General features: G+C 39.3%; 58 protein-coding genes and 1 pseudogene (2 of these 59 cut by a window edge). 46 read left to right on the top strand and 13 right to left on the bottom strand.

From position 1 onward, the window contains the following. From LLF28_07765 to metG, 10 genes are all read left to right on the top strand, one after another. On the top strand, positions 1-207 hold the final stretch of the coding sequence (locus LLF28_07765) for a hypothetical protein (GenBank protein ID MCE5195324.1). It extends 432 nt beyond the left edge of the window; the window shows 207 of its 639 coding nt (coding positions 433-639); the start codon falls outside the window, past its left edge; the stop codon is at positions 205-207. A 178-nt stretch (positions 208-385) separates the two neighbouring features. Next, a complete protein-coding gene (locus LLF28_07760; GenBank protein MCE5195323.1) occupies positions 386-1,219 on the top strand; it encodes a 1,4-dihydroxy-6-naphthoate synthase in 834 nt (277 codons plus the stop codon). A gap of 40 nt (positions 1,220-1,259) precedes the next feature. Next, positions 1,260-2,333: an LptF/LptG family permease gene (locus tag LLF28_07755; GenBank protein MCE5195322.1), complete on the top strand. Its 1,074-nt coding sequence runs from the start codon at positions 1,260-1,262 to the stop codon at positions 2,331-2,333. A 2-nt stretch (positions 2,334-2,335) separates the two neighbouring features. Then, positions 2,336-3,424, top strand: a complete 1,089-nt coding sequence (locus LLF28_07750) for an LptF/LptG family permease (protein ID MCE5195321.1) — start codon at positions 2,336-2,338, stop codon at positions 3,422-3,424. A 42-nt stretch (positions 3,425-3,466) separates the two neighbouring features. Further along, on the top strand, positions 3,467-3,901 hold the full coding sequence (locus tag LLF28_07745) for a hypothetical protein (protein ID MCE5195320.1): 435 nt from the start codon (positions 3,467-3,469) through the stop codon (positions 3,899-3,901). Between the two features lie 49 nt (positions 3,902-3,950). After that, a complete protein-coding gene (locus tag LLF28_07740; GenBank protein MCE5195319.1) occupies positions 3,951-4,916 on the top strand; it encodes a peptidylprolyl isomerase in 966 nt (321 codons plus the stop codon). A gap of 39 nt (positions 4,917-4,955) precedes the next feature. Continuing rightward, positions 4,956-5,606 carry a phosphoribosylglycinamide formyltransferase gene (gene purN / locus LLF28_07735; GenBank protein ID MCE5195318.1) on the top strand — a complete coding sequence of 217 codons (651 nt, stop codon included), beginning with the start codon at positions 4,956-4,958 and terminating at the stop codon, positions 5,604-5,606. 33 nt (positions 5,607-5,639) lie between these two features. Beyond that, positions 5,640-6,221 carry a 16S rRNA (guanine(966)-N(2))-methyltransferase RsmD gene (gene rsmD, locus LLF28_07730; protein ID MCE5195317.1) on the top strand — a complete coding sequence of 194 codons (582 nt, stop codon included), beginning with the start codon at positions 5,640-5,642 and terminating at the stop codon, positions 6,219-6,221. Next, positions 6,218-6,703 carry a pantetheine-phosphate adenylyltransferase gene (coaD, locus tag LLF28_07725; GenBank protein MCE5195316.1) on the top strand — a complete coding sequence of 162 codons (486 nt, stop codon included), beginning with the start codon at positions 6,218-6,220 and terminating at the stop codon, positions 6,701-6,703. The genes rsmD and coaD overlap by 4 nt, the downstream gene beginning before the upstream one ends. Next, positions 6,703-7,023 (top strand): methionine--tRNA ligase subunit beta, encoded by a 321-nt coding sequence (gene metG / locus LLF28_07720; GenBank protein MCE5195315.1) that lies wholly within the window; start codon positions 6,703-6,705, stop codon positions 7,021-7,023. Before coaD ends, metG begins: the two co-directional genes overlap by 1 nt. 2 nt (positions 7,024-7,025) lie before the next feature. Here metG and LLF28_07715 read toward each other — a convergent pair whose 3' ends face one another. Further along, positions 7,026-8,405 (bottom strand): MBL fold metallo-hydrolase, encoded by a 1,380-nt coding sequence (locus tag LLF28_07715; protein MCE5195314.1) that lies wholly within the window; start codon positions 8,403-8,405, stop codon positions 7,026-7,028. A gap of 118 nt (positions 8,406-8,523) precedes the next feature. Here LLF28_07715 and LLF28_07710 point away from each other — a divergent pair, with 118 nt between their 5' ends. Together LLF28_07710 and LLF28_07705 are read left to right on the top strand one after the other, a co-directional pair. Next, a complete protein-coding gene (locus LLF28_07710) occupies positions 8,524-9,111 on the top strand; it encodes a hypothetical protein (protein ID MCE5195313.1) in 588 nt (195 codons plus the stop codon). Between the two features lie 2 nt (positions 9,112-9,113). Next, the gene (locus LLF28_07705) at positions 9,114-10,214 is read left to right on the top strand and encodes a hypothetical protein (protein MCE5195312.1); all 1,101 of its coding nucleotides are present in this window, start codon (positions 9,114-9,116) and stop codon (positions 10,212-10,214) included. 18 nt (positions 10,215-10,232) lie between these two features. Here LLF28_07705 and LLF28_07700 read toward each other — a convergent pair whose 3' ends face one another. The 3 genes from LLF28_07700 to LLF28_07690 all read right to left on the bottom strand — a co-directional run bounded on the left by LLF28_07700 (position 10,233) and on the right by LLF28_07690 (position 13,910). Continuing rightward, on the bottom strand, positions 10,233-11,495 hold the full coding sequence (locus LLF28_07700; protein ID MCE5195311.1) for a hemolysin family protein: 1,263 nt from the start codon (positions 11,493-11,495) through the stop codon (positions 10,233-10,235). A 1-nt stretch (position 11,496) separates the two neighbouring features. Then, positions 11,497-12,576, bottom strand: a complete 1,080-nt coding sequence (locus tag LLF28_07695; protein ID MCE5195310.1) for an isocitrate/isopropylmalate dehydrogenase family protein — start codon at positions 12,574-12,576, stop codon at positions 11,497-11,499. Positions 12,577-12,674: 98 nt separating this feature from the next. After that, on the bottom strand, positions 12,675-13,910 hold the full coding sequence (locus tag LLF28_07690) for a hypothetical protein (GenBank protein ID MCE5195309.1): 1,236 nt from the start codon (positions 13,908-13,910) through the stop codon (positions 12,675-12,677). Between the two features lie 166 nt (positions 13,911-14,076). On the opposite strand from LLF28_07690, the gene LLF28_07685 reads away from it, so the two are divergent. The 23 genes from LLF28_07685 to lpxI all read left to right on the top strand — a co-directional run bounded on the left by LLF28_07685 (position 14,077) and on the right by lpxI (position 36,998). Further along, on the top strand, positions 14,077-14,385 hold the full coding sequence (locus LLF28_07685; GenBank protein ID MCE5195308.1) for a hypothetical protein: 309 nt from the start codon (positions 14,077-14,079) through the stop codon (positions 14,383-14,385). A 115-nt stretch (positions 14,386-14,500) separates the two neighbouring features. Continuing rightward, complete coding sequence (locus LLF28_07680) at positions 14,501-14,845, top strand: metallopeptidase family protein (GenBank protein ID MCE5195307.1); 345 nt, start codon at positions 14,501-14,503, stop codon at positions 14,843-14,845. 175 nt (positions 14,846-15,020) lie between these two features. Next, a complete protein-coding gene (mraZ, locus tag LLF28_07675) occupies positions 15,021-15,473 on the top strand; it encodes a division/cell wall cluster transcriptional repressor MraZ (protein MCE5195306.1) in 453 nt (150 codons plus the stop codon). 12 nt (positions 15,474-15,485) lie between these two features. Continuing rightward, positions 15,486-16,358: a 16S rRNA (cytosine(1402)-N(4))-methyltransferase RsmH gene (rsmH, locus tag LLF28_07670; protein MCE5195305.1), complete on the top strand. Its 873-nt coding sequence runs from the start codon at positions 15,486-15,488 to the stop codon at positions 16,356-16,358. Continuing rightward, on the top strand, positions 16,355-16,702 hold the full coding sequence (locus tag LLF28_07665) for a hypothetical protein (protein MCE5195304.1): 348 nt from the start codon (positions 16,355-16,357) through the stop codon (positions 16,700-16,702). The genes rsmH and LLF28_07665 overlap by 4 nt, the downstream gene beginning before the upstream one ends. Before the next feature lie 21 nt (positions 16,703-16,723). Further along, positions 16,724-18,424 carry a penicillin-binding protein 2 gene (locus LLF28_07660; GenBank protein MCE5195303.1) on the top strand — a complete coding sequence of 567 codons (1,701 nt, stop codon included), beginning with the start codon at positions 16,724-16,726 and terminating at the stop codon, positions 18,422-18,424. A 25-nt stretch (positions 18,425-18,449) separates the two neighbouring features. Further along, positions 18,450-19,940, top strand: a complete 1,491-nt coding sequence (locus LLF28_07655) for a UDP-N-acetylmuramoyl-L-alanyl-D-glutamate--2,6-diaminopimelate ligase (GenBank protein MCE5195302.1) — start codon at positions 18,450-18,452, stop codon at positions 19,938-19,940. 10 nt (positions 19,941-19,950) lie between these two features. Beyond that, positions 19,951-21,324, top strand: a complete 1,374-nt coding sequence (locus tag LLF28_07650; protein ID MCE5195301.1) for a UDP-N-acetylmuramoyl-tripeptide--D-alanyl-D-alanine ligase — start codon at positions 19,951-19,953, stop codon at positions 21,322-21,324. Next, on the top strand, positions 21,314-22,396 hold the full coding sequence (gene mraY, locus LLF28_07645; GenBank protein ID MCE5195300.1) for a phospho-N-acetylmuramoyl-pentapeptide-transferase: 1,083 nt from the start codon (positions 21,314-21,316) through the stop codon (positions 22,394-22,396). Before LLF28_07650 ends, mraY begins: the two co-directional genes overlap by 11 nt. A gap of 2 nt (positions 22,397-22,398) precedes the next feature. After that, positions 22,399-23,478, top strand: a complete 1,080-nt coding sequence (locus tag LLF28_07640; GenBank protein ID MCE5195299.1) for a D-alanyl-D-alanine carboxypeptidase — start codon at positions 22,399-22,401, stop codon at positions 23,476-23,478. Further along, complete coding sequence (gene murD / locus LLF28_07635; GenBank protein MCE5195298.1) at positions 23,462-24,871, top strand: UDP-N-acetylmuramoyl-L-alanine--D-glutamate ligase; 1,410 nt, start codon at positions 23,462-23,464, stop codon at positions 24,869-24,871. Before LLF28_07640 ends, murD begins: the two co-directional genes overlap by 17 nt. 1 nt (position 24,872) lies before the next feature. Next, positions 24,873-26,054, top strand: a complete 1,182-nt coding sequence (gene ftsW, locus LLF28_07630) for a putative lipid II flippase FtsW (GenBank protein ID MCE5195297.1) — start codon at positions 24,873-24,875, stop codon at positions 26,052-26,054. Positions 26,055-26,072: 18 nt separating this feature from the next. Then, complete coding sequence (murG, locus tag LLF28_07625; GenBank protein ID MCE5195296.1) at positions 26,073-27,200, top strand: undecaprenyldiphospho-muramoylpentapeptide beta-N-acetylglucosaminyltransferase; 1,128 nt, start codon at positions 26,073-26,075, stop codon at positions 27,198-27,200. Continuing rightward, positions 27,200-28,606 carry a UDP-N-acetylmuramate--L-alanine ligase gene (gene murC, locus LLF28_07620; protein MCE5195295.1) on the top strand — a complete coding sequence of 469 codons (1,407 nt, stop codon included), beginning with the start codon at positions 27,200-27,202 and terminating at the stop codon, positions 28,604-28,606. Before murG ends, murC begins: the two co-directional genes overlap by 1 nt. Next, positions 28,593-29,522, top strand: coding sequence for a UDP-N-acetylmuramate dehydrogenase (murB, locus tag LLF28_07615; protein MCE5195294.1), 930 nt, complete (start codon positions 28,593-28,595; stop codon positions 29,520-29,522). The genes murC and murB overlap by 14 nt, the downstream gene beginning before the upstream one ends. Then, positions 29,523-30,455, top strand: coding sequence for a D-alanine--D-alanine ligase (locus tag LLF28_07610; GenBank protein MCE5195293.1), 933 nt, complete (start codon positions 29,523-29,525; stop codon positions 30,453-30,455). Beyond that, positions 30,442-31,230 carry an FtsQ-type POTRA domain-containing protein gene (locus LLF28_07605; GenBank protein MCE5195292.1) on the top strand — a complete coding sequence of 263 codons (789 nt, stop codon included), beginning with the start codon at positions 30,442-30,444 and terminating at the stop codon, positions 31,228-31,230. Before LLF28_07610 ends, LLF28_07605 begins: the two co-directional genes overlap by 14 nt. A gap of 2 nt (positions 31,231-31,232) precedes the next feature. Continuing rightward, positions 31,233-32,519, top strand: coding sequence for a cell division protein FtsA (gene ftsA / locus LLF28_07600; protein MCE5195291.1), 1,287 nt, complete (start codon positions 31,233-31,235; stop codon positions 32,517-32,519). Between the two features lie 55 nt (positions 32,520-32,574). Further along, positions 32,575-33,747, top strand: coding sequence for a cell division protein FtsZ (ftsZ, locus tag LLF28_07595; protein MCE5195290.1), 1,173 nt, complete (start codon positions 32,575-32,577; stop codon positions 33,745-33,747). A gap of 164 nt (positions 33,748-33,911) precedes the next feature. Then, entirely contained in the window at positions 33,912-34,934 is a 1,023-nt protein-coding gene (lpxD, locus tag LLF28_07590; GenBank protein ID MCE5195289.1) for a UDP-3-O-(3-hydroxymyristoyl)glucosamine N-acyltransferase, read from the top strand. Further along, the gene (gene fabZ, locus LLF28_07585; protein ID MCE5195288.1) at positions 34,931-35,365 is read left to right on the top strand and encodes a 3-hydroxyacyl-ACP dehydratase FabZ; all 435 of its coding nucleotides are present in this window, start codon (positions 34,931-34,933) and stop codon (positions 35,363-35,365) included. Before lpxD ends, fabZ begins: the two co-directional genes overlap by 4 nt. After that, positions 35,362-36,141, top strand: coding sequence for an acyl-ACP--UDP-N-acetylglucosamine O-acyltransferase (gene lpxA / locus LLF28_07580; protein ID MCE5195287.1), 780 nt, complete (start codon positions 35,362-35,364; stop codon positions 36,139-36,141). Before fabZ ends, lpxA begins: the two co-directional genes overlap by 4 nt. A gap of 47 nt (positions 36,142-36,188) precedes the next feature. Continuing rightward, positions 36,189-36,998, top strand: coding sequence for a UDP-2,3-diacylglucosamine diphosphatase LpxI (lpxI, locus tag LLF28_07575; GenBank protein MCE5195286.1), 810 nt, complete (start codon positions 36,189-36,191; stop codon positions 36,996-36,998). An 18-nt stretch (positions 36,999-37,016) separates the two neighbouring features. On the opposite strand, the gene LLF28_07570 is transcribed toward lpxI, so the two are convergent. The 7 genes from LLF28_07570 to argH all read right to left on the bottom strand — a co-directional run bounded on the left by LLF28_07570 (position 37,017) and on the right by argH (position 45,135). Next, the gene (locus LLF28_07570) at positions 37,017-38,831 is read right to left on the bottom strand and encodes an APC family permease (GenBank protein ID MCE5195285.1); all 1,815 of its coding nucleotides are present in this window, start codon (positions 38,829-38,831) and stop codon (positions 37,017-37,019) included. A 237-nt stretch (positions 38,832-39,068) separates the two neighbouring features. Then, a complete protein-coding gene (locus LLF28_07565; GenBank protein ID MCE5195284.1) occupies positions 39,069-40,184 on the bottom strand; it encodes a branched-chain amino acid ABC transporter substrate-binding protein in 1,116 nt (371 codons plus the stop codon). A gap of 66 nt (positions 40,185-40,250) precedes the next feature. Beyond that, on the bottom strand, positions 40,251-40,865 hold the full coding sequence (gene thiE, locus LLF28_07560) for a thiamine phosphate synthase (GenBank protein ID MCE5195283.1): 615 nt from the start codon (positions 40,863-40,865) through the stop codon (positions 40,251-40,253). Positions 40,866-40,875: 10 nt separating this feature from the next. After that, complete coding sequence (locus LLF28_07555; GenBank protein ID MCE5195282.1) at positions 40,876-41,832, bottom strand: diguanylate cyclase; 957 nt, start codon at positions 41,830-41,832, stop codon at positions 40,876-40,878. Between the two features lie 83 nt (positions 41,833-41,915). After that, entirely contained in the window at positions 41,916-42,716 is an 801-nt protein-coding gene (gene panB / locus LLF28_07550) for a 3-methyl-2-oxobutanoate hydroxymethyltransferase (GenBank protein MCE5195281.1), read from the bottom strand. Between the two features lie 107 nt (positions 42,717-42,823). After that, positions 42,824-43,765: a hypothetical protein gene (locus LLF28_07545; protein ID MCE5195280.1), complete on the bottom strand. Its 942-nt coding sequence runs from the start codon at positions 43,763-43,765 to the stop codon at positions 42,824-42,826. Next, positions 43,762-45,135, bottom strand: a complete 1,374-nt coding sequence (argH, locus tag LLF28_07540; GenBank protein ID MCE5195279.1) for an argininosuccinate lyase — start codon at positions 45,133-45,135, stop codon at positions 43,762-43,764. The genes LLF28_07545 and argH overlap by 4 nt, the downstream gene beginning before the upstream one ends. A 122-nt stretch (positions 45,136-45,257) precedes the next feature. On the opposite strand from argH, the gene rpsO reads away from it, so the two are divergent. The 7 genes from rpsO (at position 45,258) to LLF28_07505 (ending at position 53,370) form a co-directional block, all read left to right on the top strand. Continuing rightward, on the top strand, positions 45,258-45,527 hold the full coding sequence (rpsO, locus tag LLF28_07535) for a 30S ribosomal protein S15 (GenBank protein ID MCE5195278.1): 270 nt from the start codon (positions 45,258-45,260) through the stop codon (positions 45,525-45,527). 11 nt (positions 45,528-45,538) lie between these two features. Continuing rightward, positions 45,539-47,635, top strand: coding sequence for a polyribonucleotide nucleotidyltransferase (gene pnp / locus LLF28_07530; GenBank protein ID MCE5195277.1), 2,097 nt, complete (start codon positions 45,539-45,541; stop codon positions 47,633-47,635). Between the two features lie 72 nt (positions 47,636-47,707). After that, positions 47,708-48,955 (top strand): insulinase family protein, encoded by a 1,248-nt coding sequence (locus tag LLF28_07525; GenBank protein ID MCE5195276.1) that lies wholly within the window; start codon positions 47,708-47,710, stop codon positions 48,953-48,955. A gap of 157 nt (positions 48,956-49,112) precedes the next feature. Continuing rightward, positions 49,113-50,771, top strand: a complete 1,659-nt coding sequence (locus LLF28_07520) for a phosphoenolpyruvate carboxykinase (ATP) (protein ID MCE5195275.1) — start codon at positions 49,113-49,115, stop codon at positions 50,769-50,771. Positions 50,772-50,784: 13 nt separating this feature from the next. Next, positions 50,785-51,453 (top strand): site-2 protease family protein, encoded by a 669-nt coding sequence (locus LLF28_07515; GenBank protein ID MCE5195274.1) that lies wholly within the window; start codon positions 50,785-50,787, stop codon positions 51,451-51,453. A gap of 134 nt (positions 51,454-51,587) precedes the next feature. After that, on the top strand, positions 51,588-52,577 hold the full coding sequence (gene trpS, locus LLF28_07510; protein MCE5195273.1) for a tryptophan--tRNA ligase: 990 nt from the start codon (positions 51,588-51,590) through the stop codon (positions 52,575-52,577). Next, a complete protein-coding gene (locus LLF28_07505) occupies positions 52,570-53,370 on the top strand; it encodes a DUF1460 domain-containing protein (protein MCE5195272.1) in 801 nt (266 codons plus the stop codon). The genes trpS and LLF28_07505 overlap by 8 nt, the downstream gene beginning before the upstream one ends. A gap of 40 nt (positions 53,371-53,410) precedes the next feature. Here LLF28_07505 and LLF28_07500 read toward each other — a convergent pair whose 3' ends face one another. Continuing rightward, complete coding sequence (locus LLF28_07500; protein MCE5195271.1) at positions 53,411-53,509, bottom strand: AURKAIP1/COX24 domain-containing protein; 99 nt, start codon at positions 53,507-53,509, stop codon at positions 53,411-53,413. A 437-nt stretch (positions 53,510-53,946) separates the two neighbouring features. Between LLF28_07500 and LLF28_07495 the strand changes: the two are divergent. Beyond that, a pseudogene (locus tag LLF28_07495) lies at positions 53,947-54,042 on the top strand (prepilin-type N-terminal cleavage/methylation domain-containing protein). 694 nt (positions 54,043-54,736) lie between these two features. After that, positions 54,737-55,252, top strand: a complete 516-nt coding sequence (locus LLF28_07490; GenBank protein ID MCE5195270.1) for a prepilin-type N-terminal cleavage/methylation domain-containing protein — start codon at positions 54,737-54,739, stop codon at positions 55,250-55,252. A gap of 167 nt (positions 55,253-55,419) precedes the next feature. Here the strand turns inward: LLF28_07490 and LLF28_07485 are convergent, their stop codons facing one another. Beyond that, positions 55,420-56,409 carry an SDR family NAD(P)-dependent oxidoreductase gene (locus LLF28_07485; protein MCE5195269.1) on the bottom strand — a complete coding sequence of 330 codons (990 nt, stop codon included), beginning with the start codon at positions 56,407-56,409 and terminating at the stop codon, positions 55,420-55,422. Between the two features lie 84 nt (positions 56,410-56,493). On the opposite strand from LLF28_07485, the gene LLF28_07480 reads away from it, so the two are divergent. Beyond that, entirely contained in the window at positions 56,494-57,567 is a 1,074-nt protein-coding gene (locus tag LLF28_07480; GenBank protein ID MCE5195268.1) for a glucose-1-phosphate thymidylyltransferase, read from the top strand. 1 nt (position 57,568) lies between these two features. After that, positions 57,569-57,671, top strand: partial view of a dTDP-4-dehydrorhamnose 3,5-epimerase family protein gene (locus LLF28_07475; protein ID MCE5195267.1) — the beginning only. It continues 356 nt past the right edge of the window; only the first 103 of its 459 coding nucleotides appear in the window; its start codon is at positions 57,569-57,571; its stop codon lies off the right edge, out of view.

Here is a 57,671-nt window from a genome sequence, read left to right as displayed (position 1 = left end):
ATTGATGCTTACACAAAGAGAGTGCTCTCGAGGCATAAGATTCTCGGATATGATGAGTCTTACGAAAAATTTCAGGAGCTTTTTCATTCATCTCTAAAAAGAGATGTTAAGTTATTTAATGAATATCATGCGCTCTTTGTAAGGCTCGGGAAAATGTTTTGTAAGACAAAGCCGGATTGTGAAGGTTGTCCATTGAATTTAATATGATTGACATACAAGGGATAACATTTTCGCTCTCGCAGAGTCGTACCGACATTCTCGGGCTATTGCCCTCCGAGGTATTTTGCCTCTTGATTAAACAATTTTTACTGTCAGATTATCGGCAAAGTAAAACCGCTCAAATATCATCCCTTGTATGTCTGATAAGAAAAAGCAGGACTGAACAATGAAAATTCTTTCTCTCGGATATTCTCCATGCCCAAATGACACATTCATTTTTTATGCGCTTGTGCACAAAAAAATCGATACTGGCGATTTAAGATTTAATGAGATGCTTCTTGATGTCGAGGCTTTGAATCAAAAAGCAGAAAAGACCGAACTTGATATAACAAAAGTTTCTTATCGGGCATTTGGAGAATTCAGGGATGATTATTGTCTTCTTCGCTCTGGCGGAGCGCTCGGCAGAGGCTGCGGTCCTATTGTTGTTTCTCAAGAGAATTACAGAATGGAAGATTTAAAAGGCAAGAAGATTGCGATTCCGGGAAGGCTAACAACAGCATTTCTTTTATTGCAGCTTTATGACCCTTCATTCAAAGACAATGTTGAAGTCATGGTTTTCAGCGACATCATGGAGGCTGTGAAAAACAAAAAAGCGGATGCCGGTTTGATAATACATGAGAGCAGATTTACATATCCTTCATACGGACTAAAGCAGGTGATCGACCTTGGCGAATGGTGGGAAAAAGAAACAGGGCTGCCTATTCCCTTGGGATGCATGATCGCAAAAAGAACTTTTGGAAAAGATCTGATAAATAAAATTGACAGGATGATAAAGGATAGTGTGCTCTATGCAATGAGCCATAGGAATGAAACAAGAAAATATATAAAGGAACATTCGCAGGAACTCGATGATGATGTTATCGATAAGCACATTAATCTCTATGTTAATGATTATTCAATTGACACAACCGATGATGGAATCAAAGCAATTGAGGAACTTTTCAGAATTGCAGAGGGAAAGGGTATAATCCAAAAATCCTCAAAGCCGATTTTCATATGAGAGATGGTGTAAAATACTTATCTAAAGATTTTGTCTGAACATGAGAATATATACAATACATAAAGAAATACTAAAAGAACTTGCGCTTACATTTTGCCTGAGCGTGGTTGCACTTAATTTTATACTGATGATGGAGAAGATTCTCAAGTTAAGCAGACTCTTCTCTGTTGTAGGCGCTTCTTTTTTTGATTTGGTAAAAATTATTCTTTATCTTCAGCCGCCGATGCTAATACTCACTCTTCCAATGTCTCTTCTTGTAGCAACTCTGATTACATACGGAAGGATGAACACGGATAATGAGATTATAATCCTGAAGTCAAGCGGTATGCATTTTAGAATGATTGCCATGCCTGTGTTTGCACTCGGGATAAGCTGTTTTCTTGCAGGCATACTTGTCAGTTTTTATCTCGGACCTGCAAGCATGATAAAACTCAGAGAGACAGTCTCAAATGTTTTGACAAGCAGGGCTCCAGCTGCAATTGAGGAAGGAGTTTTCACAAGTATATTTAAGGATATTATGGTTTATGTTAAGAATAAACCGGAATCAAACACGGTAAGAGAAGTTTTTGTTTATGATGAGAGGAACAAAAAAGAGCCCAAAGTCATAATGGCAAAAGAAGGGAAGATATCAGTCACTGATGAATTTAGAATGTCTTTTTATCTCAAAGACGGCTATATACATTTCGTTAAAGGAGACAGTTCAACAGAGGTTTATTTTGCTGGATATAATATGTCAATGGGTTTTTCCGGCGATCCGCCCTCAAAAAAAAAGAATGAGCTTACACCACTTGAGCTTTATAATGAATTCAAAAAACAGTCAGGGCAGGATGCTGTTTCATTTATTCTTGAATTCCACAGGAGACTGTCTCTGCCTTCGGTCTGTCTTTTGCTGATGCTTCTTGGTCCGCCGCTTTCGCTTATTGCCGGAAAGACAGGAAGATTAGGCGGGCTTACTCTGGGACTCTCTGTGTTTGTTGCTTTTTATATTTTACTTATATATGGAGAGAATATGGCAAGAAACGGAAAGATAACTCATTATCTTGGCGGATGGGCTCCTGTAATAGTGCTTGGAATATTAGCCGTATTTCTATTCAGAAGGGAAAGCAACAAATAAAAATGCTAATAATTCAGCGTTACTATTTAAAAGATTTTTTTAAGGTCTTTGGAGTTCTCGGGGCCGGACTTGCTGTTGTCTTCAGCCTTTTAGAACTTATTAATAGGGTAGATGAACTGCTTCCTTACAAACCATCATTTGGGAAGTTGCTTCTCTACACTTTGTATAATTTCCCCAAAAATTTTCTTTATCTTCTTCCACTTGCTGTTCTCCTCTGTAGTCTTTTTATCTTCAGCCAGGCAATAAAGAGAGAAGAGATAACTGCAATCAGGGCAGCAGGAGGAAAGTTAAAAGAACTGTTAAGACCTTTTTTAGTATGCGGCTTGTTATTAAGCTTATTCGGTTTTTTCCTCGCAGAGATAATAGTTCCTGAGGCGTCTAAAAGATCTTTAGAGCTGAAAGAAAAGATTATGAAAAAAGACAAGAGCTTTTCTTTTAAAGAAGGAACCGTATGGCTAATGGCATCAGGCGGTACAATTGTCAAGATAGGTTTTTATTATCCTGAGAAGAATTTTTCGAGGAATGTGAGCATTTTCAAGCTGGCTAACGGAGGGCTTCAGGAGAGGATTGAGGCAGAAGAAGGAGAATGGATAGAGGGGGAAGACAAGGGATCAGGACAGGGAAGAATGAAATTGAAAAAAGTAATTGTTTATGATATGCAGAATAGTTCTGTAAAAAAATATGACGAAATGGATTATCCTATGGCTGAATCCCCGTCTGTTTTTGCCGGAAATATACTAAAACCTGAGGATATGGGAATAATAGGATTTTATAAATATACAAAGAAGCTTGAAGAGGCGGGCTTTAAAAATCTGAAGCTCACAGTTGATCTGAATTCAAGGGTTGCATACCCTCTTATTAATTTCTTCATGATAATGCTTGGAATTTCCCTGCCAATGGCAGGAAGGATGGGTGGAGGGCTTGTAACAACAGCAATAGGCATTGGAATTAGCCTTGCTTACTGGTTCAGTCATGCAATGTTTTTGTCAATGGGATACACAGGAATTCTTCCGCCTTTTGTGTCTGCCTGGACTATTCCTTCTGTATTTTGTATTGTTGCAATCGCTCTTTTCAGAAAAATCCACGAATGAAGCTTTCTTGACATATTTCGGGGTAATACATAAAATTTAGGCATGGGTGAATCTGAAAAAGTTGTCTTAAGGTTTAATGACGGGAAGGTATTGAAGGGGCATATCGAGAATTTTTCAGAAACTTCTTCTGAGGTTATTTTTGAAGATAGTGACGGCAAGGGAATTCTCTCAGTCTCACTCGATAAACTCAAGGCAATATTTTTTGTTAAGTCATTTGAAGGCGACAGTAAATATATAGAAAAAAAGAAATACGGGATAAGACAGACTGAAGGCAGAAAAATTTACATAAAATTTGCAGACGGGGAATCGCTGGTAGGATATGTTAAGGGAGATACTCCATGGGGAAAAGGTTTTTTTATATCTAAACCCGATGAAAAATTAAAAGGCTTTTTCCTTATTCCAACCGACACAGACAGCAATAATATAAGGACATTTGTAGTAAGGTCATCTGTAAAAGATATTACAGCCCTTCCATGAAGGGTACTGCTCTAAAAATAAAAAGCACCAGGAATTAAGAATGAAAACCATGAAAAAAATTATCAGATTGTTTGTTATAACAGCTTTGTTTTTGATTTCCATATACAGCGTGAGTTCTGATGCTTCCATTCTTCTGGACAGAGTTGTGGCTATTGTGAATCAGGATGTCATAACATGGGGCGATCTTTATAAAGCCATGGAGTTTGAGGCAAGCGAGAAGATGCGCGGGATAAAGCCTGAGGAAAAAAGAAAAATATTCAAAGAAAGCGAAGGATTTTTTCTCGAGAGCATGATTAATATGACGCTTCAGTTACAAGCAGCGAAACAAGTGGGAATTAATATTTCTTCAGAAGATGTTAATGAGGCGATTGCTGATATTAAAAAGAAATATAATTTGGATGATGCTGCATTGGTTGATTTTTTGAAAAAAGAAGGCATGACCTTAGATGAATACAAAAAGAAACTTGCCGAGCAGTTAATGATTGGCAGGATTATTACACAGCAGGTAAAAAGCAAGGTTGTTGTCAGTGATAAAGATGTGGAGAAATATATACTTGAAGGCAATGACCCTGTTCTTCAGGGAGAAGCTTACAAGATCAGCCAGATATTTTTCAAAAATCCATCAGTCAATACTGACAAAAAAACACTAGAGGAAAAGGCAAATACACTGATACAGAATGTAAAGGGCGGAACAAATTTTGCTGATGCTGCAAAAAAATACTCAGAGGATTCATCATCAAGTCTGGGCGGGGATCTTGGTTTTGTTAAAAAAGATGCAATGGCAAAAGAATTTGCTGATGTAATAACAAAAATGAATGTTGGCGACATAAGCGAGCCGTTCTGGACTGCAAACGGACTTCATATTGTAAAGCTGCAGGAAAAGATTGAGCAGTTGAGCGGGACTGCACTGAAGGACAAAGCAAAGAGCAGACTTTATGAAATATATTTTGTGCAGAAATATAAGAATTGGCTGCGCGGTCTCAGAGACAATTCCAGCATTGAGACAAAACTCTAAACACCTGAATAAATTGTATAGAACGGAGGTTATCCTGCCATGTTGAAAATAGGCGTTCTTGCATCAGGACGCGGTTCTAATTTTCAGGCAATAATCGATTCCATTAAAAAAGGCGCTGTCAAGGCAAAGATAAAAATACTGATAACAGATGTTCCTTCTGCTTACGTTGTTGAGAGGGCTAAAAAACACAGTATAGATCATCTTTATTTAAATCCCGCTGCATTTGAGACAAAAAATGATTTTTTTTCAGCGATTGCTGATGAGCTTAAATCAAGAGATGTTGAACTGGTGGTGCTTGCAGGATTTATGAGGATTGTTAAAAAACCCTTAATAGATGCATTCAGAAACAAGATAATAAATATCCATCCTGCGCTTCTTCCTTCATTTCCAGGGCTTCATGGGCAGAAGCAGGCACTTGATTATGGTGTGAGAATTTCCGGCTGCACTGTTCATTTTGTTGATGAAGGGATGGATACAGGTCCGATAATCATTCAGGCAGCGGTTCCGGTTCTGCCCGATGATACTGATGATGCGCTTTCAGAGCGGATACTCAGTTATGAGCATAAGATTTTTCCTGAGGCTATAAGGCTTTTCGCTGAAGGCAGACTTGAAATGCGAGGCAGAAAAGTTTTTATAAATAAGCATGCGGCCAAGTCCTTGAATATAGTAAATCCCCCATTAAAGAAATAGATTCAACACAAATATTTCCGATAGAATAAATATATGAAACTGCGAATATCAGGCGGAGAGTTTAAAGGCAGAAAGATAAGCTCAAAAAAAAGAAAGACTTCTTCTAATGATCAAGACTCATTAAGGCCTACTTCGGCAAAGGTAAGGGAATCGATATTCAACATAATTGCAGGGATTCACGAAGGGTTTATATTCATTGACCTGTATGCAGGGACAGGCGCAGTTGGCATCGAAGCAATAAGCAGAGGAGCGGCAAAGGTTTTTTTTATCGAGACAGACAGAAAAAGATCTTCGTATATTCAAAAGATGATCGATAAGTACAATTGCGCTGACAAAGCAGATGTTACATGTTCTTGCGCAGATGATTTTATAAGAAATGCGATTGATGAAGGCATGAAGGCTGATGTGATCTTTGTTGATCCGCCTTATCATTCGAATGAGCTTGATAATATAATGGAGATTTTGTCTGATGGCCAGATGCTTAGCGATGATGGTATAATCATTGCCGAGCATCATTCAAAAAAGAAATTGTCTGAAGAGACAGGGAATCTCAGGCAGAAGAAGACTTATAAATACGGTGATACAACATTAACTTTGTTTAGGAAGGCAGAATGAATAAGGTAGCGGTATGCCCGGGCACATTTGACCCGATAACAAACGGCCACATTGATATTATCAAAAGAGGGCTCAGAATATTTGATGAGGTGATTGTTGCGATCACCACAGCCCAGAAAAAACAGCCGTTATTCACAGTTGAAGAGAGACTGGAAATCATAAAAGATGTTTTCAAAAATTGCAAAAATGTAAGAGTGGAAAAATTCGACGGTCTGCTTATTGACTATGTAAAAGCAAGAAGCGGACTCAGCATAATAAGGGGCTTAAGGGCTATATCTGATTTCGAATATGAATTTCAGATGGCTCTGATGAACAGAAGACTGAACCTCTCTGTCGAGACTGTGTTCATGATGCCGTCTGAAGAATATACATTCCTTACGTCAACTATAATTAAAGAAATTGCATCATTCGGAGGCACAGTAAAGGGACTTGTTCCTCAAGTTGTTGAAGAAGCTTTAAGAAGAAAATTTAGGAGGCAGTAGTGATCACGATTGAGGATTTTACAAAGATTGAATTGAAGATCGGTAAGGTGTTAGAAGCAAACAGGGTGGAAGGCTCTAATAAATTAATTGTAATGAAGGTAGATACAGGCGAGGAAAGGCAGATAGTGGCAGGAATCGGCAAGGCATATGCGCCTGAAGAACTTATCGGCAAGTCTATTGTCGTTGTAGCAAATCTCGAGCCTGCAAAACTTATGGGTGTTGAATCTCAAGGAATGCTTCTTGCCGCATCTGATGACGAAGGAAAGCTTTCTGTGATTTCTCCTGAAAGAGAAGTCAAGGCAGGGGCAAGGGTAAAATAAGATCACAACTCAAAAATCTCTCCTTTATCAGGAACATGGGTTTTAAAGCCGAAGCGTTCTTTTATTAATTCAGCGAACTTTAAGGCTGTTTCCTCTTCACCATGCACAACGAATATCTCAGGATGATCTTTGAATTCCTCGAGCCACTCGAGAAGTTCTTTCTGGTCTGCATGTGCAGAGAATCCTCCAAGTGTGTATATCCTTGCCCTGACAGCAATGTTTTCTCCAAGCACAGGCACAACCCTTGAACCATCAACAATCTTCCTGCCTAATGTTCCCTTTGCCTGAAATCCTGTGAATATAACACTGCTCTCGGACCTCCAGAGATTATGCTTAAGATGATGCTGTACTCTTCCTCCTTCGCACATTCCGCTTCCTGCAATGATTATTGCCCGAGATTTTATTTTATTCAGAGCCATTGATTCCTCGACTGAATGTGTAAATGTAATCTTTATGCCATCAGAAAGACCCTGATTAAGAAGACTCTTTGCTTCTTCATCATAGAGTTCTGGATGCGAAAGATATTTTTTTGTTATCTCTTCAGCCAACGGACTGTCGATATATACATTAATTTTATAAAGTCTCTTTTCGCGGACGAGTTGATTCAACACATAGAGAAGATCCTGAGTTCTTCCAACTGCGAATGCAGGGATTATGACATTGCCTCCTCTGGTGAATGTTGTCTTTATTGCTTCAGCAAGCTCATTAACAGTATCGTCAAAATTTCTGTGAAGTCTGTTGCCATAGGTTGATTCGATCACAATATAATTAGCATCAGATGTAATTGCCGGGTCATGCATTATAGGATTGCCTTTTTTCCCAATGTCGCCTGAGAAGAGAATTTTCTTTTTCTGCGGACTATCCTGAAACCAGAGTTCAAGGCTGGATGATCCCAGTATATGACCGGCATCAACAAATCTGAATGTGATTCCCTTTCCTTTGTGTTCAATCTGTCTGTATGGAACTCCTTTAAAGAATTTCAGGGCTTCTTCAACATCTGCAGTTGTGTAAAGAGGTTCGACAGGTTCTCCGCCTGAACGCAATGCCTTTCTTGTAAGCCATGCAGCATCTGACTCCTGAATGTGTGCAGAATCAAGAAGCATAGGCTTAACAAGATCTAATGTTGCAGGAGTTGATATGATATCTCCCCTAAAGCCTTCCTTAACAAGTTTTGGTATCATTCCGCTATGGTCCATATGCGCATGTGTCAGTAAAAGATATTCGATTTCTGATGGATTAAAAGAAAATGGATTTTTGTTGGTTGTATGTGAATTATTTCCCTGAAACATCCCACAATCGACAAGTATTTTAGTCTCTGCTGTTTCAAGAAAGAAACAGCTTCCTGTTACTGTTTTGGCTGCACCTAAAAATTGTATCTTCAAAAATCACCTCTTATAATCAAATTATAATCAAAGAATAAAATTTATTTAAAAAATTTTAACAGTTTTATTATAAAATGTGTATATGCGAAAAATCTATTTGTATGGATGGATTTTTGTTTTGCCTATGCTTTTTGCATCCTGCGCATCAACCAAGACTCAGCAGGGAATTGGCGCTGGAGAACTTAAAAACAGCCTTCCTGTGTTTGAGAAAAATTTGTTGGAAGATGTCGGGTCAATTGCAGTCTTGCCATTTTACGGAGATAAATATAATTGGAAGAATGTCACATACAATGTGCTTTTATCCAAATCAAAGACCTCAGTGATTTCAAATGAAAAAACTGAAAGAGCGGTAAAGGAAAATAAAAAGGACATCTCAAACCTTAAGCCTGATAACAGGGTGGAAATCCTGAGCAGAATAGGTAGATCATTGCAGTCAGATGCTGTTCTCAACGGAGTTATTCTGAGCAGCGGAGGTAATAATGAGATCGTACTTCAGCTGGTTTCATCAATTGACGGAAGGATACTATGGTGGCAGGCAGTTAATTTCCAGCTTGAAGACAATCAGATAGCCCGCTCTGAGCAGATATTAATAATCAGAAAGATGCTAGAACCGGTTTTTTTGCATTTAGGTAAAAGTTCAAAATCAAAGATTATTGATAAAACACCGGAAACAGATAAAAAGTCTATTGAAATAAGCCCTATGTGATCATGGAACCGACCCTTAAAATCATAATGCAGTGCCCGAAGTGTCTTAAGGAATTTTCCCTTGATACCGGCTATTGTGAATCATGCTCGGTTATGCTTGAACCAATAGAGATGCAGGAACAGGATTCTTCTGAGAAGAAAGCAGTAAAAAAGAAAACGCTTAAAGATGACCTGAGAGGTGAAAAGCTGGAGGATGTAAAGATAGATTCTTTGAAAGCTGACATAGAAAGCAAGTTCATATCAGCGTTGCTTCATGAAAAATTTCAGCTCGAAAAAAGACTGGCAAACAAGCAAAAGACATTTACTGAACTTCAGGGCAAGAAATCAGACATGGATTATTCTGATTACATAAATGATTTTGAGAAGAAAGAGACAGAGATAGATGACATTGCAAAAAAAACAGAGAAGATCAAGGCAATGCTTTATAACCTAAAAAGGAAGGTTGAGGCTGATATATCGAATCTTGTTTTAAAAATAAACAATATCCCCAAACAGAGTTTTTTCTGGTTTCTGACTGCAAATGGCCGTTATCGTGATATGCTTGTTTCCGAACTGAATGTAAAAAAAGCGCTTATGAATATCATGTCCGGGAAGAAGTCCCGTCATTATTTCCGGTTGAAGAAAATTAAGAGAATCTTTTTTTTGTTTTTATTTTCGGTTTTGATTTCACTCGGCATTTCATTTTATTTCATTGCGAATTTTTACAGGGAGCAGGTGCAGATAATAAGCGGAACACAAAAAGAGAACATAAGCAAAGCTTCAATCGAGAAAGAACATGTAATTGCCCTGCTCGAAGACATAAAAAGCGCTAACTTTAGAGGCGATATAAAATTGTGGGAATCAAGATATACAAAACAATATCTCAAATCTCAAAACAGGAGGCAGCAACAGATTGAACAATGGAAGAGATTTAACTTCAAGGCCTTGGATTACAAACTTGTGAATTTAACACAGAAAGGTGATAAGGCAAGCGGAGTCATTGTCTGGAATATGGAACTCATATCAAAAGGCAAAAAGCAGGGGAAGATAATCACTCAAAAACTTTATGCGGATTTTATATTAGAAAACGGTATGCTCAAAATCAGTTCAGTGAGAAAAGAATAGAAGACGATAATGGGCAGATTAAATTTTTGTAATCTTGAGTTTTGCTATTTTCTTGTCTTCCATTTCCAGTATGAGAAAACGGAGATTGTGATATCTGACCTGCTCGCCTATTTTAGGAAGTCTTCTGAATAACCCGAAAACAAATCCTCCGATTGTATGAAAATCGCCTGTTAAAACTTCAGTCCCGACGAGCTCATTTACTTCATCGATGCCTGTCTGACCGGCAACTATAAAAGTTCTTTCGTCGATAACTTCAACTTCTTTTTCTGATTCCATTCCCTCGAATTCGTCCTGAAGTCCTCCGACGATTTCCTCAATGATATCTTCGAGTGTTATTAACCCAGAAGTCCCTCCGTATTCATCAACGATTATCGCGATCTGGAATTTATTTTTCTGCATCTCATCAAGAAGCTCAGTAGCCATTTTGTTTTCAGGAATGTAATAGGCTTCTCTTACAAGATCTTTTATTGACAGGTTTTTCTGTATGTTTTTCTTAGAGGCTTTTATCAGTATATCTTTTACATAGAGAATGCCTACGATGTTGTCTATGTTTTCCATGATAACAGGATAACGAGAATACCCTTCTTTGGAAACAAGTTTTAATGCATCGTCAACAGTCCCATCAAAAGGTATCGAGACTATTTCTGTACGTGGGACCATTACTTCTGTGACGACCTTGTCTCCGAACTTAAATACATTATGCAGCATCTCTTTTTCTTCTGTTTCAAGCGTGCCTTCTTCTTCACCGATCTTTATCATTGTCTTTATCTCTTCTTCTGTAATAAGGGCTGATACAGGCCTTGCTTCTCCGCCGAATAATTTGATGATGAAGTTAGATGATACTTTAAATATCCATACGAGAGGAGATAAGATTTTAATATAAATCTCAAGGGGTGTTGCGAGGAACAAAGAGACCTTTTCGGCATAAGTCACTGCAAAGGTTTTGGGTGCAAGTTCTCCAAAAACAACTGTGAGAAATGTCATCACTATTGTTGCTATGATTATCCCGTCTTCTCCAAAATATTCAAGAGCCAGTGCTGTTCCTATTGAGGTTGCAAGCACTGTAAAAAGATTTCCTGACAGGATTACGGCACTGAAGAGCTTGTCATGTTCGTCGAGTATCTTCTGAACAACCTTTGCTCTTTTATCGCCTTTCTCAAGAAGATTTCTTATGCGGATCTTGTTTACAGCAATGAAAGAGGATTCAGAACTCGAAAGTATTGCTATCGCGAAAAGCGAAAATGCAACGACGAAAAGAAGAAATATAATATTAAGTTCCATCCTATTGTTTTAGTTTCTTAATGATTTCATCAGCGACTTCTGATGTTTTTGCAGCGCCTGGGTCGTCAGGCCTTGACTTCATGTCATAGGTTACGTGTTTCCCTTCCTCTATAACGCTTGCAATTGCATTCTCAAGTTTTTGTGCGGCATTTGATTCATTAAGATGTCTCAACATCATAACTCCTGAGAGCATCATAGCAATTGGATTAATCTTGTTCAAGCCTTTGTATTTTGGAGCGCTGCCGTGTGTCGGCTCGAATACTGCTATCTTATCTCCGATATTTGCGCCTGGGGCAAGACCAAGCCCACCAATCAAACCTGCGGCAAGGTCTGAGAGTATGTCACCGTATAGATTAGGCAGTACAATGACATCATAAAGTTCCGGCTTCTGCACCAGCTGCATGCACATGTTGTCCACAATCCTGTCTTCAAATTCTATGTCAGGATATTTTGCAGCCACATTTCTTGAAACTTCAAGAAAAAGACCGTCAGAAAATTTCATTATATTTGCTTTGTGCACTGATGTGACCTTCTTTCTTTTGTTCTTTCTTGCGTATTCGAAAGCAAATTTTACTATTCTTTCAGTGCCATAAACAGATATTGGTTTAATGCTTATGCCAGAATCATCCCTTATATTATTTTTTGTAGAGGTTTTTATAAATTCAATAAGTTTTTTTGTTTCGTCTGAGCCTTTTTGAAATTCGATTCCAGCATACAAGTCTTCTGTATTTTCCCTGACAATAACAAGATCTATATTTTCGTATCTGGAGCGTACGCCCTTAAAGCTTTTGCAAGGCCTCAGGCAGCAATAAAGATCCAGTTCCTGTCTTAAGGCAACATTTACGCTTCTGAATCCCTTCCCAACAGGTGTTGTAACAGGACCTTTAATCGCAATTTCATTTTTTCTTATAGAGTCGATTACGCGCTGAGGAAGCGGGCTGCCTTCTTTTTGATAAACTTCTTCTCCTGCATTCTGGACGTCCCATTCTATTTTTACGCCTGTTGCTTCTATCACTCGGGTTGTTGCGTCTGAAATCTCAGGTCCTACGCCGTCTCCTGGGATAAGGGTTATTTTATACATTGAAGAGATCTCCTTGAACTTAGTTTAATCGAATTTAGGATCAAACAGCCGAGGATTTAAAAGTGAATTCAGAAACTTAAATCCTCGACCACTTAGTTTTAAGCGTTAACAATCATTATCTGTTTTGCAATATCTGGATAAGTTGCTATGAACTTAAGTTCATCGTCAGTAAGAGGTTTCTGTGTATGGAGGTTTGCATATTGAACAAGTTCTAGAACTCTTCTTGCTTCATTGTCATCGCTAAATGCTATCCCCAGCTTGTCATACACGTGTCTGAATCCCTTTATCCCGCCGTATTCGCCAGTAGTTATTATTCTTCCGGTCTCTAGAAGTTCAGGTTCTCCTCTTCCAACATCTTCAGGATCATACAGTTCATAGTTTCTTCTGTCTTTTAGGGCGCCGTCAGCATGAATCCCTGATTCGTGCGCAAATGCATTTGAACCGACTCCAGGCTGATTTATAGGTATTGGAAGATTAAAAGCATAGGATGCATATTTTGCGATTCTCCATGCTTTTTTGAGATCTACGTGTTCATCAAGATGAATTTTTTTGCTCAGGCCATGAGAAAATTTTAGCGCCAATATGGTTGATACAAGATCGCAGTTTCCGCAGCGTTCTCCGTATCCGTTAATAGTTGTGTTTATGTATGTGTCAACACCGCCTTCAAGCGCGCCCTGCGCACCTGCGACTGACACAGCTTCACCCATCCCGAGATCATTGTGGCAGTGCATTTCTATAGGGAATTTTGTTGCCATAGCAAGGGCCTTTATTCGTTCATAGATTGTTATAGAGTCATCTGTTCCTAATGTGTCGCAGTATCTGAATCTGTCTGCTCCGGCGTCTTTTCCTGCAAGAACGAATTCTATTAATCTGTCGAGTTCTGTTCTGGATGCATCTTCGGCATTCAGTCCCACAGTTTCAGCGCCTAATTCTTTGGCAAGTTTCACAGCCTCAATAGCTGTTTTTGTTACGTCTTTAAAGGTTTTTTTGCCCTGAAATTTTCCTTGGATCATTATCTCTGATGTAGATATCGATATATTCAGATGTTTTATGTCAGGACAATTTTTTAAAGTAAGTTTTATGTCTTCCGGTACTGCCCTGCACCATCCTTCAAGGTGGATTCTCTTGATCCCGCCTCTTTTTGCGAGTTCCAAATTGGCATTTATATAGTTAACTTCGTGCTTCAGAGTAGGGAAGCCGATCTCGCTTTGGTAAACTCCCATCTCATCAAGATAAATGTTAAGCATTGTCTTTGAGAGCTTGGGAAGAAGTATCCTTGATGTCTGAACTCCGTCCCTATTTGTTACATCGATAAGATAAACTTTGTTTTTCATCTTTGTAGCCTCTTGAATTTATTAATTTTATTGAATGTATAGTATACCCAAACATGGCTAATATTACAAATTCCAATTTTTTCAGCTTTTAATTGCACTGTGAATATACTATAATTTTTTTGTGGTATAAATGATAATAAAGCAAGTAAATAAGGAGGTGATACAGGTGAGAAAGTTGACAGCGCTTTTAATAGCAATCATTTTCGTGTTTGGAATTTCTGTAGCTGTTTTTGCTCAGATGCCTGGGCAGGGGCAAAAGGGTCCGTCTGGTGCCAAGACTAAGGCAGGACTGACATTTGAAGACAGAAAGGCAAATTTTTTGTCGATCATTGACGAGAGGATTAAAATTCTTCAGGATGCAAAGGCATGTGTGACAGCTGCAAAAACACCAACAGAGATGCAAAAATGCAGACAGCAGATTAGAGCGGAGCAGAAAGAACTAAGACAAGATATAAAAGAAGGCAAAAAGAAATAACTTGTCTTGAATGTCAGCTGATGGAGACAGCAGGTTGAATTGCCTGCTGTCTCCATTTTTTGTTCTTAAGGTAAAATATAATATGGGCTTTAAAGTCAGCAGAGAATATTTTCAAATGTTTGCTGAAAAGGCAGTGGAGACACTGCCTGAAGAATATAAAAAATATTTTACTAATATCACGATTTTTGTAGAAGACTATCCGGGCAAGGAAGAAAATCATGGTTTAAAAAGAGGCGAGCTTCTTCTGGGACAGTTCAGCGGCGTGCCGTATCCTGAGAAAAGAAGTTTTTTTGCAGTTATATATCCCTTGCCTGATAAGATAACTCTTTTTCAGAGAAATATTGAGAGCATTTGTTCGAGTGAGCAAGAATTAATGAGACAGATACAGCAAACTCTTATTCACGAAGTAGGACATTATTTTGGATTGTCAGAAAAGAAGTTAAGAGAGTATGAGGATTAATCTGTAATTTTTTTGATTTCTCACAAAAATCTGCTTGATAAATATCTGTATATTGTGGCTGTAATATTTAGCTAACACAAAATATAGTGACACCGTAATTTTATCCATTTTCCCTATTGACAAGCACCCTCTCTAAGCATATATTAGTGGTAAAAAGTGGTAGAAGGTGGAGGAGATGCCTGCTTTTTCAGGTAAATATTATTACACACTTGACCCAAAGGGCCGAATAATCATACCTGCTCTTTTCAGGGAAATCATTTCTGCTAATTACAGCTCAAAACTTTATATTGTTAATTCTGCATTCGACAAATGTCTGAATATTTATCCTTCAGAAGAATGGGCGAGACTTGAAGAAAAAGTAAGGTCAATGCCGAAGATGGATGAGGCAGTCAAATTTTTTATGAGAAGGGTTATTGCATCTGCTGTTGAAGCGGAGATAGACAAACAGGGAAGAATACTTATTCCCGCTGCCCACAGGGAAGACTCCTCGATCAGCAGCGATGTTGTTATAGTCGGCCAAATAGAAAAGATTGAGCTGTGGGACAGGAAAGAATGGGATGCAATGGTGGATCCTTCAAAGATAGACAAAAAAGCTGTTGAAGAAAGACTGGTTGGTTATGGTCTTTAGGAGTTGTTAGCTGTGGATATAGTTCATCTCCCTGTTATGTTGAGGGAGGTGGTTATGTTGCTGAAGCCAGAGCCTGGGGGGGTATATGTTGATGCAACAGTCGGACTCGGCGGACATACAGAAGAGATACTCAAATATCTCGGAGAGGGCAGGATCATCGGAATTGACAGAGATGAGGAAGCCCTTAGCAAAAGCATGAGCAAGCTGAATGACAAAAGGCTTGTCTTGAAGAAGGGAAAATTCTCAGAGATAACCAAACTTGTCAATGAAACAGGAGCAGGGAAAGTTGACGGAATATTGTTTGACATCGGGACGTCAATGTTTCATCTGAAAACTCCAGAGCGAGGTTTCAGTTTCCTTTCTGATGAGCCTCTTGATATGAGAATGGATAAAACACAGGAACTGACAGCTCAATATATTGTTAATAAATATTCTGAAGCAGAGATAACAGATATCCTGTGGGAATATGGCGAAGAAAGATTATCCAGAAAGATAGCAAGATGGATCGTGGAGAATAGAAAGAAGAAAAAAATAGACACATGTTTGGAGCTTGCAAATCTGGTCAGCCGCGCATATGGGGGAAGAGGAAGAATTCATCCCGCAACAAGAACATTCCAGGCCTTAAGAATTGCAGTAAATGATGAATTGAATGAACTTAAAAAAGGGCTTGATTCATCAGAAGGAATTTTAAAAAAAAGCGGTAGACTTTGCGTTATTTCCTATCATTCGCTTGAGGACAGGATAGTTAAGAACTTTCTGCGTGATAAAAGCAAACAAGGCGTATTTAACATTTTAACAAAAAAACCTCTGGCTCCATCATATGTGGAGACAAAGTCAAATCCCTCGGCAAGGAGCGCAAAACTCAGAGGAGCGGAAAAATTATGATTAATGTTCATCAGAGAAACATTTTTTCATATTTTGTTTTCCCAATTTTAGTAGTTGTTCTCTTATTTGGAATTTTTATGATTGTGTGGCTTAGGTCAAATGTCAGGACAGTCGAATACACGATTGCTGAACTCGATAATAAAAAAATGGCAGAGCTCAAAGAAAGAAAATCATTGATGGCTGAGAAAGCCGGATTGTTGTCTATACAAAATCTTAAAGAAAAAACCGGCGGCAAACTGGCGCTTGTCTTTCCTGACAGAACAAAAGTTGTGTATGTAAAGAAAGGTGAAAAATTCATACCGCAGCAGACGTCATTTGACGGGAGGAAAACATCTGAGAATTAAATATAAAGGAAATATATATTAATGAGAAAGAGAGCCATAATCCTTAATACCGCAATAGTTTTTGGCTTTGTTGCGGTATTTTTTCGTCTGGTCGACCTGATGGTTCTTGATCATCAAAGACTTGCAGCAAAAGCAAATATGCAGCAACTTAAATCAGAAGACATACAGGTAAGACGAGGCTTGATCTTTGACAGGAGGGGAAGAGAACTTGGCGTTAATGTTGAAGTGGAATCGCTGTACTGTGACCCTGATACAATAGCGTCACCCAAGACTGCTGCTTACAATATCTCAAAGGTTATAAACAAGAACCCGAAGGCTATAATGGCGAAATTTTCCACGAACGGAAGATTTGTCTGGATAGAAAGAAAGATTGAGCCTGATATGGCGGCAAAGATAAAAGAGATGGATATAAAGGGTGTGAGTTTTATGCGTGATTCAAAAAGACTCTATCCAAATGGCCGACTCGCCGCTCATGTAATTGGCACGGTCGGCATTGACAATCAAGCGCTAGAAGGTGTTGAGCTTAAATACGATAAGTTTCTAAAAACACCAGGAGGGAAAATTTTTGTCTCACGTGATGCCAAAGGAAGAATACTTTCTACAGGCAAGGATATTGAATCAAAGGGAAATAATCTTACCCTGACCATAGACGAGGGATTACAGTATATAACAGAAAAAGAACTTGATAATGCCATGCTTCAGTGGAAGGCAAAGGCTGCAACAGCCATAATGATGGATCCGCTCACAGGAGAGATACTGGCGCTTGCTAACAGACCTTCATATGACACGAATAATGCCTTGAAAGCAAAAGACCAAGAGAAAAGGAACAGGGCAATAACTGATCTTTATGAGCCTGGTTCCACGTTCAAGATAATTGTTGGCACAGCTGTACTGGAGGAAAAACTCGTTAACCTGAATACCAAATTTGACTGTAGAAAAGGTGAAATCAATATGGGAAATGCTGTTATACACGATTCCCATAAAAATGGTATTCTCACATTCAAGGAAGTAATCCAGAAGTCTTCCAATATCGGATCTGTAATGCTGGGGATGAAGTTAGGAAAGGAAAAACTTTATAATTATACAAAGAAATTCGGGTTCGGAGAAAAAACAGGAATAGATCTGCCAGGAGAAGTATCAGGTTTAATAAGGCCGATTGCAAAGTGGTCGCAAGGTTCTATAGGTTCTATATCCATAGGACAGGAAGTTGCAGTAACTCCTCTTCAGGTTTTAAGAGCATATTCCACAATAGCTAATGGAGGCATGCTTGTAACTCCGCATGTAGTCTCGGAGATAAGAACTCCGGATGGTAATCTTGTTTACAAATTTCCGCAAGAAGACAAAAGAGCCGTTATTTCAAAACAGACAGCAGATACTTTTAAAGAAATATTAAAAACTGTTGCAGAAGAAGGCGGCACAGGAAAAAGCGCATCTGTAAAAGGCAGCAAGGTTGCAGGGAAAACAGGAACAGCGCAAATAATTGACCCTAGAACGCGCAGATATTCAAAAGAAAAATATGTAAGTTCCTTTGTTGGATTTGTTCCGGCAGACAATCCCAGAATAGCGCTCATAGTCGTTGTATATGAGCCCAAAGGTCAGATATACGGCGGTGTTGTTGCTGCTCCAGTTTTTAAGGAGATAACAAAACAGGCACTTTCATATCTTAATGTGCCTGAAGATGATCAAGATCAGAAAAATCTTATGGTTGTTTATAAAAAATAGATGTCAGGAGATTTTTTAAAATAGAATGAAATTAAAGATGCTTATTAAAGATATGAAGACAAAAAAGATACAGGGGGACACTGATATCGAGATATCAGGTTTAGCCTATGATTCCAGGAAAGTAAAAGAGAGAGAGTTGTTTATTGCGATAAAAGGGGAAAAATCTGACGGACACAGGTTTATTTCAGATGCGATAAATAAAGGCGCAGCTGCAGTTGTATATGAGTCGCTGGATGAAGGCATGGAAAAAACTTTCGAGAAATCAGTGTTAATTAACGTAAAAAACAGCAGAGATGCGCTTGCATTCATATCAAACAATTTTTACGAAAGACCATCAGAAAGATTGAATGTAATAGGGATTACAGGCACGAATGGGAAAACAACTACAACTTATATTATGAAATCAATACTTGAGGCAGCAGGCAGAACTGCAGGTCTCATAGGAACAATAAATTATATTGTCAGGGAGAAATGCTATGAAGCGCCTCACACAACTCCAGAGGCCATTGAGTTCCAATCAATATTAAAGAATATGGCCGAAACAGGATGCAGCGATGTTGTCACGGAAGTATCATCGCACGCGCTTGCACAGCGGCGTGTTGATTACACGCATTTCAAGTGTGCTGTATTCACGAATCTTACGAGGGATCATCTGGATTTTCATATAACAATGGAAGATTATTTTGATGCAAAAAAAAGACTATTCAACGAACTTCTTTTAGATAACGGGAGTGCAGTAATAAATTTTGACGATGTTTATGGAAAAAAACTAATTGGGATGACAAAAAATAAGATGCTTACTTACGGAATGGCAAAAGGTGCGGATATTATTGCGTATGATGTTAAAGATTCTTTTGAGGGATTGAGGTTCAAGATTAACTTTGAGTATGAATCTCACAACATCGAATCAGCCTTAAGCGGGATACATAATATCTATAACATACTTGCAGCTGCAGGCGCTGCTCTCAGCTTTAATATCTCGTGGGATTTAATAACAGAAGGCATAAGACAAATGCATTCTGTCAGAGGCAGATTTGAGAAGGTCGATGCCGGACAGGAATTTTTGTGTATTGTTGATTATGCTCATACAGATGATGCGCTTCAAAGGTTGATCATCACTGCAAAGGAACTAATGAAAAATGCTGAGCGCAATGGAAAGATAATAACTGTATTTGGATGCGGCGGCAATAGAGACAAGGGCAAGAGACCTAAGATGGGAGAAGAGGCTGCAAGACTAAGCGACTATGTTGTCATAACGTCTGATAATCCAAGAAACGAAGATCCAATAGAAATAATTAACGAAATAGAAAAAGGCATGACTAAAAAGAATTATTTAATAGAACCTGACAGGAGGAAGGCAATAAAAAAAGCAGTAAGCATGGCAGAGAAGAATGACATCCTTCTTATTGCAGGCAAGGGGCATGAGGACTATCAGGAGATAAAAGGCATAAGACATAAGTTCAGCGACAGAGAGGAAGCTGAAAAAGCGATAAAAGAGAGATTTAAAAGTGTTTGAGACATTGATTATGAATATATTAAAAATAGATGACATTATCAAGGCAACAAATGGAAAGATAATCTACGGCAATGGGAACTCTCCTGTGTTTGCAGGAATTTCAATTGATTCAAGAACAATCAAGAGCAATGAACTTTTTATTGCCTTGAAAGGCTTGAACTTTAACGGTCATGATTTTCTTTATAAAGCGCTTGAAACAGCAAGCGGCGCTATCGTGAGCATCCCGCCTGCAGAACCGGTTAAAGGAAAAACAATTATATATGTAAATAACACACTGAAAGCGCTTCAGGATATAGCGCATTACATACGCATAAATAAGGGTGTGCCTGTTGTTGGAATTACAGGCACAAACGGCAAGACAACAACAAAAGAACTTATCGCTTCTGTACTTGGCACAAGATATAAAGTCCTTAAAAATGCAGGGAATCTGAATAACCATATCGGTCTCCCTCTCAGCCTTACAAATTTGACCGACGAATACGGAGTTGTTGTTCTTGAAATGGGTGCAAGCATGATTGGAGACATCAAAGAGTTGTGCAGGATTGCAGAGCCTGACTATGGTGTAATTACAAATATTGGAGAGGCACATCTTGAAGGATTTGAGAGTCTTGAAAATATAAGAAATACAAAACTGGAAATCCTAAAAACAGTTAAAGGGATTGCGGTTAATGCAGATGATTCTTTTCTTATGGAAGGAATTTATAAAGCTGATTACAAAGGCAGGATTACTACATATGGAATAGAAGATAATGCGGATATTCATGCAAAAGATATTGTTGTGAATGAAAGATATTCAAGTTTTTATCTTTCAGTTGAGGGGTCGAAATATACAGAAGTCAAATTAAATGTCCCCGGTGAGTTTAATATCTATAATGCGCTTGCAGCTGCAGCAATAGGCGATATGTTTAATCTTCCTCCATACCTGATCAAAGAAGGCATAGAATCTTTCACCGGACTTCCGATGAGGCTTGAGATAAAAGACATTTTTGGAGCAACGGTTATAAGTGATGTTTACAATGCAAATCCATTATCGATGGAAAAGGCATTAAAAGAACTTTCAAGAATGAAGAAAAAAAGAACCATAGCAGTTCTTGGCGACATGCTTGAACTTGGTGCATATGCTGAAGATGCGCACAGAAAAACAGGAGAACTAATGTGCGAACTTCCCATAGATATATTTATAGCAGTTGGTCCGCTAATGTCGGTGGCTGGCTCTGCATTTGCCAGATCAGGGAGACAGACAATAATGGTTTCTGGTTCCCAAGAAGCTGCGGAAGCCTTGAGAAATATTCTTAATCCTGGCGACACTGTTCTTATAAAAGGATCAAGAGGGATGAAGATGGAAAGAGTTCTTGTTAACAAGGGGGAAGAGGATGCTTTATAGCCTGCTTTACAGTCTTCATGAGGTAATTTCACCATTAAATGTTTTCAGATATATAACTTTCAGAACAGCGCTTGCAATGGCAACAGCAATGGTCATTACATTTATAATTGCTCCCAAAATAATCAAAAAACTGAAGACTTATAGTCTTACGCAGCAGATAAGAGACGATGGTCCAAAGATGCATGCGGGAAAAGCAGGAACTCCAACTATGGGCGGGCTTATAATTCTTATCGCAATATTAGGCACAGTATTGTTATGGGCTGATCTCACGAATAAATATATATGGGTAATGATTTTTTCACTCGCAGGATTCGGGACAATAGGATTTATCGATGATTATCTTAAGATCTCAAAGAAGAATTCCAACGGCCTGAGCGCAAGATATAAATTCGGGATCCAGGTACTTATTGCACTTGCGGTAAGTATTTTTTTGTATACAGACCCAAAAGATCCATTCAATGATGTTCTGAGCATCCCTTTTTTCAAGAAATGGCTTTTTGATCTGGGACTTTTTTATATCCCATTCTCTATTCTTGTTATAGTAGGCTCTTCAAATGCAGTGAATCTGACAGATGGAATAGACGGTCTTGCCTCAGGACTTGTTGCTGTTGCTGTGCTTGGCACAGGGATACTTGTTTATATCTCAGGAAATGTCAAGTTCTCGCAATACCTTCAGGTGCTTTATCTTCCTAGCACAGGAGAGCTTACAGTATTCTGCGGCGCAATATTCGGAGCATCGCTTGGGTTTTTATGGTACAACTCATACCCTGCTGAAATATTTATGGGAGATACAGGCTCGCTTTCCTTGGGAGGCCTGCTTGGAACACTTGCTGTAGTAACAAAGCAGGAACTTGTTCTTGCAGTCGTAGGAGGGATTTTTGTAATAGAAACTCTTTCAGTAGTTTTTCAGGTCGCATCATTCAAGCTGACAGGGAAAAGAATATTCAAAATGGCGCCCATACATCATCACTTTGAATTAAAAGGGTGGCCTGAATCAAAAGTAATAGTCAGATTCTGGATAGTCGGGATAGTGCTTGCACTCCTGAGTCTGGCAACGCTTAAGGTGAGGTAATTATGAAAGATAAAATAAAGATTAAAAAACCAAAAATTAAAATCAGCGAGAAAATTATTATTATTATTTTTGTTTTTGCATTCCTGATTTTTACTTTTTTATTTTCAACAGCATATGCACAGGACATATCGTCAAAAGCTGCTTTGGTCATGGAGGCATCAACAGGAAGAATATTATTTGCAAAGAATCCTAATCTCAAGCTTCTTCCTGCAAGTACAACAAAACTTGTCACGGCTATGGTGACACTTGACAGAAAAAATATGAATGATACTGTCGTCATAAGCGAAAAAGCAGCAAAGATACCTTTGAAATACAGAGACAATGAACAGAAATTCAAGGCAGGCGAAAGTGTTCTGATCGGCACACTGCTCTATGCAGCGCTTCTCATGTCAGCAAATGATGCAGCATTTGCACTTGCAGAGGGAGTTTCAGGCTCTGAGGCGGGATTTGTTGATCTAATGAATAAAAAAGTTTCCTCTATAGGCGCAGCCCATACAAAATTTATTAATACAACAGGACTTCCGGGAAAAGGCCAGCAGATAACAGCTTATGATTTAGCAAAGATAATGAGATATTCACTTAAGTATCCTGAAATAAGGGAGATACTTAAAACAAAAAAAACAGAGATATTGATGTCAGAGGGAAGGGCAGTTATGCTTGAAAACACAAATATGCTTTTGTGGTCTGATGAGGGAGCCCTTGGAGGCAAGACAGGTTATACAAAGGCTGCAAGACATTGTTTTGTTTATGCAGGCGAGAGAAACGGAGAAACAATAATTGTAGCTATTCTTGGCGCGCCCAACAGGAATACTCTCTGGCATGAAACAGAAAAACTTTTGGCAAAGGGAGTGGATGTGCTTGCAAATAATGAACAGCCAATGGTCTATTTTACAAAAGCTGATTATATGCAGGGGACTAAAAAAACAGTTTATAAAAATTACAGCAATAAAAAAATAAAAACAAAGAAAAAGTATAGAGATACTGGCGTGGATCAGAAAGATGAGAATAATTATTCTGGAAAAGGCGTGAAGATAAAAGGCACTACAATTTCGGGGAACGGAAAAAATGAATGTAAAGGATAAAAAAATCGTTGTTTTTGGACTGGCAAGGAGCGGAGCAGGCGCTGCTAATCTGCTTGCATACATGGGTGCTCAGGTTACTGTAACTGACAAAAAATCAGAGACAGAATTAAGCAAATACACCAAAAATCTTCTGCCTTCTATAAAGTTAAGCCTTGGCGGACATCCTGATGAACTTATCTATCAGGCGGATATTGCAGTGATAAGTCCTGGGGTCTCTCTGGATATTGCGCCTTTGAAAAAAGCCAGGGGAAAGGGAATAAAGATTATCGGTGAACTTGAGCTTGCATTTCAGATAATAAATCAAGAAATTCCGTTCTTTGCAATAACCGGAACTAACGGCAAATCAACTACAACAACACTACTTGACCTCATGTTTAAGAATGCAGGTGTTAATTCTTTGTGCGGAGGGAATATTGGAAATGCTCTTACCGAAGAACTTTTCAAAATGCTCAGCGCTAATAAAAAAATAAACAGCACTGACTGTATTGTTGCAGAGGTTTCTAATTTCCAACTCGATACTATCGAGACCTTCAGACCAAAAGGCGCAGTGATTTTGAATATAACTCCAGACCATCTGGACAGATATAAATCAATGGATGAATACAGAGACTCAAAAGCAATGATATTTCTAAATCAGAGGAAAGAAGATTATCTTGTTTTGAATGCAGATGATGCGGAAACAATGAATGCTTATAAAGGAAAAATCGGTTCAAGAGACGAGAAAACTTTTCCTGATATATTTTTCTTCAGCAGAAAAGAGAAAGTTAAAGGTCTTTATTTTAAAGATGGATTTATATTCTGCAATCTTCCTGAAATTGATTTGGGAGTCTCTGATAACAAGCTTATATCTGCTGAAGAAATAAAGATTAAAGGCGTCCACAACCTGGAGAATGCCATGGCTGCTTCGGCCATGGCTCTCCTTGCAAAATGCCCTGCAAATGCAGTTGTAAAAACACTGCGTGAATTCGCAGGGCTTGAGCACAGACTTGAATTTGTACGAGAGCTGGAAGGCGTTACTTATATAAATGATTCTAAGGGGACAAATGTAGGCGCAGTTGAAAAATCACTTGAAGGTTTTTCAAAACCAGTAATCTTGATTGCAGGAGGAAGGGATAAGGCAGGAGATTTTTCTGTGCTAAGGAAGCTTGTAAGAGAAAAAGTGAAAACACTTGTATTGATTGGCGAGGCAAGGGGAAAAATAAAAAAAGCCCTTGGGAATATCACTGATGCCAAATTTGCAGATACTCTCATGGATGCAGTCATAATCTCTAGAAACTCCGCTTCAAAAGGAGATGTGGTTCTCTTGTCCCCTGCATGCGCAAGCTTCGATATGTTCAAAAGTTTTGAAGACAGAGGTGAACAGTTTAAAAAGATAGTTAAGGAGCTTGCCTGATATGACAAGACCGCATGACAGATGGATATTCATAATAACATGTGTGCTTCTTGGATTGGGTCTGCTCATGATCTACAGTTCAACATCTGTTGTGAATCCAAATTTTACAAAGAAAAACATTACGCACTTTTATTATTTCAATAAACACCTGCTCACGATGGTAATAGGTTTTGTATTTATGTTCATTGCTTACAGGTTGAGACCTGAAACATTGAAGAAGTTTGCAATACCGCTTCTTGTTATTGCATCAATTCTTCTTGCGCTGGTTTTTGTGCCGGGAGCAGGAGTTTCAGCAGGTGGTGCAAAAAGATGGATTAAGCTTTGGCCTTCAACCTTCCAGCCTTCTGAGCTTGTAAAACTTTCCATGGTTATATTTCTTGCGAAATATATGTCTATGCCTGATTACAAGAGAGACAGTTTTTTATCTTTTATAAAACCAATGGCAGTCGTTGCAGCATTCCAGGTTATATTTTTAAAACAGCCTGATTTTGGCGCTGCTGTAACACTTGGCGTAATTGCCATTGCCATGCTTTTTATATCAGGGATGAGGATGAGATATCTTCTTTCGTTAATGGTATTTGTGATACCTATAATTTACATGCTTATAAAGGAACCCTATCGCTGGAGACGAATTGCAACTTTTCTGAACCCTTGGGACAATGCACAGGGCAGCGGTTTCCAGCTTGTACAGTCATTCATTGCGCTTGGAAGCGGCGGTGTGACAGGAGTAGGACTGGGACAGAGCAAACAAAAACTCTTATTCCTGCCTGAAGTTCATACTGACTTTATCTTTTCGATGATTGGAGAAGAACTCGGTCTTGTTGGAGCTTTTATTGTTACAATCCTCTTTCTTGCATTGTTCCTTAAAGGTTTATCGATCACCAACAAGACAAAAGACAGCTTTGTTTATTATCTTGCTTATGGCCTCTCTATAATGATCGCACTTCAGGCATTGATCAATTTTTTTGTCGTCACAGGAATGGTTCCTACAAAAGGGCTTCCCTTGCCGTTTATAAGCTATGGAGGTTCTGCATTGCTTGTGAATATGACTGCAATAGGAATAATCCTGAATTTCTCAAGAGGAGAAATAAGGAACAAAGTATTTGACAGGACACGTGAGGCAATAGTCAGAAAAAAGGCTTTGAGATCAGTGTACGGCAACAGGATGAATTTCGATGTTTAAAAAATTCAAAAGGACGATATGCGTGTAATTATCGCTGGAGGCGGGACAGGCGGACATGTATTTCCCGGCCTTGCTATTGCTGAGGAGCTGAAAAAACGACATAAGGATGTAGAGATAACTTTTGTCGGCACTGAGCAGGGAATCGAGGCGCGTATTATTCCCAGAGAGGGATATTCAATAAAATTTTTGCGGGCTGACAAATTTGTTGGAATGTCCATTCTCAGAAAACTGAAAGGAATCTGCGGGCTTTTTATTTCAATAATGGATTCATGCAAAATGTTCCGTGAATTAAAACCTGATGTTGTTATTGGTGTTGGAGGCTATGCCTCTGTAGCGCCTGTGTTTACAGCATTTATACGGTCTATCCCTAACATGATAGTGGAGCAAAATTCAGTCCCTGGACTTGCAAATAAAATACTCGGGAAATTTACTGGCGCAATAGGCGTGACATATCAGGAGAGCATCTCCTATTTCCCAAAGCAAAAAACATATCTTACTGGGAATCCTATAAGGGAGCGTATTTTAAAGGGAAGCAAGGAAGCTGCATACAGCATATTTTCACTGGAAAAAAACAAATTCACGATATTTATATTTGGCGGAAGTCTTGGAGCACGCAGTATAAATATGGCAATGATAGAGGCATTCGGTTACATGACTGATATAAAAAATAATGTCCAGTTCCTTCATCAGACAGGCGAGCGTGATTATGAATATATAAGAGAGGCATACAGAAAATGGGGGATGAGAGGAACTGTTGTTCCATTCATATTCCAGATGGCAGAGGCATATGCAGTTTCTGATATCGTAATCTCAAGGGCGGGTGCAACAACACTTGCTGAATTAACCGCCGTAGGGAAACCTTCAATTCTAATCCCTTATCCTCATGCAGCAGGATTTCATCAGGATATTAATGCAACAAAATTGTATGAGATGAAGGCTGCAAAAATGATACTGGACAAACAGCTTAAGGGAGAGCTGCTGGCAGCAAACATAAAAGAGCTTTTTCTAAATCAGAACGCAAGACAGGAGATGGAGAAATACAGCAGGGCATTCGGCAGGCCTGATGCTGCGCAGAAGATTGTAGATATAGCAATGAGTCTCAGAAGGATGTCAGCAGCCAAGTCCCATTCAAAAGGAGAAAAATAGTGTTCGAGCATTACAGAATAATACATTTTGTCGGCATAGGCGGCATTGGAATGAGCGGTATAGCTGAGGTTTTGCATAATCTTGGTTATGAAGTCACAGGCTCTGATGTCAAAGACTCGGAAACTACAAACAGGCTCAGAAGCCTTGGAATAAAAGTGAATATCGGCCATAAATCAGAAAATGTCGATAATGCCCATGTTGTTGTCATATCATCTGCTGTGTCTGATGACAATGCGGAAGTGGTTGAGGCAAGTAAGAGATCAATTCCTGTAATCCCACGTGCTGAGATGCTTGCTGAGATTGCAAGACTTAAATACAGCGTGCTTGTTGCAGGCGCTCACGGCAAGACAACAACAACATCTTTGATAGCAACAATTCTTGCAAGCGCAGGGTTCGATCCTACTATTGTTGTCGGAGGAAGACTCAGGGCAACCGGAAGCAATGCAATGCTCGGCAAGGGAGATTTTCTTATTGCCGAAGCTGATGAGAGCGACGGCTCGTTTCTTAAACTTTCACCGACAATTGCAGTTGTAACAAACATAGACAGAGAACATATTGATTTTTTTAAGACAATGGATGCAATAAGAAACGCATTTATTTCTTTTATGAATAAAGTTCCTTTTTACGGCTCTGCAATTGTATGCATAGAAAATGAGGAGCTAAAGAAACTTATACCGCATGTGCACAGAAAATGTATTACATACGGATTCTCAAAAGAGGCTGATATCTACGCTGAGAATATTGAAAAGGGATTCATGTCAGTCAGTTTTAACGTTGTCCATGAAGGCAAAGATATTGGGGATTTCACTCTGCCTGTTCCAGGAATGCATAATATTTTAAATAGTCTTGCAAGCATAGCTGTTGCTATGGAGCTGAAGATGAATATCAATGTTGTGAGAGAGGCCTTGAATAAATTCAGCGGTATCCAGAGAAGATTCGAACTCAAGGGCGAGGAAAGAGGAATTAAGATATTTGACGACTATGGACATCATCCAACAGAAATAAAGGCAACACTCAGGGCAGCAAAAGAAGGCCTGATTGAAAAAGCGGATAACAAGGGAGAACGACTTTTTGTTGTCTTCCAGCCTCACAGATATACAAGGACAAGGGACTTGATGGAAGATTTTGCAGGATCATTTAATGATGCTGATGTTCTTTATCTTACAGACATATATCCTGCGAGCGAAAAACCTATTGAAGGGATAAATACTCATGTTCTCCTTGCACACATAAAAGGCAAAGGGCATAAAAACGTTGCTTATTTTTCAGACAAGGCAAAGCTTATGGATGATCTTATCTCAAAAATAAAAAAAGGTGACGCTGTTTTCACTCTGGGCGCAGGCGATGTCTGGAAAATAGGAGAAAATATTCTTGAAGTTATGAGGAGCAAAAATGCTGATAGATGATCGTATCTGGAGAGAGATAGTCCCTCAGAACAGTTTTTCTGGCGAACTCAACTTTAAGGAATTGATGAAATATCACACCTATTTAAAAATAGGCGGTACTGCGGATATTCTTGTTGCTCCGCATGATACTGTTTCTCTATCCAATCTTATCATTGTTTTAAATGAGAACAATATTTCTTTTATGGTTATTGGCGGCGGAACAAATATGCTTATTATGGATAATGGGATAGAGGGTGTTGTTATCTCCCTTAAAAATTTCAGGAGGCTCGATCTCGTAAGGGGAGGACCGGATCTTGTTTCAATGTTTGTTGAGGCAGGAGTTCCCTTGCAACGGCTTGTGAATTTTACAAAAGATAATGGTTATACAGGCATTGAAGGACTTGCAGGCATTCCTGGATTTGTAGGTGGAGCAGTTGTCGGCAATGCAGGGTCATTTGAATATGAAATGAAAGATGTAGTTGTGTCTGCGAGGATAATGTATCTCAACGGAAAGGTCGGAGATATGAATGCAGGAGAGCTGGGGCTTGAATACAGACAGTCAAATATTCCTGCAGGTTCAATAATGCTTGGGGCAGATATCAGGTTCAGAAAAGATTCTAAAGAAGATGTTGCGGCCAGAATAGAAGACTTTCTCAATGAGAAAAAATCAAGACAACCGATAGCTGAACCTTCTGCAGGCTGTGTATTCAAGAATCCCAATGGCATATCAGCCGGTCGGCTTATTGATGAATCAGGATGTAAGGGAATGAAAGTCGGAGATATTGAGGTAAGTCCTATGCATGCAAACTTTTTCATAAATACTGGCAATGGAACTGCCGCTGATTTTTTGAGGCTGATGTATGAAGTGAAGTCAAAGGTCTTGGCAGTTCACGGAATTAATCTTGAACCTGAGATAAAAATTCTCGGGAGGGAATGAGTGATTACAGATAAAAAAATAGGCGTAATAATAGGCGGAATCTCTTCTGAGAGAGAGGTTTCATTAAAAAGCGGTGAGGCAGTATTTAACGCCTTGAAATCTCTTGGATACAATGCTGTAAAAATGGATGTGAAAGCAGATGTGTGCGAGGCTGTTAAAAAAGAGAAGATCGATCTGGCATTTTTGGTGCTTCACGGCGGCTGGGGCGAGGATGGGGGCATACAGGGACTATTCGAAGTTATGGGGATTCCATATACAGGCTCTGATCTGCTTTCTTCTGCGCTTGCAATGAATAAAGAGGCGTCAAAGAAAATGTTCTTTTATCATGAAATTCCAACTCCGAAATTTTTTGTTCTTGATAAGGATAATTATAAAAGCCAAATAGCTTATATTAATTTTGAGTTCCCGTGGGTTGCAAAGCCTGCATGCGAGGGATCAAGCGTTGGTGTAAGCATCATAAAAGATAAAACAAAACTTAAGTCTGCTTTCGATGCAGGTTTTTTGCATGGAGACAAACTTCTTATAGAAGAATATATCGACGGCAAAGAGATTCACATAGGCATTCTCAATAACAGTGCGCTGGGCGGAGTTGAGGTCAGACCATCACTGGAGTTTTACAGTTACGAGGCAAAATATACTGCAGGACTTACAGAGTATATTCTTCCACCTGAAGTCGATGAGAAGATTTACAAGAAAGCGGCTGATGCCGCTCTTGCTGCACATAAAGCCCTTGGCTGCAGAGGCGCAACAAGAGTTGATACAAGGATTGATAAAGCAGGCAATCCTTATGTTCTTGAAGTAAACACTCTTCCCGGAATGACTGAAACAAGTCTGCTCCCAAAAATTGCAAAACATGCAGGTCTGGATTTTTCTGCGCTAATAGAAGAGATATTAAAAGAAACCCTTCAACGAGGTGAAAATGCAGGCAGTTAAGATAAGAACAATGAGTATAAACAGGAAATCTTCATCGAGAAGTTCAATCAAACGCATGATTATCTTCTGGGGAGGAGTAATAATTTTTCTTGCTGTTTTATATCTTAGCGTCAAATATACGGTTAACAGTGTTCGTTACACATTCTTCCCTGTCAAAGAAATGATTTTTGTCGGTAATAAACATATTGCTGACAACGACCTTAAACTGATTATGGAACTAAAAGGCAATGAAGGCTTGTTCGAATTATCAACTGCGGAGCTTTCTGAAAAGCTCTTAAAGTCTCCGTGGATAAAGAGTGTGAGTTTCAGAAGGGAATTCCCTAATAAATTTCTCGTAAGAGTGGAAGAAACCCTCCCGTCTGCAATTCTTGAGATGAACGGAAGAACACACTTTATTGATGACAGGGGGAATTTGCTACAGGAATTAAAAGCTGATTCTTCTGTGTTTCTCCCGATTATCTCTGGAAATATATTCAAGAACAGTCAGACCCTTTCTTCAACCCTTGAACTTGTAAGGGTGATAAAGGAAAAGGGTTTTATAAATGTAAAAGAAAGAATTGAGATCATAATTCCTCCGGGTTCCAAGCCTGAAGAGATTGCAATGCAGGTTGACGGGACTTTGATAAAAATCGGTTATGGAGAATACGAAAACAAAATCGAGAAGTTGTTAGAGCTTGAAGATGAAATCGCAAGGAGAGGGATCCCGGTTGATTACATTGATCTCAGATTTTCAAAAAGGGTTGTTGTTAAGCCGGTTAATGAGGTTGTCAAATAAAAATGATCAGGCCCAGAAAAACTGACAAGAGAAGAAACATAATCGTTGGCCTTGATGTGGGGACAACAAAGATATGCGCTGTTGTTGGAGAAGTAAAGGACGGCAGGGCAGAGATAATCTCGATCGGTTCAGCGCCGTCAACAGGACTTAGAAAAGGTGTTGTCATAAATATAGATTCGACTGTTGATTCAATAAGAAAAGCTGTTAAAGAATCTGAGACCTTGGCGGGTTTCGGCATAGATACTGTGCATGTCGGGATCTGCGGCGGACATATAAAAGGCTTTGAAAGTTATGGTGCAGTAGGAATAAAAGGCAAAGAGGTACGACAACAGGATGTTGAGCGTGCAATAGATTCGGCAAGTGTTGTTTATGTTCCGCTTGACAGAGAGGTGCTGCATGTTATTCCAACCGAGTTCATACTCGATGGTCAGGATGGTATAAAAGATCCTATAGGGATGTCAGGAGTGAGACTTGAGGTAAAGGTGCATATAGTCACTGGGGCAGTTACTTCTGTACAGAACCTGCTTAAGTGCTGTGAGAAGGCAGGCCTTGATGTAGTAGACATTGTTCTTGAGCCGATTGCATCAGCAGAGGCAGTTCTTTCAGAGGATGAAAAAGATCTCGGAGTCGCACTTGTTGATATTGGCGGAGGAACCACAGATATAGCTGTATACAGAAATGGAAGTCTGAGGCATACATCAGTTCTTGCAATAGGCGGAAACCATTTCACAAATGATATCGCAATAGGGCTAAGGATACCTCTTCAGGAGGCAGAAAGAATTAAGAAAAAGTACGGGTGTGCTGTCCCTGCCATGCTTGTTGATAAAGATGAAGATATGGATGTTTTAGGCGCTGACAAACAATTGAGAAATATTCCAAGAAAATATATTTTGGAAATTCTCCAGCCCAGATGCGAAGAACTTACAGAATTAATTAAACAGGAAATAACGGGAGTGCCAAAAGTAGAAGCAGGTCTTTCCGGAATAGTGCTCACAGGAGGTTCATCGCTTCTTTCTGGCATTGACAGGCTTGTTGAGGCAGAGATAGGAATTCCTGTAAGGATAGGAATTCCTGAAGGTACAGATACACCTCAGTCATTGCCAATCCAGCACTCAATAATGACTCCAGTATATTCAACAGGGATAGGACTTGTTCTTCATGGTTCCAAAAATCTTTCTGACGGAGTATTCCATGGAGATGTTTTCGTAAAAATATTCGACAAGATGAAGGATTGGGTTAAAAATCTTATTGGTTTCGAGAACCAGAGAGGAACAGGAAAGAAAAGATGATTAGAGAAAATTTAGTTATATATCTCATTTTTAAAAAATATAAGGGGGTGCTTATATGTTCGAATTAGAAGAGGCAAAACAGGGAGCAAAAATCAAGGTTATTGGAGTTGGCGGCGCAGGTGGAAATGCTGTAAACAATATGATCGCATCCAATCTGCAGGGAGTGGAGTTTGTGGTTGTTAACACAGACCATCAAATCATTGAGACCTCACTTGCACCGTTAAAAGTGCAGGTAGGGATGAAATTGACAAAAGGACTTGGAGCAGGTTCAAATCCGGATATTGGGAAGGAGGCTGCTATTGAGGACAGGGCTGTAATAGCTGAATGTCTAAGAGGCGCAGACATGGTGTTCATAACAGCAGGCATGGGCGGAGGCACTGGAACAGGCGCTTCTCCTGTAATTGCAAGCATTGCAAGAGAGATGGGTGTCCTTACAGTCGGGATTGTTACAAAGCCGTTCTTCTACGAAGGGAGAAAAAGGTCGCTTAATGCAGATGCCGGTATAAAAGAACTCCAAAGTTATGTGGATACATTGCTGGTTGTGCCAAATGACAAAATAGGTCTTGTTGTTGAAAAAGGCACACCAATGCTCAAATCATTCGCAGTTGCTAATGATGTGCTGAGACAGGCAGTACAGGGAATCTCAGATCTGATCTTAATCCCGGGCTTAATAAACCTGGATTTTGCTGATGTAAAGACAATAATGTCCGGAGCTGGCAGGGCAGTAATGGGTATTGGCATTGGAAGAGGTGAAGGCGGCGCTCTTGAGGCAGCAAAAAAAGCTATCTCAAATCCTCTGCTGGAAGATACTTCAAGCGAGGGAGCAAAAGGAATAATTATCAATATCACAGGAGGTCTTGGCCTTTCACTCAATGCTGTTGAGACTGCTACTTCGTTCATATATGACCTTGGTGATAAAGAGGCAAATATAATTTTTGGTTCAGTGATAAATCCAGACCTTGAAGACGAGGTAAGGGTGACTGTAATAGCAACAAGCTTTGATGAGAAAAAAGATAAAGTAGAGCTTCCACAGATAAAGAAACTGGTTATCCAGAAAGAAAAAGAAAAGGAGACAGCATCATCGTTTAGAGGCGCGGACCGGGTTCTCTCGAAAAACCTCAGAGCAGATTATGTAACGAGCTCTTCGTCTGATTCCGAGTTTATCCCTTGCGAAGATCCGCTTGATGTGCCGACTTTCATGAGGAAAACTTCGCAGGTAGAAATATAAGTTCCCCCTCCATAGGGGCTTCCACCCCCCTGGAAGCCCCTGCCCTTCTTGTCAGGTATGCATCTAGAACAATATTTATCAAAAGGTTTTAATCTGTTGTCAAGATATCAGTCTATGTGGTATTCTTTTTCTAGCGATTTTTTGATTAAAGGGATTGATAATAAATGAAATTAAGCAAGATTGCAGAGCTGATTAACGGAGAGATAACAGGCAATGCTGATGTTGAGATAACCGGCGTTGCAGGCATATCAGATGCAAAAGAAGGCGACATCACATTTTTTTCAGATCCAAAACTTATTAAAGAATGTATTTCATCCAATGCATCCTGTATAGTAGTAAAAGAAGTTTTAAAAGAAATCTCAAGGCCTCAGATAAAAGTCTCAAATCCTCAATATGCTTTTGCAAGGCTGCTCGAACATTTTTATGTCAAACCTCATAAGCCTTCAGGCATTAATGAAAATGCTTTTGTTTCTGGTAAGGCAAATATTGGAACGGATGTCTCGATCTATTCAAACGCGTATATTTCAGACAATGCGTCTGTAGGTAAGAAGACGATTATTTATCCGGGTGTTTTTATCGGCGAAAATTCATCTATCGGAGATGACTGCATTATATATCCGAATGCGGTTATCAGAGAGAATGTCAGGATTGGGAACAGAGTTATTATTCATGCAGGGAGTGTTATAGGCTCTGATGGTTTTGGTTATATTCTAGAAAAGGGAGTTCATTTCAAGATACCGCAGACTGGAGGCGTTATCATAAATGATGATGTTGAAATAGGAGCCAATGTCACGATAGACAGGGCAACTATAGGTAACACTGTCATAGGAAAAGGTACAAAGATAGACAACCTTTCGCAGATAGCTCACAATGTTAAGATTGGCGAAAATACTATCATAGTTGCTCAGGTTGGTATTGCAGGAAGCGCAAACATCGGGAATTTGGTTATACTCGGAGGTCAGGTTGGAGTTGCAGACCATTCAAAGATAGAAGACGGCGCTATGGTTGCTGCGCAGGCAGGGGTTGTGGGAAACCTTCCAAAAGGTGTTTATTCAGGATCACCTGCCATTTCTCACAGAGACTATCTAAGGGCGATTATATCTTTACCTAAACTCCCTGATCTAATTTATAAAATAAAAGAACTCGAAGAGAAGATTAAAACATTTGAAAGGAGAGAGAAGGAATGATAGATATAAAAGAGATTCAGGAACTTATTCCTCACAGATACCCCTTCCTCCTGGTTGACAGGGTTATCGAACTTGAAGCAAATAAAAAAGTAATAGGTATTAAAAATGTAACTATAAATGAGCCGTTTTTTCAAGGACATTTTCCGGGCAATCCAATAATGCCCGGTGTTTTGATTATAGAAGCACTTGCGCAGGTTGGCGGAGTGCTTGCATTTGCATCAGGGAATAAAGGCGACGCAGTTTATTTTATGAGCATAGAAAAGGCGAAGTTCAGAAGACCTGTTGTTCCTGGAGATCAGTTGAAACTTTTAGTTAAGGTGTTGCAGCAGCGCGGCAGGGTATGGAAATTATCGGGCGAAGCTATTGTTGATGACAAGGTTTCAGCAGAATGCGAGTTCACAGCAATGATCATCACAAAGGAGCAGGAATGAGCGCACAAATACATCAATCAGCAATAATTTCTCCAAAGGCAGAGATAGACGAAGATGTCTCAATAGGTCCATTCTGCATAATAGGAGAGGGCGTAAAAATAAAGAAAGGCACAAGCATTGCATCTAATGTCATTATTGAGGGAGATACTGAGATTGGAGAGGGATGCAAGATATCTTCATTTGTAAGCATCGGACTCCAGCCACAGGACCTTAAATACAAGGACGAAAAAACTGCTGTAAGGATCGGCAGCAATAATACCATAAGAGAGTACATCACCATACACAGGGCATCGATCGGAGGAGATGGAATAACATCAGTAGGAGACAATAATTTTCTGATGGCATATGTACATATAGCACACGACTGCAAAGTTGGAAATAATATTGTTATGGCAAATCTTGCAACACTTGCAGGACATGTTGTTATTGAGGATCATGTTGTTTTAGGAGGAGTTGTAGCAATACATCAAAATGCAAGAGTTGGAGCCTATTCGATGATAGGAGGACTAAGCGGAGTTTCCCTTGATGTGCCTCCATATGCTCTGGCTTCAGGCACGAGAGCCAAGCTGTACGGACTTAATCTCGTTGGCCTAAAAAGGGCAGGTTTTTCTGATGCAGTATTGGATGACCTTAAAAAAGCGTATAAAATACTTTTCAGAGACAAGAACACTCTCAAAGAAGCTATAAAAAAAGTTCAGCAGGAACTCCCTTTTACAGACGAAATTAAACATCTGCTTGAATTTATAGAAAAAAACAAAAGAGGCATCTGCAGATAGATGTCTGATATCCTTCGATTCCCTTTTTTAATTTTTGGTTTTGCAGGATGAAAACACTCGGATTGATTGCAGGCATGGGCGAACTCCCCAAACTTATAGCATCAGAGGGAAGGGCAAAGGGTTACAAGATTTTAATAATTGCGCTTGAGCCTGTTGCAGATAATGATCTTGAAGAATACAGCGATGAAATAAAGCGTATAAGTGTCGGTAAGCTTAACGAAATAATAGAAACGCTTAAAAAACACAAAGTAAAAGAGGCTGTTATGGCAGGAAAGGTCCCGAAATCTCTTCTCTATAAAAGCCGGATAATTCCTGACCTAAGAGCAGTGAAACTTATTTTTTCCCTCAAGGATAGAAAAGACGATTCAATACTCCTTGCTGTTGCAAAGGAACTGGAAGAAGAGGGCATCAAGCTTCTTAAAACAACTGATTTCAGCGCAGGACTCATGACGCCTGAAGGGCTTTTAACAAAAGGAAAGCTTAAAGAGGATGAGAAGAAAGATGTTGAATTTGGATGGATTATAGCAAAGGAGATTAGTGGTCTTGATATTGGACAGACTGTCGTTGTGAAGGATAAGGCTGTCATGGCGATAGAAGCAATAGAAGGCACTGACGAGGCAATTTTAAGAGGCGGGACTCTTGCTCATCAAGGAGCTGTGGTAGTAAAAGTAAGCAAGCCAAAACAGGATATGAGGTTTGATGTGCCTGTTGTTGGAATGGATACATTGAAATCCATGATCAAAGTTAAAGCCCGTGTGCTTGCTGTGGAAGCAGGCAAAAGCATTCTTGTCCATCGAGAAAAAATGGTTAAGGAAGCTGATAAAGCCGGGATCGCGATCGTAGGGTATAAGGAATAAGAATAAATTAATTATAACTTATTCCTTCAGATGAAAAGGAACACTTGTGGAGACAACTCCTTTTTTGAGCAGCAAAAGTCCCTTTATAAACAGCGCTGTCTGATTGTGCAAAAGGTGATGCCACCATTTTAAAGGTACGAATTCAGGAAGCACAACAGTTATAACTCCGTCTGGATATCTGCCATTAACCTCATCTATATACTCTATCAGCGGCTGTTTAATGGAGCGATATGGAGATTCGAGTATGATAAGATTGACTCCTGTGCAATATCTGTCCCATTTTTGTTTTATTCTTGCGGTTTCCATTTCATTCAGGCAAACATAAATAGCAACAACATCATCGGATAATGCCTTTGCATACTTTACAGCATTTAGGACTGCCTGTTGCATGCCTGATATCGGAATGATAACTGAATGGTGTTTGTATGCTTTTTCTCCAGTTATACATTTTTCAACAGAAAGCTGTTCTGCAACAGAAAGATAATGGCGGTGAATTTTTTGTGTCAACATAACAAGCACAGGAATGGCGATAAGCACTATCCATGCTCCATGTGTGAACTTTTCAACTGCGATTATAATAAGAACTATTCCTGTTGTCATGCCACCTATAGCGTTGATAATTGTGCTTTTGAGCCAGCCCTTCATTTTTCCCCTTAGCCAGTGTCTGACCATGCCAATCTGCGATAAGGTAAAGGCTGTAAAAACACCCACAGCATAAAGAGGTATTAATGAGTGCGTATCGCCCTTAAAAAGGATTATCAGAAGCGCTGAAAGAAGACTGAGGATCAGTATGCCGTTTGAAAAGACTAGCTTGTCGCCCCTGTTAGATAACTGTCTCGGGAGAAATCGGTCATTTGCCATTATTGAGGAAAGCCTTGGAAAATCAGCAAACGAAGTGTTTGCAGCAAGGATAAGGACAAGCATCGTGGCAAACTGAATAGTGTAATATACAACCCCATTTGAAAATACTGTTTTTGCAAGTTGAGATATGACAGTCTCATTCGGATTAGGAATGATACCGTAATAATTTGCGAAATAGGCTATGCCTATCGTTAGAATTGCAAGTATGGATGCCATCCAGACAAGCGTGATACCCGCATTTTTGGCCTCAGGCGCTTTGAACGCGCGAACTCCATTTGATATGGCTTCTATTCCTGTTAGAGTAGCGCACCCTGAAGCAAATGCCTTCAGTATTATAAAAATAGGGAATATGCCTGCAGCAGTCTCAGTAACCTCTTTATATTGAATACGTGGTAAATGAATGGATTTTGTAAGACTTACAACAATAAGAGCAAGCAAGCTGCCTATGAAAATATATACAGGAAGCGAAAAAACTTTTCCTGATTCTCTCACTCCTCTCAGATTTATTATTGTAATGAACAAAATGGAAGCAATGCACATAGAGACAGTATATTCACGAGTCACAGGGAATGCTGAGGTAATCGCTGCTATTCCTGCTGCCACACTGACTGTTACTGTTAGCACATAATCGATAAGCAAAGCAGACCCTGCAATAAGACCTGGGAGATTACCTAAATTGTCTTTTGCGACTATATATGCTCCTCCGCCAGAAGAATATGCGTGAACGGTCTGGAAATATGAGGTGGCTACAATCGCAACAAGAACTACGATTGCTATGGCAATTGGCAGCGTGTAACTGAGAAGTGCTGTTCCTCCAGCAATTAGAGCAAACATAATTTCTTCTGTTCCGTAGGCCACAGATGAAAGAGGGTCAGAAGAAAATACTGCTAGACCCATTTTTTTTGACAGCCTCTCATGGCTTTCATTGATTGTCTCAATAGGACTCCCGATGAGAAAACTCTTTATAGACATGTTCACTCCTTTAAGGGACAAAAAGAGGAAATAAAAAGACCGCTTGGGCGGCGGTCTCTGATTTCGGCCTTTGCCCTTCCAAACGCCTACGAGGTTAGCTGACGGGCTCGGGAATGGAAGTTCCCTATTCTTTCGAAATACGCCCCATGCTCTATGGGTCCCCCGCATCCACTAAATGGATTTAGGCTGCTTTTATTTTTTAGAATATAGTATTAAAAATCAAATTGTCAATCTTTTTTACGGTTTCCAGAGTTCTTCGAATTTGCCGTTTTTTGTGATCCAAACAACAAAAGGAGATTCGGTAACGTCGCCTTTCGAGTCGAATTTAATCTTTCCCAACGCGCCGCTGAAATTCATTGAGCGAAGTTTTTCTATCACTTTCTTTTTTTCTGTTGTGCCTGTCTCTTTTATAGCGTTCAATAATATATTTGCCGCGTCATATGCATAGATTGAATAAGGTCCGATGGGTCCATATTTTTTTTCATAGTCGTCGACGAATTTTTTTGCTGATGGGATTTTTCTCGCATCGGGGCTGAATGTGAGATATGTGCCTTCGGCTGCTGATACCCCTGCTATTTCTATAAATTTTGGGTCTATTGTTCCGTCTCCGCTCATAAAAGGCGCTTTTATGCCGAGTTCTTTTGCCTGTCTTACAAGAAGACCTGCTTCAACATATATCCCGCCAAAAAATATAAGTTCTGGATTCCTGCTTTTTATAGTAGTTAAAATACTCTTGAAATCTTTGTCTCCCTGAACGATCCCTCCGTAATATACAATCTCTATTTTATTGCCGATTGATTTTTTGAATTCGTCTGCCAGTCCCTGCCCGTATGTTGTTTTGTCATGTATCACAGCGGCTTTTTTGATATTTAATTTTTTAAGCGTGAACTCTGCTCCAACTTTTCCCTGTTGGTCATCTCTGCCGCATACCCTGAAAACATTTATATATCCTTTTTCTGTCAGCTTTGGATTCGTAGAGCCGGGAGATATCATCGGAATCCCTGCTCGGTTATAAATATCTGATGCTGGAATTGAACAGTTTGAATTAAAATGCCCTATTACCCCCGCAACTTCCTCATTCACCAGTTTGTTTGCGACTGAAACTGCCTGTTTGGGGTCATGCTGGTCATCCTGTACAATTATCACGATTTTCTTTCCAAATATTCCGCCTTTTTCATTCCATTCTTTTACTGCAAGCTCAATTCCGTTTTTGAAATCAGTTCCCATTTTCGCCTGATCTCCTGTCATGGGGCCGGCAACGCCGATCTTTATTGAATCCTCTTTTTTCTGGCATGCAAAAAAAATAAAGATGATGGTCAATAATATGATTGAATTGAAGATTAATTTTTTCATGTGATTCTCCTTATTGTTCATTGGGTATCTAAGTATATTTTAATGAGAGAATTTTAGATTAAGAGATTATTTTTTGTAAAGTAGATTAAGAAAGGATTTAATGTTTTCAGTTATGTCACCGTGCAGGATTGCAGATGCAACTGCAACAGCATCGGCGCCTGCATCAAGAACGGACATTAAGTTATCGAGATTTATTCCGCCTATTGCAATAACAGGTATTCTTACAAGTTTTTTAACTTCTCTCAGCGATTCGGTTCCTTTTGGGGCGCCTGCTTCTTTGGTGAATGTGCGGAATATCGGCCCGAATCCAATATAATCTGCACCATATTCTTCAGCTTTCAGTGCTTGATGAATATTATGAGTGGATATCCCTATTATTTTTTTTTTGCCGAGGATATTCCGTGCCTCTTTTATAGGGAAGTCGTCTTGCCCAAGATGGACTCCGTCGGCATTTACTGCAGATGCAATGTCAACATGGTCATTTATTATAAGTTTTACGTCGAACTTTTCAGTGAATTTTCTGAGTTCTAGAGCTTCATTATAGATATCTCGTCTGCTTTTTTCTTTTTCCCTGTATTGAATGCATTTTATTCCTGACTTTAATGCAATAGAGACAATTTCTTTTGTGGCGAGATCGGATAATTTTCTGTCAGTTATGAGATATAAGCCGCCGAGATACATCGTTCAGTTTTTACGCCATCTCTATTCTGTTGCGGCCTTTCTTTTTTGCAGCGTACATCGCAAAATCTGCTGCAAGAACAATCTTTTCCTCATCGGTCATTTTTATATTAGGATCTGGGATGCCTGCAACTCCGATGCTGATAGTCACATGTTCATGCGGGATATCAGGGAATAAATGGCTGCTCATCCCTTTTAATATCCTGTTGGCAGGGGACATTGCATCTTCCTTTTTTGTATCTGGAAGCAGCATTATAAATTCCTCGCCTCCCCATCTTGCAACAGTATCGATTTCTCTCGCTGAAGATTTTATAATCTCATATGTTTCCTTGAGAACGGCATCTCCTGAATGATGTCCGAATGTGTCATTTATCTTCTTGAAATGATCGATATCTAACATCATGCATGCCAGAGGCTTGTTATATCTTTGCACCTTAGCAAATTCCAGCTTAAGGACTTCCTCGAACTTTCTTCTGTTGTATGCGCCTGTGAGCATGTCTGTTGTAGACAGCAAATTGAGTTTGTTATTTACTGCTTCAAGCTGAAAATTTTTATCTTCGAGTTCCACATTCTTTTTCCTTAATTCGTCCTGAAGTGTTTTAGTCCTTAAACATGTGTATATTCTTGCATTTAATTCAATCTCACTGTACGGCTTTGGAAGATAATCGTCAGCGCCTGCCTGAAACCCTGCTATTTTGTCAGTTACAGCGCCTTTAACAGTGAGCATTATTATTGGAATGCTACAGCTTTTTTCATTGCTTTTCATCCATCGGCAGACCTCGTTTCCGCTGATGTCAGGAAGGATTACATCAAGAAGAACAATGTCAATTTTTTCAGTTGTTACTGCCTTTAGCGCGGATTTGCCATTTTGAACCCAGAGAACCTCGTAACCTGTTTTTTCCAGATAGTCTTTTACAAATGCCCCTTGGGTATTGCTGTCTTCTACAAGAAGAATTTTAGCTTTTGCCATACTTGCTCACAGTCTATCATTTTAAAAATTTTTCTACAAATTTCAAAACCCTGCAAAGAATACAATTAATATTGGTTGCCTATTTATTTGAAACTCTGGGCATCCGAAGGGAATATGCCTTTTTCTACCTCTTCCTTGTAAGCCTTTACAGCATTAAGCGCCTCTGTTTTCAGGTCAGCATAGCGTTTGACGAACTTAGGTGTGAATCTTTCAAAGAGTCCTAATACATCATGGATCACTAAAACCTGTCCATCGCAATACGGCCCTCCGCCTATTCCAATAGTAGGGATGGAAAGCTCATCAGTCATTTTCTTTGCTAGATCCATTGGAATTGCTTCCATCACGAGGGAGAAAGCGCCTGCATCTTCAATAATATGCGCCTCTTCTATAAGTTTTTTCTGGGTTTTTTCGGTCTTGCCCTGGACTTTATATCCTCCAAATTTATGTATTGATTGCGGTGTCAGTCCTATATGAGCCATAACAGGGATGTCTGATTTGGTCATTGCCTTGATTTTGTCTGCAACCTCAGCTCCGCCCTCGATTTTGATTGCAGATGCTCCGCCTTCTTTTATAAATCTTCCCGCATTTCTTACAGCATCTTCGATACTTGCCTGATATGACATAAAAGGCATATCACCAATTACCATTGCATTATTTACAGCTCGCGAAACCATCTTGGTGTGATATATCATCTCGTCCATTGTGACTGGGAGTGTATTTTCAAATCCCTGAACAACCATCCCCAGGGAATCTCCAACAAGTATTGCATCAATCCCTGCTTCATCAACAATCTGTGCAAATGGAAAGTCATATGCAGTGAGCATGGTAATCTTCTTTTTTTCAGCTTTTTTTTTCAAAAAATCCTGGATAGTAACCTTTTGCATATGCTCCTTATATGTTCATTTTCTTGTCTAAAGTTTATTGGCTGTCTTTAATTATTTAATAGTCTTATCGGAACTTTTATATTGTATTTGAATTTATTAATTATAAACTAAAAATCAACGGTTATTATCTGGGACGGTTCGCTTTCTTTAACCGGACCAACAGCAGTTATTTTATATAGCTGTTTATTTCCCGCTTTTTCCCTGTCAACAAAAACAGGAGTGACAGGTTCGCTGATCACTTTGAATCCCTCATTGTGAATTTTGCGGTAGACTCTGTATTTTGTAACCCAGGGTTCCGGATTTTCCTTCCATGTAAGGATAACCTTTTCGTCAGCCTTTACTGTTTTAATGCCGGCAGGCTTTGATGGAATATAATCTGAAGGACTGACCTCTATCTCAACAGATGCCATGCTCTCATCCCTTACGGGTTTGCCAAAGCTGCTTCTGACTGTGTAATAAACAGTTCTGTTGAACTCGGGAGCTGCTGCAAATGACGGCGAATCCAGAGGAGAAGTGTTTAACGGATAAAAACCGTATTTTCCTTTTTCATAGCTTTTGTAAACATTATAAATAATTTCTTTCCCTGTATTTTCCCATGTTATCTCAATCGTGCTGTTGCCTATGAAAAAGGATATGTTTCTGGGCGCTGGTGCCGGTTCCAAAGGTTTTATCTCTATTGTTTCAGAGTCATTGCTCAAGACCTCTTTTACTGTCTGAGCAACTATCTTGTATCTGTATGTATTGCCTGTTTTAAAATCTTTATCTATGTAAGAGGTTTCATCTTTTGATAAATTTGCTATTGTGTCGAAATCTATTCTGTCTGACTTAAGTATATAAAATTCCTTGAGATTGCTTTTTTTGGGATAAGACCATGTTAAGACAATAGTGTCTTCTCTATGAACTGCCTTAACATTTTCCGGCGGAACAGGTTTCTCGTATGCCTTTAGCGTAGGCGGAGTCTTCTTGCCGCACGAGACAATAACAAGACAAAAAACAAAGAGCAGCAAACAAGCTGTTATTTTTGTTAGTGAAATATTTGGAATTTTCATTTTACGATCTGCTTGAATTTCTTTATCTGCTTTATTACCTCTGAAGGAGAAGTCCCGCCTTTTGATTTCCTTGCTTTCACAGAGGCCTTTGCACTGATAAATGAATATATGTCCTTTCCAATTTTTGAAGAGAATTTTTTCAGGTCATTCAGACTAATATCTTTAAGCTGCTTTTTTGTTTTTATTGCATTAAGCACAATCTTTCCTGTTATCTCATGAGCCTCCCTGAAAGGTACGCCTTTTTTAACAAGATATTCCGCGATATCTGTTGCAGTCGAATATCCTTTTTCAGATGCCTCAAGCATTGTTTTCGTCATAAATTTTATTTTGGGCATCATCTCTGCAAGAACTGTAAGGCATGACTTAACAGTATCTACTGTATCAAATACAGGAACCTTATCTTCCTGCATATCCCTGTTATAAGACAGAGGCAGACCCTTCATAACAGTGAATATTGAGAGCATGCTGCCATATACCCTCCCTGTTTTCCCCCTTATGAGTTCGGATACATCGGGATTTTTTTTCTGAGGCATTATGCTCGAACCCGTAGTAAAGGAATCAGACAACTCAATAAAAGAAAACTCTTCTGTTGACCAGAGTATATTTTCTTCTGAGAGCCTTGAAAGGTGCATCATTAAAATCGCTGAATCTGTCAGAAAATCAATGACAAAATCCCTGTCAGACACAGCATCAATGCTGTTTTCTGCTAATGCCTTAAATCCGAGCAATTTTGCAGTATATGTTCTGTCTATTGGAAGTGTTGTTCCTGCAAGAGCACAGGAGCCAAGAGGCATAACATTCACCCTGTTAAGCGTTTCTTCAAAACGTGTTTTATCCCTCTGGAGCATCTCCATATATGCAAGAAGATAGTGTGAAAGCAGGACAGGCTGCGCCCTTTGCATATGCGTATATCCGGGCATTATAACGTCCAGATATTTTTCTGCCATTACAAGCATCTTAATTTGCAGATTCTTTATTAAAAAGATTATTGTCTTAATCTCATCCCTTAGATAAAGCCTCAGATCCAGAGCGACCTGATCATTTCTGGAACGTGCAGTATGCAGTTTTTTCCCTGCAGAGCCGATTTTTTTAGTAAGGGCTGATTCAATATTCATATGAATATCTTCAAGCTCTTTTTTGAACCTGAACTTGCCGGAGGCTATTTCTTTTGCTATTAATTCAAGCCCCTTGATAATATTTGCGGATTCCTTGGCAGATATTATTTGCTGTTTGGCCAGCATCTTTGCATGGGCAATATCACCCTCTATATCGTATTGCCAGAGCCTCCAGTCAAACGAGATCGATTCTGTGAATGACTCCACGATTTTTGATGTGCTGCCTGTGAACCTTCCAGCCCATGGTTTTTTCATGATGAACTAAGGATAAAATTTTAAACAGATACTGTCAAGGGCTGAGTGTTTCTTTACATAAGTCAAGCTCTTGTGGTATTCTTATAACCTCAATTAGAAAGAAAGGAAAGGTAGGTAAATTTATGCCTCTCAAAAAAGAAAAGAAAACCCAAATAATTACAGAGTACAAGACGCATGAAAAAGATACAGGTTCCACAGAGGTTCAGCTGGCTATTTTAAGCGAGAGGATAACCTATTTAACAGAGCACTTCAGGACCCACAAGGGTGATCATCATTCCCGTCGTGGTCTTCTTCAGCTTGTTGGGCAGAGGAAAAAACTGCTCGACTATCTTAAATCTTCAAGTAAGGACCGCTATACAAAAGTAATCGAACGTCTTGGACTCAGAAAGTAGAAAGAGGATTAATGACAAAATTAGAAGTTGATATTAAAGGGCAATTTTTATCTATTGAAACAGGTGAGATAGCCAAGCAGTCAGATGGAGCAGTTGTACTAAGATATGGTGAAACAGTTGTACTTGCAACGGTGGTTGCATCAAAGAGGACAGACAAGGTATTTGATTTTTTCCCGCTCACAATCGATTATCAGGAAAAGGCCTACTCAGCAGGAAAGATCCCGGGAGGATTTTTCAAAAGAGAGGGCAGGCCAAGTGAAAAAGAGATTTTATCCTCCCGTCTTATTGACAGACCTATAAGGCCTTTATTCCCGGAAGAATTCTGTTCTGATACACAGGGAATAGCAGCTGTGCTTTCATACGGAAGTGAGAATGTATCTGATATCCTCGGGATAATCGGCATATCGACTGCTTTGATGATATCTGATATCCCATTTTCAGGTCCTGTTGCTGCTGTAAGAATAGGAAGGCTAGATGAGAAATTCATTATAAATCCTGATTTTGCCGAATTGGAAAATCTTGATATGAATCTTGTTGTAGCAGGCACAGAAAGTTCGGTATTGATGGTAGAAGGCGAGTGTTCAGAACTGCCAGAGTCAGTGCTTATCAGCGCTATAGATCACGCTCACAAAGAGATAAAAAGAATTGCCGCTGTTCAGCATGAACTGAAAAAATTGGTTGGAAAAGAAAAAAGGACGCTGACTAAGATAGAGGTTAATGAAGAATTAAAAAAGAAGATCGAGACCCATACGATTCAGAGACTTAAGGAAGCAGTAAGCATCCCCGGCAAGCTGAGGAGACAGGAAGAAATAGACCTTATCATTGCTGAGACGATAAAACAATTCAATACAGAGGAAAAAGACATCTCCAAGGATATAACGAACATATTTTATGATATTGAAAAGACACTTGTCAGGAATATGATAATAGAAAAAGGAATAAGAACTGACGGCAGAAAACCTGATGAGATAAGACATATAAGCGCAAGAGTAGGATTGCTTCCAAGGGCTCATGGTTCAGCGCTTTTTGTAAGAGGAGAGACACAGGCGCTTGCTGTAGTAACGCTCGGCACTGCAGACGATGAACAGAAGATTGATGCTCTTGAAGGTGAAAAATATAAATCGTTTATGCTTCATTATAATTTTCCTCCTTTCAGCGTAGGAGAGGTTAAGCCTCTTCGTTCGCCAGGCAGAAGAGAAATAGGACACGGGGCATTGGCTGAACGAGCGCTTAAGGCGGTCCTGCCTTCAAAAGAAAAATTCCCTTACACAATAAGAATTGTTTCAGACATATTTGAATCTAACGGTTCATCTTCAATGGCAACTGTCTGCGGCGGGATACTTGCATTAATGGATGCAGGTGTGCCGATAGAAGCGCCAGTTGCAGGCATTGCAATGGGGCTTATTCAGGAAGGCAGCAAGAATATTGTACTGACAGACATACTGGGACTTGAAGATCATCTAGGTGACATGGATTTTAAAGTTACAGGCACTGAGAAAGGCATAACTGCTTTCCAGCTTGATGTCAAAACAGGAGGACTGGATATTCCGCTTATGGAGAAAGCCCTGGAACAAGCAAGAAAAGGGAGGCTTCATATCCTTGGTAAGATAAAAGAAGTAATGTCAACACACAGGGAACAGCTTGCTCCTTATGCGCCTAGAATCTACACCATGCAGATCAAGCAGGATAAGATAAGGGATGTTATAGGAACAGGCGGCAAGGTTATCAGAGGGATAATAGAGCAGACAGGCGTGAAAATAGATATAAATGACAGCGGTGTTATAAATATAGCGTCTTCAGATGAGACTTCTGCACAAAAGGCTATAGACATAATAAACGGGATTATTGCTGAGGCAGAGCTTAACAAGATATACCTTGGCAAGGTTAAGAGGATTGTTGATTTCGGCGCATTTGTCGAGATAATTCCCGGCGCCGGTGTTGAAGGCCTTCTTCATATTTCCCAGATTGATGAAAAGAGGATTGCAAAAGTCACTGATGTTCTGCAAGAGGGCGATGAGGTTCTCGTAAAAGTAATTGAGATTGATAAAACCGGGAAAGTACGCCTTAGCAGAAAAGAAGCCATGCGCGAAAGCGCTAAGAAGTCCTGATACCCTTAAAAAAGGTATGAAATCTCCCTTTAGTTGTTTGTAACTCAGACTTCGTATTGGTACAATTTAATCATGTATAAAAAAGCAAATCTGGAAAATGGCGTCACTGTTGTTATGGAGCAGATAAGAAATGTACGCTCCGTAACACTGGGCATATGGGTAAAGGTTGGCTCAAGGAACGAATCATCCGCTAAAAACGGTGTTTCTCATTTTCTCGAACATATGTTTTTCAAAGGGACACAGAAGCGCAGTGCAAAGGATATTGCTATTGACACAGACTGCCTTGGCGGAGATCTCAACGCATTCACATCAAGAGAAAGTACAACTTTCTATGTAAAGGTTCTTGACGAGCATTTTGAAAGAGGTGTAGAACTCCTGACTGATATATTTCTCCACTCCACATTCCCTGAACAAGATGTAGAAAAAGAAAAGGGGATAATAAAAGAAGAGATAAAGATGGTCGAAGACACTCCTGATGAGTATATACATGATCTCTTTAACGAGCAGATATGGGGTGATGAAGGGATAGGCCAGTCCATACTTGGGAAAAGAGAGACGATAAAGACATTCAAGAGAGAAGATCTCATAAGCCATATAAGAAAATACTATGGAACAAAGGACATTGTTATTGCGTGCGCCGGTAATTTTGAAGTTGATAAGCTGTTAGATGTTTTGAATAAGAGCCTTGGATCTTTGAGAAGGGGTTCAGAACCTGACAAAGGTTCAACGCCTGTGTTCAGAAAAGGGATTAAGGTTTTTAATAAAGATCTGGCAGAAGCCCATATCTGTGCAGGTGTTGAAGGCATTTCTCAGTCAAGCAATGAAAGATATGTGCTGTTTCTTCTTAATACGATATTCGGCGCCGGCATAAGCTCAAGGCTCTTTCAGGAAATAAGAGAGAAGAGAGGACTTGTCTATTCAGTGCATTCTTATATTTCATCTTATTTGGATACAGGCATGTGGGCAGTTTATGCAGGGACAGGCAGAAAGAAGGTTGTTGAGGTTATAGACATAATTCTGAAAGAGATAAAAGGACTTGCAGACACTGTAACAGAAACCGAACTGCAAAGGTCAAAAGACCAGCTAAAGGGGAATATCATTCTTGCGCTTGAATCAACCAGTGGAAGGATGCAGAACATTGCAAGGCAAGAGATTTATTACGGCAAATATTATTCACCCTCAGAAATAATCAAAAAGATAAATTCAGTAAGTCTAAACGCTGTAAAAGATCTGTCGCAACGGCTTACGATGTCGGGGAATACTGCAATCTCAGTTCTTGGGCCTGTTGATGAGAATGAGCTTAACGGTATCCTGATTTAAATCCATTCTATTTTTCAACTACATCAGTTCTCTTCAGGCAAAAAAACTTGACTTTAGATTCCAAAACAATTAAAGTCTCATTTAATTTAGATAAAATCACGGCGGTTTTTTAGTCAGGCTTTTATGCCTATTTACTGACAACAGGAGTTAGATAACAATGTCAACAAAACACAAAGTGCCGACCTCTTCATGGAGGGCTTTAATTGAGAGTGCATTTTATGCAAACTCAGTAAGAAAGACAACAATGGCTGAGTTGTATAAACTCTCTGTTAAACAGCCTGAAGTTGTTGTCACTTCCCATCCGATGTACAAGCCTGAGGTCTTTGGTCTGCCAAAGGATGCAAAAGTGCTTATATCAAATGACGGCGGCATTGTTGGACGCACTGCAAGGGCAAGACGCCTTGTCAGGGAAATGGGCAAAGAGAGAGACAAATATCTTTCAATACTCGGTGATGCGATATTTAATTTCAACCGTGAACACGGACTCTGGCTTGAAGGAATTATCGGACTTCACCCTGATTTTATGGTAAAAGCAAATCTGCTCAGCCGCGAGACTGACGCAAAAAATATGCTTGATTGGGGAATAAATTTCACACCATGGATGAAACCATGGGATCAACTCTATGAAAAATCCCGTGTTATTGACGAACCGGACATAATGGTGTTTGCTGACGCTGAATGGTCGCACCCTGATTTCCCGAATGGTCTTGTGATAATTGATGAGGCGCAGAACTGCATTGCAATACTGGGACTCAGATATTTTGGAGAAAGAAAAAAAGGAACGCTTACGCTTGTATGGACAATTGGAGTAAGACAGAACATGGTAGCATGCCACGGCGGAATTAAGAAGATAGGAGACAATCCTCCTGTTGCTGTATTCGGACTCTCTGGTTCAGGCAAATCATCGATCACAAACAGCCATGACCACGGAGGAACCTTAAAAAAGAATGAAAGGGTAACTGTAATTCATGATGATGCTTTTCTGATTGATCTTGAAAATAATTTTACAGTAGCGCTTGAACAGGGCCTCTTTGATAAGACAGATGCTGTTAAGTTCAATGACCCCGACCTTGAATATTTTTATTCAGCGCAAAATGTCGGCACTACAATGCTTGACGGAAGAAAACTTATGGTGTGCGAGGATGTAAGAAATGATAATGGCAGGTGCCTGAAATCAAGGGATATGTTCAACCATTCTGATTACTGTGAGCAGCCCGGCATGGTGATATGGCTTCAAAAAGACACAAGCCTTCCTCCGATATGCAGAGTCGATTCAGTAGGGCTTTCAGTTGCAATGGGAGCTTCTCTGAGCACTCTGCGAGCAAAAGGCGTTGAGAATGTTGATCCAAAGGAATTAGAGAAACTTGTTATAGAGCCTTTTGCAAATCCTTTCAGGGTTCATCCTCTAACTGTGGATTGTCAGCAGTTCAAAAAACTATTCAAGCTTGGAACTAAATGCTATATCATGAATACGCATGCATTCGGTCTTCCCGGAAAACTTATAGATATACCAAAAGAACTTTCACTCATGATTGTCACAGAGCTTGTAAGAGGAAATATCGGGTGGAAAGAATGGAAAGAATTTGAAGGACTATCTGTTCCAAAAAACGGAAATGAGTTATTTGGATCTGATTATGACAAAAAATATATGCCGCCAGGAGAGTCTGATTTCATATATTATCTGCGCGACAGGATGCAGGACCGTATAACCTATCTCTCAAACAAGAGAGACATAGAACAAGACATGGAAAGCGCTTTTATAGATCCTATTGTTGTTGCAAGGACAGTGATCGACAAGATACTGCATCCGATTTAATCAGGTAACCGTCTTGGATATTTCGATTGTTTTAAGAGAACTAGCTGTATCAGCGATCCCGATCCTGATTGCAATAACCTTTCATGAAATTTCACATGGTTTCATTGCTGACAAACTTGGCGATCCGACAGCCAGAATGACAGGAAGACTTACAATAAATCCTCTTGCTCACATAGATATATTCGGGACGATCATTCTTCCTATTCTGCTTATTGTGACAACAAAAGGACAGTTTGTTTTCGGATATGCCAAACCTGTTCCTATTAATCCAATGAATTTCAGGAACCCAAAAAGAGATATGGCATTATCAGCTGCGGCCGGACCAGCTACTAATTTACTGCTTGCAGTACTCAGCCTGCTTCTTCTTAAATTCTTAATTGCGCCTTTGCAAGGTGTTTTTTCAGAAGAGATCGTATCAAGCATTCTTCAGCCGATTGCGCTTATGCTCAAGTCGAGCATTATAATAAATATCGTGCTCGCTGTATTTAATATGATACCGATACCTCCGCTTGACGGCGGCAGGGTTTTTGTTGGGATACTACCTTACAAGCATGCAATATCATTCAGCAGGATAGAACCGTTTGGAATGATAATAGTGCTTGTTCTTATTGCAACAGGCATTGCTGACTATTTCGTAATCCCGTTAGTAAGATTCTTTCTGGAATTTTTAAGCGTTTTCTAACCTTATTTTAAAAATAAGCATTATTTTTTTGTTGTCTGCGGACGCTGTTAAAAATCCGAGATTGACAGCCTGCCATTGATACATGAATAATATACCAAATGTAATTTGATATCTTCGGGAGGTCATGTTCACTTATGAATCAAAAAGAAAGAGTTCTCAGCGGTATGCAGCCGAGTGGAAAGCTTCACATAGGCAATCTTGTCGGAGCTCTTCAGAATTGGGTCAGGATTCAGGATAAATATGAATGTTTTTATTTTGTTGCAGACTGGCATGCGCTGACAACCGGATATTCGGATTCAGCATCAATAAAGGAGTCGACTGAGGATCTGCTGCTGAATTTTATTGCAGCAGGGCTTGATCCTGATAAATGCACTATATTCATACAATCAAAGATTCTTCAGCATGCAGAGCTTCATCTCCTGCTTTCTATGATAACGCCGCTTGGATGGTTAGAGAGAGTTCCTACTTATAAAGAGAAACAGCAGGAACTAAAGGAAAAAGATCTTTCTACTTACGGCTTCTTAGGGTATCCGCTTCTTCAGACAGCGGACATAATAATTTACAGGGCAAAGTATGTGCCTGTTGGCGTTGATCAGGTTCCGCATCTGGAGATATCGCGTGAAATTGCAAGAAGATTTAATTATATCTATAAAGAAGTATTTCCGGAACCAGAGGCTCTTCTTACCTCATTTCCAAAAGTACCCGGAGTTGACGGCAGGAAGATGTCTAAGAGTTATGAAAATGCGATCTATCTTTCTGATCCGCCTAAAGTTGTTGAAGAAAAACTGCTTACAATGATAACCGACCCTGCAAGAAAACGCAGAACTGACAAAGGCAATCCTGAGCTTTCGCCTGTTTTTCAGCTGCACAAGATATTCTCTTCACAGCAGGAGATGGATGAAGTTGCAGAAGGCTGCCGCACTGCGGGCATTGGCTGTATTGACTGCAAGAGGGTACTGTTAAAAAATATTTTTAAAGTTCTTGAACCAATATGGGCGAAGCGGGCAGAACTTTTGGCAACCCCCGGTATTTTAAGACAGGCTGCTGAGAAAGGCACTGAAAAAGCCGCAAAAGCAGCAGAAGAGACAATGCGTATGGTTCGGGAGGCAATGCGTTTTGGTTAAAATAGTATCGAGTAATTTTTCAAAACACAGTCTGAAATATATCTTCCTGATAATCCTGGGTTTTTTTATTTTGCAGGCATCATCATCTTATGCTTTTTTTTCTGATAAAGAGATCGAGTTTTTGCAAAAGGAGTTTTCTCAGAAACTGCTTAATGAAAGAATTGCTCTCTGGGCCGAAAAATTCATAGGCACTCCTTATGACACAGATCCATTGGGCCAGTATGTAACAAAAAAAGTAATTGTTTCAGATGATAGCGTTGACTGCATGTATCTTGTCTTCAGGGTTCTTGAGCTTGCACTTTCCCAGACGCCGCAGCAGGCTGTTGAAACAGCTATGGAAAAAAGATTCACAACAATAGGTGTTCTTGATAAATACGGCAAAGTTGCCAACTACGAAGAGAGATACGCATATGGCGAAGATATGATTGACAGCGGCAAATGGGGCAAAGAGATAACAGAAAACATTGGAAGGACGATTGGCATCAAAGGTTCAAGAGGAAGAGACAGGGTAAAAATAGTTTTGAAAAAGGAATTAATGGAAAAACTGGATAAATTTCCTGATACCAAATCCCTTAAAGACGGAGATATTATATTTTTTGTAAAAGCGATCGAAAAAAGAATTAGTGATGAGATCGTAGGTCACATGGGCATCATTAAAAAAGAAAAAGACGGAATATATCTTATCCATGCAAATGGGATTAAGAATAAGAATGGCAGTGTAAAAAAGGTAAGGCTTTATGATTATCTTAAAACCACGTCTTTTATAGGTTTAAGGATAAGCAGATTCGAATAAACTTGCAGCCCTTTTTTGTTCCGCCCGCTGCTAAATGAAATTATTTATTTGCTCTTCTTTGGTGTTTTGTTTTCTTGAGCAATTTTTTATGTTTGTGCTTGCTCATTTTTTTCTTACGCCACTTTACAACGCTGCCCACTCAGTCACCTCCAGTAATTTTTTTTATTTTATCCTTTGAATACTGTTTATTCAGGGAAACTGCTTAAAAAGCGTATTCATAATAACAGACAAGCCATTTTTTAGCAAGAGTTTGGGAAAAAGCTGTTTAGAAAAATATGTGGGCAGCATAAACCAGATTCTTTTAAAAGCTTAAGTTTGGATTTGACTTTTCTAGTTATTGGAGTACAATTTAGATTCATTGGTTACAAAGTGATTGACAAAAATAGCTGGCGATGACAAATTATGGCAATTGTTTTATATAAGTACCTTAATAGTAAATATAACAAATTGATTTTATTGAAAATTTTATGTATGATTTCTGGTATGGAAAGTGCTTTATTATTATAGATTTATTTAAAAATGGTCTTTGACCATAAAATCTGAAAGGAGGAAATTATGTTTAAAGTGATTCAAAAGATGAAAGTAAGAGATGGAAGAGGTTTTACCCTGATAGAATTGCTGATAGTTGTGGCAATTATCGGAATTCTAGCTGCAATAGCAGTTCCTGCATATCTTGGTCAGCAGAAAAAAGCTAAATGGCGTGCTTTGCTAGCCACTGCTGACGGTGCAATGAAACAAGGTAGCGCAGCGCTTAATGACTTTGCAAAGCTTGATCCAATTATTTTAATGTCAGATCCTTCAACCAGATTGTGCTTTGCGCACAATTCTAAACAGAATGTAGACACTAATGCTGATGGGGTTCCTGAAACTGCGGTTTGCACAGCAAAATTTCCAGGCATGGTTAATGATGCATTGTATGCTGTTGGCGTGAATGCACCGAATGTTGTTCATGGTATTGCAAACGGTATTGCTGCAGAAGCATGTGGAACTCTTGCAGCAGGAACTAATTTAGAAGCTACTGCGCCACTTGCAGTTGCACCCTTTGGCGGTTTACTTAAATTAAGCCCATATACAGAAGCAAAGTGTGTTTTTAGTGTACAAGCAGCACCGTACGTTGTTGCAGCTACAGAAGTTGGTCAGGTTGTGCTTGAATATAATGAAGCTTCAAAAAGCATTAGAGTAATTGCTATTGAAGATAGAGGCGATGGAAACATAGGGGAAACAAAAGTATTGACATCTGCTGCTGAATAATAGGATTTGATGTTTTTTTAAGGGCAGAGAAAAACTCTGCCCTTAAATTTTTTTATGCAAATGTGTTATTGCTCTTTTTTTTTGTATATTTTATAATCTGTACATGCGAAAAATTATGAATAAAAAAGGATTCACGCTAGTTGAACTTTTAATAACAATAGCTATTTTAGCAATTCTCGTAGGAATAGCTGTTCCAACTTATCTTGGCCAGCAAAGAAAAGCTGCAATGACTGAGGCCGTGTCTAAGCTCCAGAATCTAAGGCTTCTTGAAGAGCAGTTTTATGCTGAGAATGGAAGATATGCGCCTGGAGCAACTTGTAATGGGATAGTTACTGTTTCGCCTTCATTCTACAACATAAATTTCGATACCCTAACTAATCCTAATTCTCCTTCAAACATTATTGTATGTCTCAGAGGTTTCAGGCCAGGAAATGCAGTAGATCTGTATTATGATTATACAATTTATAACCCCGCCCAACTATTAAACAGTGGGACATGTGCTAGCGCTGGCAATGACCCTAATGCTCCAGCAGGAGCGAGTTTTACGGCATGCGCTATGCCTAAAGCAGGCACTATTGTAGCTAACTCCGCAGCATTGTGGATAAATGACAGGAATCAGAATAATTTCTGAAAACACTATGATTCAATTTTTAAACTCTCTTTAAAGAAAAATGGAAACTCTTTTATTTGATTTTCTTTCTGATATTAAACAAACTATTTTTTAGAAAAAATACAATATTATTTACCTCATTATTTGCCTCGATTTATCATCTAGTAGAAATACAAAAATATTAAAATTTAATTTTTAAGTTTATTTAAAAACTCTTTATTCTTCAAATACCATTGGACTGTTTTTTCTATTCCTTGTTCGATAGAAACAGCTGGTTTCCAACCCAATCGGGTTTTTGATTTTTCTATGTCAGCCCATGTTGCAGGCACATCAGCAGGATGAAGCGGCAGCCACTCTATCTTTGCTTTCTTACTGAGATTTTTTTCTATCAAATTTATTACGTACATGAGTTCTACGGGATTGTCATTCCCAAGATTAAATATTTCATAACCAGATGGTCGAGACGACTCGCAGCCGAGCTTTAGGCATTTAATTGTGCCGTCAGCAATATCATCTATATATGTAAAGTCTCTCTTTTGTTTCCCGTCTCCAAAAACAGGGATGGATTTACCATTATCAATGTTTTTAATGAATTTAAATATGCTCATGTCCGGTCTTCCTGCAGGACCATATACGGTGAAATATCTGGGAATGCTTATATCAATCTTATGAAGATAATTATAGCTGTAACAAAGCGCCTCGGCTCCTTTTTTTGCTGCAGAATAGGGCGCAAGAGGTTTATCAGTTTTGCTGTCTTCTTTAAACGGCATATCATTGAGTCCGTAAATGCTGGAGGTGGAGGCGAGCACGAATTTTTTTATCCCAAAATCTTTACAGCATTCCAGAAGATTAAGCGTCCCCTTGATGTTTGTATCAAGATATACCCATGGGTTTTCAACAGATGCTCTTACACCTGCTCTGGCGGCAAGATTAATAACAGCATTAATTTTATTTTCTGAAAATGCTCTTTTTATTTTTTTATAATCAACGATGTCATATTTATAGAACTCAAAGTTTTTTTTATCTATTAATTTCTGAAGACGCCATTTTTTCAGCCTCGGATCATAATAGTCATTCATGTTGTCAATTCCAATTACTTGATGACCGTTTTCGATGAGTTTTTCTGAAACCTTCCAGCCGATGAATCCCGCGCATCCTGTAATCAGGATTGTCTGCATTTAACCTCCAAGTGACATTAAAAAAAATTTTGTAATGCGATTTGCTATAATACAACAAACTTTTTAAAAAAGTTAAATGAATCTATGAAAATGAAAGCTCTAATATTAAGCGGCGGTAAAGGCACGAGGCTCAGGCCTCTTACGCATACTACTGCTAAGCAGCTTGTTCCTGTGGCTAATAAGCCTATCCTAAGCTATGTTCTTAGTAATATAAGTGAAGCTGGGATTGAAGATATAGGGATAATAATATCTCCTGAAACCGGCAATGAAGTTAAGGAATATGTTGGAGACGGCAGTAAATGGAACAGCAGGATAACCTATTTGATTCAGGATAACCCTGCAGGACTTGCCCATGCAGTTAAAATAGCAAAAAATTTTCTTCAAAATAATAATTTTGTTATGTATCTGGGAGACAACCTCCTGTCGCATGGTCTTAAAGGTGCAATAAAGGAGTTCAGAGAGAAGAAATGCGAGGCACGGATTTTTTTAAAAGAGGTTGAAAACCCAAAACAATTTGGCGTGGCTGAACTTGACAAACAAGGCAATATAATTAGATTAATCGAAAAACCTGATAATCCGCCTTCGAATCTTGCCCTTGTAGGCGTTTACATTTTTAGTTCGAAAATCCATGAAGCCATAGACAAAATTAAACCTTCTTTACGAGGGGAACTTGAAATAACAGATGCAATTCAAAAACTAATAGATATGAATTGCAATGTGACGAGCGAGATCTTAAATGGATGGTGGCTGGATACAGGGAAAAAAGACGATATACTTCATGCAAATGCTGTTGTTCTGGATGAGTATGTAAAAAGAGAGATTGAGGGCAAGGTTAATGAAAAAAGCAAAATTATCGGCAGAGTCAAGATTGAGAAAGGGGCTCAAATAGAAAACTCTACTGTCAGGGGTCCTGTTATTATAGGAAATAACGCAGTGATTAAAGATTCATTCATAGGTCCTTTCACAAGTATTGCTGAAAATGTGACTATTACAAATTCTTCTGTTGAGCATTCAGTGATTTTAAATAATGCTTTTTTATCTGGAATTGAGAGGCTGGAGGACAGCTTGATAGGCAAAAATGCAACAGTAGTTAAAAACTGCAAAGGACATAAAGGGTTGTGTTTAATGCTTGGAGATGATTCAGCTATCGAGGTATGAGGTGTTTAAAATCGGCGAAATAGACGGCGTAATTATAAAAAAAATAATTTTGCATAATGACAACAGAGGCTGGCTTGCAGAGCTTTTCAGAAAAGATGATCTGA

It is taken from the genome of Nitrospiraceae bacterium (genome assembly GCA_021373015.1).
GTDB lineage: Bacteria > Nitrospirota > Thermodesulfovibrionia > Thermodesulfovibrionales > UBA1546 > JAJFTJ01.
The sequence above is the reverse complement of the archived record's forward strand: the minus strand, read 5'-3'. Positions and strand labels throughout refer to the sequence as shown.

Bases quoted from the DNA above. Each gene is read 5' to 3' on its own strand.
- LLF28_07760 (MCE5195323.1), top strand. From the start codon at position 386: ATGAAAATTCTTTCTCTCGGATATTCTCCATGCCCAAATGACACATTC.
- LLF28_07755 (MCE5195322.1), top strand. From the start codon at position 1,260: ATGAGAATATATACAATACATAAAGAAATACTAAAAGAACTTGCGCTT.
- LLF28_07750 (MCE5195321.1), top strand. From the start codon at position 2,336: ATGCTAATAATTCAGCGTTACTATTTAAAAGATTTTTTTAAGGTCTTT.
- LLF28_07745 (MCE5195320.1), top strand. From the start codon at position 3,467: ATGGGTGAATCTGAAAAAGTTGTCTTAAGGTTTAATGACGGGAAGGTA.
- LLF28_07740 (MCE5195319.1), top strand. From the start codon at position 3,951: ATGAAAAAAATTATCAGATTGTTTGTTATAACAGCTTTGTTTTTGATT.
- purN (MCE5195318.1), top strand. From the start codon at position 4,956: ATGTTGAAAATAGGCGTTCTTGCATCAGGACGCGGTTCTAATTTTCAG.
- rsmD (MCE5195317.1), top strand. From the start codon at position 5,640: ATGAAACTGCGAATATCAGGCGGAGAGTTTAAAGGCAGAAAGATAAGC.
- coaD (MCE5195316.1), top strand. From the start codon at position 6,218: ATGAATAAGGTAGCGGTATGCCCGGGCACATTTGACCCGATAACAAAC.
- LLF28_07705 (MCE5195312.1), top strand. From the start codon at position 9,114: ATGGAACCGACCCTTAAAATCATAATGCAGTGCCCGAAGTGTCTTAAG.
- LLF28_07700 (MCE5195311.1), bottom strand. From the start codon at position 11,495: ATGGAACTTAATATTATATTTCTTCTTTTCGTCGTTGCATTTTCGCTT.
- LLF28_07695 (MCE5195310.1), bottom strand. From the start codon at position 12,576: ATGTATAAAATAACCCTTATCCCAGGAGACGGCGTAGGACCTGAGATT.
- LLF28_07690 (MCE5195309.1), bottom strand. From the start codon at position 13,910: ATGAAAAACAAAGTTTATCTTATCGATGTAACAAATAGGGACGGAGTT.
- LLF28_07680 (MCE5195307.1), top strand. From the start codon at position 14,501: ATGTTTGCTGAAAAGGCAGTGGAGACACTGCCTGAAGAATATAAAAAA.
- mraZ (MCE5195306.1), top strand. From the start codon at position 15,021: ATGCCTGCTTTTTCAGGTAAATATTATTACACACTTGACCCAAAGGGC.
- LLF28_07665 (MCE5195304.1), top strand. From the start codon at position 16,355: ATGATTAATGTTCATCAGAGAAACATTTTTTCATATTTTGTTTTCCCA.
- LLF28_07660 (MCE5195303.1), top strand. From the start codon at position 16,724: ATGAGAAAGAGAGCCATAATCCTTAATACCGCAATAGTTTTTGGCTTT.
- LLF28_07655 (MCE5195302.1), top strand. From the start codon at position 18,450: ATGAAATTAAAGATGCTTATTAAAGATATGAAGACAAAAAAGATACAG.
- LLF28_07650 (MCE5195301.1), top strand. From the start codon at position 19,951: ATGAATATATTAAAAATAGATGACATTATCAAGGCAACAAATGGAAAG.
- mraY (MCE5195300.1), top strand. From the start codon at position 21,314: ATGCTTTATAGCCTGCTTTACAGTCTTCATGAGGTAATTTCACCATTA.
- LLF28_07640 (MCE5195299.1), top strand. From the start codon at position 22,399: ATGAAAGATAAAATAAAGATTAAAAAACCAAAAATTAAAATCAGCGAG.
- murD (MCE5195298.1), top strand. From the start codon at position 23,462: ATGAATGTAAAGGATAAAAAAATCGTTGTTTTTGGACTGGCAAGGAGC.
- ftsW (MCE5195297.1), top strand. From the start codon at position 24,873: ATGACAAGACCGCATGACAGATGGATATTCATAATAACATGTGTGCTT.
- murG (MCE5195296.1), top strand. From the start codon at position 26,073: ATGCGTGTAATTATCGCTGGAGGCGGGACAGGCGGACATGTATTTCCC.
- murB (MCE5195294.1), top strand. From the start codon at position 28,593: ATGCTGATAGATGATCGTATCTGGAGAGAGATAGTCCCTCAGAACAGT.
- LLF28_07605 (MCE5195292.1), top strand. From the start codon at position 30,442: ATGCAGGCAGTTAAGATAAGAACAATGAGTATAAACAGGAAATCTTCA.
- ftsA (MCE5195291.1), top strand. From the start codon at position 31,233: ATGATCAGGCCCAGAAAAACTGACAAGAGAAGAAACATAATCGTTGGC.
- ftsZ (MCE5195290.1), top strand. From the start codon at position 32,575: ATGTTCGAATTAGAAGAGGCAAAACAGGGAGCAAAAATCAAGGTTATT.
- lpxD (MCE5195289.1), top strand. From the start codon at position 33,912: ATGAAATTAAGCAAGATTGCAGAGCTGATTAACGGAGAGATAACAGGC.
- fabZ (MCE5195288.1), top strand. From the start codon at position 34,931: ATGATAGATATAAAAGAGATTCAGGAACTTATTCCTCACAGATACCCC.
- lpxA (MCE5195287.1), top strand. From the start codon at position 35,362: ATGAGCGCACAAATACATCAATCAGCAATAATTTCTCCAAAGGCAGAG.
- lpxI (MCE5195286.1), top strand. From the start codon at position 36,189: ATGAAAACACTCGGATTGATTGCAGGCATGGGCGAACTCCCCAAACTT.
- LLF28_07570 (MCE5195285.1), bottom strand. From the start codon at position 38,831: ATGTCTATAAAGAGTTTTCTCATCGGGAGTCCTATTGAGACAATCAAT.
- LLF28_07565 (MCE5195284.1), bottom strand. From the start codon at position 40,184: ATGAAAAAATTAATCTTCAATTCAATCATATTATTGACCATCATCTTT.
- thiE (MCE5195283.1), bottom strand. From the start codon at position 40,865: ATGTATCTCGGCGGCTTATATCTCATAACTGACAGAAAATTATCCGAT.
- LLF28_07555 (MCE5195282.1), bottom strand. From the start codon at position 41,832: ATGGCAAAAGCTAAAATTCTTCTTGTAGAAGACAGCAATACCCAAGGG.
- panB (MCE5195281.1), bottom strand. From the start codon at position 42,716: ATGCAAAAGGTTACTATCCAGGATTTTTTGAAAAAAAAAGCTGAAAAA.
- LLF28_07545 (MCE5195280.1), bottom strand. From the start codon at position 43,765: ATGAAAATTCCAAATATTTCACTAACAAAAATAACAGCTTGTTTGCTG.
- argH (MCE5195279.1), bottom strand. From the start codon at position 45,135: ATGAAAAAACCATGGGCTGGAAGGTTCACAGGCAGCACATCAAAAATC.
- rpsO (MCE5195278.1), top strand. From the start codon at position 45,258: ATGCCTCTCAAAAAAGAAAAGAAAACCCAAATAATTACAGAGTACAAG.
- pnp (MCE5195277.1), top strand. From the start codon at position 45,539: ATGACAAAATTAGAAGTTGATATTAAAGGGCAATTTTTATCTATTGAA.
- LLF28_07525 (MCE5195276.1), top strand. From the start codon at position 47,708: ATGTATAAAAAAGCAAATCTGGAAAATGGCGTCACTGTTGTTATGGAG.
- LLF28_07520 (MCE5195275.1), top strand. From the start codon at position 49,113: ATGTCAACAAAACACAAAGTGCCGACCTCTTCATGGAGGGCTTTAATT.
- trpS (MCE5195273.1), top strand. From the start codon at position 51,588: ATGAATCAAAAAGAAAGAGTTCTCAGCGGTATGCAGCCGAGTGGAAAG.
- LLF28_07490 (MCE5195270.1), top strand. From the start codon at position 54,737: ATGAATAAAAAAGGATTCACGCTAGTTGAACTTTTAATAACAATAGCT.
- LLF28_07485 (MCE5195269.1), bottom strand. From the start codon at position 56,409: ATGCAGACAATCCTGATTACAGGATGCGCGGGATTCATCGGCTGGAAG.
- LLF28_07480 (MCE5195268.1), top strand. From the start codon at position 56,494: ATGAAAATGAAAGCTCTAATATTAAGCGGCGGTAAAGGCACGAGGCTC.